Here is a 57,671-nt window from a genome sequence, read left to right as displayed (position 1 = left end):
TAAAAAACCACTAAATGAGCGATCGAAAGGTCCACAACATTGCACAGGACACTTTTCTGATTACTACTACTTATAACGGTTTTTTAGCAGAATTATTGAAAAATATCTGCCTGAATATCTTTTTCTTACAACACAGATCACAAATTGTGCTCTGCTGGCAGCTGTCAGACAAAGGCCCGTGAATCATAAACATTTCACGAGGCCTATGCATACAGGCCTTCCACTACTGGTTCCAATTGTAGAACCATACACAGGACTAAATCAAACTTACTGATATGTCAGTAAGTGCTGACGCACAAAATTGCGCCAACGTTATTAAAATACACATCTATTTCACTTGATGTATGTGGCGAACAGTCAGTTGAAACAGATCAACAGCAACAAAGATGTCTCTTCAACGGCATATCTGCCGCGACTGCTTTTACCCGTAAAAATAAGGGCAAACCATCCCCTCGGGGGAGAAGGCTTAATACTGCACCTTAGATTAAAACTACACCACCAGGTGCAGTGAAGCACGCTAACCTTAATATCGGGTGTTCTTAAACCGTGTGATTTGTGCAATTGCACATTGCCACATTTGCTGGCCTTTAAGCTGATATATCAGCCAAAACAAGGCACGCAGTGTCAGGAAGAAAATTGTGCCTTTGGGGGACAATTTATTGTCATGCTGTCGCATTTCCCTGCCACATATACATGTATAGGCAAGGACTGGACCAGGATCAGCAACACACCCGGAAAATTTGCACACCGGCTGAAATTTTTCTGCATTTTAGCCTATTATCCCCATAATCAGCAGCTGCGCACCAAAAAATAAAGGCGAACCGAAGTTCGCCTTTACTTTAATTATGCTGAAATCTTTTTCAAATCGACAGCCTGACGCGGATGTTACCGGGTCACTGCACTCTTACATGAAGTCGAAGAGAGTTGCAGAGTGAACGATGTTGTAGGACTGCTGAGCAACCTGCAGAGCGTTCTGGGTAACGAGGAGGTCAGAAACAGCCTGGAAAGCATCAATTTCGCTTACGTTGGCATTGGCCTCAGTCTTGATGTCGTGTAAGGACTCATTGGACTTGATGATGTCATCAATGTTGGCACCACGGGCACCAACCAGACCACGGTAGGTATCTACCTGCTTCTTGGCGATGCTGATGTTCTCCTGCATCTTGACCAGCTGACGGGTTACATCTGCTTTAGCGTCAGGATTCTGATCAAGAGGAGTGTTCAGAGCCTCGATAACACTAGATAGCTGGTTCAGGATGTTATCAGACTGCGGGTCCTGGAGAGTGATATTGATAGTATCACCTTGAGCAGGGATCTGACCGCCTGGGATTTCAAACTCCATACCCTGAACCTGAATCTTGCCTTCCTTAATCTCACCCTCGTCAATGGTCTGGCCATTTTGATCTGTAAGACGGAACTTATTATCTGCAAGCACTTCAATCTTTAATGCGTTGTTACCGTTAGCCTGGCCGCCGGTGCCAGAGTCATAGTACTTATTATAAAGTGCATTAAACTGGTCGTAGTCGCTGATTGAGGCCTTGTAGTCGTTCTTTGCAGCACCGTTTGCATCAGTTGCAGCGAAAGTAAAATCATTAGCCAGATTTACGTTCTCGAAAATGTTCAGACCACTGTCAGTTACCTGAACCTGTAAGGTTGGAGAAACGTTTACGTTCTTGGAAGAACCGTCAGCCTGGCAGATGTACTTGCCGTCAGAGGTAAGACGGAAAGTAGGAATGCTGCTCTGAGCGCCGGAGAAGATGTACTCACCCTCGGCATTCTTGGTGTTCATGGTATTGAACAGCTGAGCCTGCATCTGCTTGATGTCTTCAGCCAGAGCTGCACGGGAGCCGTCATCGAGGGTGCCGTTAATGGCCTGAATCAGACGGGTCTGAATGCTGGACATGGTGTCATAGATCTGACCCAGAGCAGTTTCTTCCTGAGCCAGAGAGTCAGCAACAATCTTTGAGTTCAGACCGTACTGTTTGTAAGCAGCGATGTCGGCCTGATACTTCATGCTGGCGGACATACCGCCAGGGTTTTCACCGGCAGTCTGGAACAGCTTACCAGTGTTGTAACGCTGAGAGGCCAGATCTACCTTGGAGTTTGCGGACTGTAAATAACCAAGATGGTTGTTATACTGCATTGCTGTTGAAACGCGCATGATAATCTCCTAATTAGATGGCGCTCATTAAGGCGTCAAAAATTGTCTGAGAGGCGTTAATAATTCTTGCACAGGCGCTGTAAGACTGCTGGAAGCGAATCAGGTTAGCAGCTTCCTCGTCGAGGTTTACACCTGCAGTTGAGGCAAACAGATTCTGGCTCTGTTCACACTTGGCCTTGGCAGCAGCCAGGTCAGTGGTAGCTGACATAACAGCAGAACCAATCTCTGCAGTCAGGTTAGCGTAGTCCTCAGTGAAAGAAACCTTGATGTTCTCGGCACCGTATACCAGATTTTCCTGCTTCAATGCAGCCATCAGATTACCGTTGGTGTTGTCGTTCTTACCATCGGTGTTAATCTCGATGTCAAAGCTGGATCCGTTATCAACAGTACCGGTAAAGTTAACATCGTAATGTGGATAGCCGTCAGGAGTATTGGGGTCATTCCACGTAGTATTTGCAAAGATATTCTTACCGTTGCAATCTGCTGGGGCAGTACCAAGCTTTGTCAGCTGACCTGCGTTATCCTTGTGGTAGACAACATACTCAAGCTGTCCCTGAGCGTTCTTTTCAACCTGAACATAGTTTGGTGCATTGTTGGTAAAAGCTGGCTTACCGGTTGTTGGATCGATGTAAATACCAAACTCTTTGTCGGTAGCAGCAGTACCAGTCTGAGTAACACCAACTAATGATGGAGTTGCATTACCACTATGCTTGTTGCCGTTTACACGGATTGCTGATGAGAATGCAAAATCTTCTGGCTTGGTAATGTTGCACTTGATGTCAAAAGCTGAATTAATGGTTGGCTGAGCAGTAAATCTGACATCAGTGTTTTGCATTGCCTGCTGAGTAGCATTGAAGCTTAATGTGATGCCATGACCTTCAACCTTGAGCTGCATATTGCCGTTAGCATCTTGTCCAATCTTTACATCAGCCTCAGGAACCATGGTCTCCTTACCGTTTGCATCTACAGTGTAGACACGAGGGACCATATTACCGCCATCATCCTCGAAGCGTACTAAGTAATCATCGCTACGAATGTCTGAGCCTTCACCAGGATTGAAGGATACAGTCATGGCAAATCTGCCGTCGGTAGAAGTACCCTTAACATCAGGAATGGTAATTACATCCTTACCGGCTACATTGCCAAGGGTAATACCGCCCTTGTTCTGGGTGTTCATGGCATCGGCGAAGGCAAGGGCACTCTGACCAAGCTCACGCATGGCCTGACGCATCTCATCGGATGCAGCAAGCAGACCGCCTAACTTGCCACCCCAGGCATCATGACCGAGGTCTACCTTGCTCTTGGATGGGGTCTCAAAAATCAGGCTGATTTCACGGCGGGTCTGGTCACCAGTCTTCTGGTTAACTGCCAGAGTACCGTAGGTATCACCATTAACAAGCAGCTGGCCATTGCCAAGGTACAGGCTCCAGGAACCATCACTCTCAGTAGTTACATTTACGTCTACGAACTCGGAGAGCTGGTTGACCATCTGGTCACGCTTGTCCAGCAGCTGAAGACCTACATCGCTCTTGGTAACGCTCTGACCAAGGTTGCGGATGCTGCGGTTTACTTCGTACAGACCCTTAACGAGATCGTTGATGTTGGAAGCGGCATCATCAATCTTGTTGTTGATGTCGGTCAGCTCATTCTTGATGTTGTAGTTAAGAGTATTGTAGCGGTCAGTTAAAGTCTGGAACTGAGACAGCAGCTCTTGACGGCTGGCCAGAGAGGTGGCGTTCTGAGCAGCCTTTTCCATAGAAGCGAACAGAGAATCAAGCTTGTGGGTAATGGAAGTATCCTTGCTGGATAAAAGCTTGTCTACAGTGCCCAGACCAGAGGAGTAGGCGTCGTAGAAACCGACGTTACCCTGGTCACGGAACATCTCACGCTGAACGTACTTGTCGTAAAGTCTGCGAGTTACAGTGCTGCCTACACCCCACTCAATGGCGCTGGTATAAACAACTGTTTCCTGGCGGGTATAGCCCTCAGTATTAACATTGGTGATGTTATTAGAGGTGGTGCCTAAAAGCTTCTGGTTGGTAAGAACACCAAACTTACCGGTCTGTAACAAATCGAGCATAACCTTACTTCCTACAACTTAGCGTCTGTTCACGCTGCTGAAATTTTCTCTTCGATAATCTCTATGCTATTTGTATGCCATAAATGCGATCTGGCGTGAAATGTTCTTCAGCTTGGCCGCATAATCAGGGTCGGTAGCATAACCGGCGTTCTGGATTTCATCGAAATAGGTGTCCGGATCGAAGCTCTTTCCAGCAGCCTTGGAGTAACGCTCATTGCCGGTAATCAGCGATACATAATCTTTCATGCTTTCGAGCACAGATGGATATGCTCTGAAGCGGGAATTTCTGGTAACCATGGCACCATTTTCAAACTCAGGAGAATCGAGATTCTCTGTCATACCGGTCCATGACTTGCCGGCCTTGATGCCGTAGTAGTTGTTACCCTTTGGAACATGTTTACCCCAGCCGGTTTCCAGTGCAGCCTGTGCTACCAGTACCAGTGGATTCATGCCCAGACCTTCAACAGCCTTGACTGCGTATGGCATCATCTTGTCCACAAAGTCCTCTGGGGAGTCGAATTTGCGCATCTCGCTTGCGTCAGGCAGTGAGGCATAAAGTTCGTTCAGGCTGCTGATGGTGGCTGCGCCTTTCTTGTTTACGGCGTCATCAAGCAGCTTGGATGGGCGCTGTCTCTGAAGCACGGCAACAATATTGTCGTTCTTAGACAGCTCAAAGAATTTAGGGGAACCGCCATTGAGCTCACCTGCCTTACCTGTAGATACAGCGGCCTCTGGGTCATAAGGACGTCCCTCGAGCTCGGCCATCAAGGCCTTGCCTTCGTCACCCAGGGTGCGGGCAAACTGCTTGGTGATGAGATAAGAGATGGAGCTCTTGCTGATAGAGCCAATGCCGGTGCTGTTGCCCTGTACCATGGAGCCAACCTGCTGCTGAGCCAGCATGTCATCAAAGAAGCCTGAGTACTTACTCTTTAATGGAGAGTCTGGATTCAGGGCATCATTGGTTGAACGCATACCGTCTACCCAGTACTGCATTAACAGGGACTCAAACTGCTGAGCAGCCATATACAGTGCCTGGGCCTTTTCCTTATTGGAGCCATTGCCCAGGGCTCGCAGCTTGTCCAGACCTCGGGTATCAGCCAGTAAGCCAAGATCGGACTTAGCCTTTTGCATATGTTGTGAAGTTAAATCCATAACAGCACCTACAAAACAGCGGTAGATCCAGCGCCACCCTGCTCATGCGGTCATCCCGACCAGCACCCTTTATAGAGGGCAGCTCCCAAAACTTCAGTCAGAGCATTCTGACCAAGTTCAGTTAAACCTGTAAAAGCCTTGCTGGCTGCGGCAAAAACTGTTGAACCTGCAGCCCTGCAGTCGTGACGAATGCGCGCCAAATTAGTGACTGCACCAATGGCTTTTTTATGTCTTGGTGCAAGCCCTGTGCCACGCACCTTAAACCGCATATACATCAGCTTTATAAGCACTTTTTCTTACTTCTGACACTCCCTTTCACCCCTCGTCGATCTCCTGCCATCCACCTCATTTTTCGCCTGGCCAGACCCGGCTGTTCCCAGCAATTGTCAGATCAAACTTGCCCAACAAACCAGCACCAAAGTCAACCTGGCAATACCCGGCAACCAGGGTATTAACTCCATGATTTTTTCATTGACCAGTACCTTGATTAATCACGATTTGATCCTGGAGCGACCCGGCGCATGCAGCAAAACCAAAACAGTTACTCACACATACAGCTATGCACGCATGTATTTAGACGAGGCGTCTCTCATCACTTGAGCTTTTTGAAAGTTGCCCCAGGTATGCGCAGATCTTTGGTATGTAGAAGAAACACTGCGCTATCGATTAAGGAAAGATTGAAGTAGCAAGACAGTAGAGCAAATGTAAAGTGAAGCAGGTTAGTAGTACTGCTCTGACAGAGGTCACTATGACGAAAGGACATGGACACAAAGTGAGCTTCTACTGTGCATATGTAGTCGCTGATCTTTCTGCTCAGTGGTGTTGATGCACTGAAGTGATCAGGAATAGGGCTGGAATGGGGGTGTTAACGCATGGTAGTAAAGCGCTGTTTTGCGCTTTGTAGAGTGTCTCTGGCTGGCTTTTTGTGGCAGAGGGGTGGGTGGTGTCAAGATATGTGGCCGGGGTGGCACAGCATGGTAAAAACTGTGTCAGATGGCATGTTTATGCCGTTTATGCCATGGTGGCAGGATGGTACTTTTGGTTAGCTGTATGCAGGGATTTATGCCACTTTTCGGGACTTTTTGCTTGCCGCAGGTTGCCGCTTCAAGGTAAGTCTTTTCTCGTTTTATGAGCTATATACAATCTGTTGATCCACAGAGGTGCATTATTCAGTGTGTTTGTAAACTGGCTTATTTGCACATAAATAATGCGTTTTGTGATCTGTGTCGCATGTATTTTTGTTCAATAGTGGTGCCTGTTTGAGTGATGCTTAACATAACTATGAGGCCTTGCCAGCTTCGTCCCTAGATATACAATTTTCTGACACTGCAAGGTCACAAATGCGATAGTTACGGTGTAAATGACTTTATTTACGTGTCGAAAGCATGACTGCAACTAGATAAACACAGTGCCCGTTATGGTCTTTGCCGAACATTATATTTTTTGACAGTCCGTCAAAAAATTGCCTAATCTGGCTAAAAAAGGCGTATCATTAGCACTGGAAAAATACACAGCGCTTTTGGGCTGCATGCTGCATTGCAGCACCATGCAGGACCTTAACTGAGCCTTAATGATTTACAAGACCTTTAAGGAATTACCTGCACTTTACTGTGCCTGAAAATGCTGTTTCTGACGTACTGTCAGAATGTACTGACTCTTTCAGGTAATGCCCTGATGTTCAGACATATTCCATCAGATGCCAACTTGTCCTTGCCAGGAAGTGCACGCAGTTCCCAGTATTCATGCAGACCTCTGTTCAGGATGCATATGATTTTGATTACTTAAACTGCATGGGCTCACAGCCCGCCTGACATAAGGAGAAAGCCGGCCCGTGCCCCCAGGCACGCAAGCGCCATGTCATCCTGACTGTACTGTCCTGCTCCGACCATGACATAAGGAGCCCCGCAAGGGGTTCTGCTGTCACGTCTGCAGGCCCTGCCAGTTAATGTCCTGTCGCTTATCTGCCGCTTTTCATGCTCTGTATCCAATGCCCGCACCGGTCCTCCTAAGTTCGGCCAGGTGAATGAGGGCGAAACTCAACTGTTTTTAATAATCACTCCGATGGGTCTTTGCCAGGCACAGCCAGGTAGAACAAGGAGTGTACAGCTTTTTGAGTTTTGCAGGGCTCACTATGCCTGCATAAACACGTACCCAGCAGAGAAAGTCGGCATTCTGCCAGAACACTTTCTGAATCGGCACGATTCAGTCAGCATGTTCTTCGGTATATCAATGCGCTTACTAACACGCTGAATTTCAGCACTCTAATACTTGGCTTACAGGCCGGTTAACCCATGTCCCGCATTAGCTCACGGCAAATCGGGCATAACCACTCTCTCTTCACGGGTTAATCTGACCATTTTTAAGGCGGGATTATGCAGTTTTCTGGAAACGTTCTGGTCATTGAGCACGATCAAGACAAACGCCAGGCCCTTGAAACCATCTTTACCTTCCTGGGTGCGGCTACACAGACAGGCGAGGTAGAGGATTGTCTTTCCTATCTTGACTCCTCTTCCGATCAGATTGATGCCTGTATCCTCGGAGACCTTGAGGGCAAGGACACTATTGCCAAGGTTCTTCCAAAGTACCCTCGTACTGCATTCATTATCTGCGACGACGAGTTCATTCCTTCCGGTAAGGAGGATGCCAACTACATTGGCCGTCTGTCCAAGGAACCTGCCTACGACGAGCTGGTACAGCTGCTCCACTACAGTCAGTCTTTCAAGACCATGAGCCGCCTGTCTGGCCGCTCTGACGGCAAGCGTGGCGCTCTTATCAAGCGTCTCGTAGGCCGTGGCGATGCCATCTGTCTGGTACGCCGTCTGATTGAGCAGGTAGCACCTACTGATGCCAACGTACTGATTCTTGGTGAGTCCGGTACTGGTAAGGAAGTGGTTGCCCGCGCCATTCACGATCTCTCCAACCGTTCCAAGAAGCCATTCGTACCTGTTAACTGCGGCGCCATTCCAGGCGAACTGCTCGAGTCCGAACTGTTCGGTCACGAAAAGGGTGCGTTTACCGGCGCTTTTGCCTCCCGTGAAGGCCGTTTTGAGCTTGCTGAGGGCGGTACCCTGTTCCTGGACGAAATTGGCGACATGCCATTCCAGATGCAGGTAAAGCTGCTGCGTGTTCTTCAGGAGCGCAAGTTCACTCGCGTAGGTTCCAACAAGCTTATCAACGCCAATGTGCGTGTGATTGCTGCTACCCACCAGAATCTTGAGACCATGGTGGCCGAGAACCGTTTCCGTGAGGACCTTTTCTACCGTCTCAACGTATTCCCAATCGAGACTCCTCCATTACGTGAGCGCTCTGACGACATCCCTATCCTGATTCAGGAACTGGTAAACCGTCATGGCAAGGATCAGCACACCACTATCCGCTTTACCCAGCGTGCCATGCTGACCCTGATGCAAAACGAGTGGAAGGGTAACGTGCGTGAGCTTTCCAACCTTGTTGAGCGACTGCTTATTCTCCACCCTAACGAGGTAGTCGATACCTCTGATCTGCCAGCCAAATACCGAGGCGATGCTACTCCGGATGATCCGCTTGCAGAGCGCGAGGCACTGCTCGAAGCCTTCACCACTACTGAAGACTTTGAGACTGTGGACGAAAACTTCGATATGGACTTTGACGAGACTCTGGTATCAGGCGATCCTGATGCTTTTGGTAATAACCAGAGCCGTCAGAAGCGCGCCGAGCTGCCTGATCTGCCTGTTATCCGTGATGAGGACGACATGGCACAGGCCTTTATCCCACGTCTGAGCTCCGAAGGCGTCAACCTCAAGAATATGATTACTGAGATTGAGATCTCCATGATTAAGCAGGCTCTTGAGCAGACCAACAGCGTAGTTGCCAAGGCTGCTGAAACCCTTGGTCTGCGCCGTACCACTCTCATCGAAAAGATGAAGAAATACGGACTGACAGCTCAGTAACTCAAGCCTTTTTCAGCCCCACCTCTTCTGGCGGGGCTTTTCCATTATTTCCACACTGTTACACACCATCAGTTTTCAGCCCGGCTTGCCATTACATGTCATGGCCATGGCGTGCCTTGCTATGCCGCTCCTGGCCTTGCCATGCCTTGCCCTGCACAGCAGCTCGTGCAGCCAGCTATGCAGTAATGCGTGCAGGCACTCACTGTCATGTCATTTCATGACAGGTCAACGCTCTTACTGAGCTGGGCTGCGCAGGGCATGATGTGCGCGAACGCTGGCAAGTACGACCGGTAAGGGCATTGTGCCCATGGTCAGCAAAGAAACAGCCTGCAAAGTGTCAAGCAGGCCCAGTACGGCTGAAAAATGATTAAAGTGCTGCGATAATACGTCCGTGGCAGACCATATAAGATCAGCCCTGAACTGCAGTACTTAATACAGCCAGACCAGGACCTGGACATACCTGGTCATTCCCGGTGCCACTTAGGCACTTATCAGGTCGTCACGGACTGTAACCTGATTATTTCAGGACTGCTTCCTGACGACTTCACAGCACTTGCCATTGCAGTTGCCATGGCTGGTGCCTGATAACAGGCCAGGGCAGCATGTTGCGTGTACCCAGTAGCTGAAATGACAGCACACCAGATTTTTTCTATTTTTGTCCCAGGGCTAAAGCAAGCTGCTGACCGTACGTTCTTTATGGACAGGCCGGCATGATTAAGCCTATTGATGCCAGATGACGGCTGCTCAGGGCTTCCCTGTGCCTGCAGGCATAACTTTCAGGTAGAAGAACGATGTTAGACATTGAATCCAAGATTACTGAGTTTCTCAGAGACAAGACCATTTTAGTTACCGGCGGTACCGGTTCTTTCGGCAAGAAGTTTATCAAGACTGTTCTCGACCGCTACCCTGTAAAGAAAGTGATCGTTTACTCACGTGATGAGCTCAAGCAGTTTGAAATGCAGCAGACTTTCAAGGATGAGTCCCGTCTGCGTTTCTTCATCGGTGATGTACGTGACAAGGAGCGTCTGTACCTTGCATTCAATGGCGTAGACATCGTCATTCACGCCGCTGCCATCAAGCAGGTTCCAGCTGCCGAATACAATCCAATGGAATGTATTAAGACCAACATCAACGGCGCTGAGAACATCATCGAAGCTGCTCTGTACACCCGTGTACAGCGCGTTATTGCCCTGTCTACTGACAAGGCTGCTAACCCTATCAATCTCTATGGCGCTACCAAGCTGTGCTCTGACAAGATTTTCGTAGCCGGTAACAACATGGTAGGCGACCGCGACCTGCGCTTTGCCGTAGTACGTTACGGTAACGTAGCCGGTTCCCGTGGCTCAGTAGTTCCTTTCTTCAGAAACCTCATCGCCAATGGCGCTACCGAGCTGCCTATTACCGATGCTGAGATGACCCGTTTCTGGATCACCCTGGAGCAGGGCGTACAGTTCGTGCTGACCAACCTGGTTCGCATGCACGGTGGTGAAGTATTCGTTCCTAAGATTCCATCCATCCGTATTGTGGATCTGGCCACTGCCATGGCTCCAAATCTTCCTCAGAAGATCATTGGTATCCGTCCTGGTGAGAAGATTCACGAGGTTATGTGCCCACGTGATGACTACCAGCACACTGTTGAGTTCGACAACTTCTTCATCATCAAGCCATCTATTATTTTCTCCAACCTGAAGAAGAACGACTTTTCTGTCACCGCACTGGGTGAGCAGGGTAAGGAAGTTTCTCAGTACTTTGAGTACAACTCTCACAATAACCCACACTATCTGACTATTGATGAGCTGATTGAGCTCAACAAGCATGTCTGATTTTAGCTTTTAGCTACTAACGGGGTCAGCGCTGGTCGTTGACCCCTTTGTTTTTTTTGAGGCAGGTAAAAACCCGCATTTTCAGCGTCCGATGCCATCGCCCCAGGTCCCATGGCCTGTGGCTCAGGGGCTGGCAGACCAGCCCTGGAACATGAGCCTGGACGGCATGAACGCCTTGCCATATGCTGGTATCTGCCGTGTCAAAAGGCAGAGCTGCGGGGCTGTGGGGCAAATTACTTGTCATGCAGGCTCAAGTAGCCTGCCATCTGCCCGTTAATTAAACAGGACCACAGTGCGCCAGAAATGAGCATATGCCTGTTACTGCATATGACATATTCCTGCTGCGCAAGAGCCCTGAGGCTCGTGTCCTGACAGTATTGTTCCAAGGCATACTGATGCGCCCTGGCATTCAGACGATCAGGGTCACTCATATGCCCCACGGTCATTCAGACAGTGCCAGGCATACTGATGCCATGATCATTCAAATGCCCAGGTCACTCATATGCCCCACGGGCATTCAGACAGTGCCAGGCATACTGATGCCATGATCATTCAAATGCCCAGGTCACTCATATGCCCCACGGGCATTCAGACATTGCCTGGCACTCATATGCTGCCGGGCATGCTGATGACAAAGGTGCATACTGAGCACAGGCAGGCCCTTTGAGCGCCTGCGGCACATCACAGGACATAAGGTCATATCTGTTTTTAAGGATGTAATGCATGATTCCATACAGCACCCAGTGTATTGATGAAGAGGATATCAGAGCCGTTGAGCAGGTGCTGCGCTCTGACTTTTTAACCTGCGGCCCACGTGTTGCCGAGTTTGAAGACTGCCTGTGCAGCTATACCGAGGCCAATTTTGCCATTGCCACCTCCAATGCTACTGCAGCTCTTCACCTGTGCATGATGGCCATGGATGTAGGTGCTGACGATGAAGTATGGGTAAGTGCCATCAGCTTTGTTGCCTCTGCCAACTGCGCCCGCTACTGCGGTGCCACAGTGCGCTTTATTGATGTCGATGCCCACACTGGCAATCTGGACGTCAACTGCCTTGAGTCCATGCTCATTGATGCCCGCAAGAACAACAAAAAGCTGCCAAAGGCTGTGGTTGCTGTGCATCTGTCCGGCCGTCCATGTGACATGGCTGCCCTGGGCAGACTGCGTGATGAATACGGCTTCTTCCTGGTTGAAGATGCTTCACATGCTCTTGGTGCCACCTACGAAGGCGTTCAGACAGGCAAGACCGTCTACTCTGACGTAGCTGTATTCTCCTTCCATCCGGTCAAGATCATCACCACAGCCGAAGGTGGTGCCTGCCTTACCGACAATGAAAAGCTGGCCTCCCGCATTCGCCTGCTGCACTCCCACGGCATTACTCATGACACTGCTCTGATGACCTTGCGTGACATGCCAGCCTGGTATTACGAGCAGATTGATCTTGGCTACAACTACCGTATGTCCGACCTGCAGGCTGCCCTGGGCATCTCCCAGATGAGCCGTCTTGACTCCTTTATTTCCCGCCGCCGACAGCTGGCCCGTGACTATGTGGATATTCTCGATCAGAGCATCATCAGGCTTCCTGCAGCTGACAAGGAAGGCTTTGAGAGCTCCTGGCATCTGTACCAGATCCAGGTGGAGCACCGTGACCATATCTACAACACCTTAAGACAGAAGGGTGTAGGTGCTCAGATTCACTATATCCCTATCTACCGTCACCCTTACTATCAGAAGCAGCCTTACAACCAGCATCTTGAGGGTGCCGAGTTCTTCTACAGTCACACTCTGACCATTCCGCTTCATCCAAAGATCAACCGCGTTGATCAGTCCATGGTGGCATCCATCATTGCCTCAGCCCTGGACAAGATTTCCGGCTGACCTTAAAAGTCAGCAGTCCAGTCTGTCAGCAGCAGCCCTGTATGTCCGCGCCATCCCCTGCGGCACAGACAGAGCCATGTAACGCCGTGGCAGGGCCATGGCGGTACCAGGCTCAGGCGATACCTGCCAGGCTCAGGCGGCTCCAGACTCTGGCGGTACAGGCTCCTGGCCTGTTTACGATTAACTGTTTTGTCAAAGGAGGAGGCCTGCCTTTATGACAATGGGTCATTACCGGCAGGCCTTAAACATTATGAGTCTTTCCAATCTCTGTGTGATTCCCGCCCGTGGCGGCTCCAAGCGCATTCCTCACAAGAACATCAAGGATTTCGGTGGTCGTCCCCTGATTGCCTACTCCATTGAAAATGCTCTCAAGTCAGGAATTTTTACTGACGTCATCGTTTCTACTGATGACCAGGAGATTGCTGATATTGCAAAGCAGTGCGGCGCTGAAGTTCCTTTCATGCGCGATGCTGTACTGTCAAATGACTTTACCGGCACCGGCCCTGTTGCTGCTGATGCAGTCAGGAGGCTTAAGGAAATGGGGCGCGAATACGACGCCGTATGTACCCTGTATGCTACTGCTCCGCTGCTGACCGACACTCATCTTAAAAAGGCCTATGAGCTTTTTGTCAGCCAGAATGCTGACTACATGTTCTCAGGCTGTGAGATGCCTTTCCCATTCCAGCGCAGCTTCTACTTAAAGCAGGATCAGACTCCGGTACCGGTAATGCCTGAGTGTATTCCTATGCGCTCTCAGGATCTGCCAAAGGCCTATCAGGATGCAGGTCAGTTCTACTTCAAGTCCATGCGCTACACCATATGGGAAGGCATGAGCGACAAGGAGCGTGCCTCCTCTCCAAAGCCGGACTTCATCGAAAAAATGTACCTCATGCCACGCTACCGTGTCATCGACATCGATACCCCGGAAGACTGGGAATACGCCCTGGTGCTGGCAAACGCCATCCAGACCCTCAAGATGGACTGATACTTTACAAAACAGCTCCATCACCAGGCACATCTGGCCCACCATGCAATCAGGGAGCGCAGCCCGTATCTGCGCTCCTGGTTTGCCCGCAATGACATGCAAGACCTTGCCTGGCAAAGCCACGCTACGCAAGGCTGTGCACGGCCAAGCCTGGCGCAGTGCTGCACATATGCTGCAGCACTGTCATTTTGATCCTGGCAGCCCCTGGCCGATCCTGGCATTACCCAGGCTCAGGCATGTGTCCTGTATTTTTTGGCACAATCTTGATTTGCTGTAAGTATTCTGGGCATACCTGGCCGCACAGCGCAGGTCTCTGGCAGCGCCCGCGCACAGCACCCACTATCTCGCAGTCACAGGTGCTTACCGTGCGTGCTGCAGAATCAATGCTGCAGGTACGGCTGCATGCTGCAGGATGACTGCTGCAGGCACGGCTGCGCACTGAATGCTGCATGCTGCATCGCCATGCTGCAGCTGGCAGGCGCCAGCCTGAGCTTTAGAGTTCCTCATTTACCTGCCTGCCCTGCCTTAACTCATCACCAAGGACTTTTTATGAACAGACAGTCTCTGCCCCACATAGGCGTTATCGTACGAGCCAACAGAGGCATTGGTACCGGACATCTCATGAGAGTCAAATGCGTTCTGCCGCGCCTTTCAGAGCATGCTTTTCTGGAGCTGTTTGTTTATGCCTTTGATGAGGCTCTGCGCCCTATGTGCTCAGAGTACGATGCTGTCCATGTCTTTGATACCAGAGATGATGTCCTCGAGCACCTCAGGGCACTGGCCCATGCTGACAGCGCCCGCACCGCCGACAGTGCGGCGGCAGCGGATGAAGCAGCGGCAGCTGGTGCTGCAGCTGCAGCCGGCACAGCTGCGGCTGATGCTGAGAGCCAGCGGCTTCCTGATGTGTTAATCATTGATGACTATGCAATTGATGAGGACTTTGAGTCTGAGCTTTATGACTATACCCGCATCTTTGTCATTGATGATCTCTGTGACCGCCGTCATCGCTGTCACATGCTGCTCGATCAGACCCTGATTACCCGTAAAGAAGGCTATGCAAAGCTGTGCAATAAGGAATGTCAGCTGTTGCTGGGCTCACGCTACTCCTTTACTGCCGATCATTTCTATCCTCAGAACTACCATCTTGATTACCGCAGCACCTGTACCTGTGGTGCCCACCACTTTCCTCTCAGTGGCAGGGCTCTGTGGGGCAAGAGCAAGGAGCAGCTGAGCTCCATGCCCACCGCCTGTCTGTGTCAGGACGGACAGACTCAGGGCCTGCCACGCGTCTTTGTCAGCTTTGGCGGAGCTGACCCTGTAAGTGCCTGTCTTAATGTCTGCCGCAGCGTTATAGCTGAGGGCCTGCACCGCTCCTACAGCTTTACTGTACTTGCTGGCGCTGCCAATAAGGACTACCAGCAGCTGCTGGCTCTGGCTGCGGCTCTTCCACCTGACGAGAAGCGCAATCTGCTTATAATCCATCACTGCAATGATGTGGCTGACCTGCTCTTCCGTCATGACCTGGCACTGGGTGCTTATGGCGGCATGTTCCGTGAGCGCATTGCTGCGGCCCTGCCTACAGCCGGAGTGGAGATTGCTGACAATCAGGAAGGCGCCGCATTTATCGTCAGCAAATTTGAGCTTGGTGTCAGCCTGACCATGGAGCAGCTCAAAGATGGCAAGGCCATCAGAGCCGCCCTTGATGACCTCATGGAAAACTCCTCCACCTACAGCCGCAACTGTCTCAAGGTCTACGACGGCGAAGGGCTCAACCGAATTGCCGCAGCCCTGCTCTCCCTGCTGCCCAGCTGCGCTTAGCGCCGCCGTGCTGCGCAGGCTCTGCCCAGGGCCATTGCCATGGCCCATGGCCAGGGCCTCGCTACAGACGCTCCACAAAACAAAGGCCCGCATCGCCCTGAAGTTTTCCAGGGTTAAGATCCGGGCCTTTGTATTTGCTGTGGGTGCGACGGCGCACCTTCCCTCATTCAATGCTGCAGGCAGCATGCTGAATGCTTAAGCATAATGCTGAGGGCTGAATGATGCAGGCAGCATGCAGACTAATGCAGCTGGCCTCTTATGGCCAGACAGCCTCCACAGGCAGCTGCCAGTTAACAGGCTGTTTGCCCCACTGCATCAGATATTCATTGGCCTTTGAGAAGTGACGGCAGCCAAAAAAGCCATTGTAGGCAGACAGCGGACTTGGGTGCACGGCCTCCAGGACCAGATTACGGCTGCGGTCTACTACCTTGCACTTGTTACGTGCCTTGGAGCCCCATAGCATGTAAACAATATGCTCGCTGTTAGCGTTGATCTGCTCGATTACCTTTGAGGTAAATTCCTCCCAGCCACGCTTTTCATGAGACTGAGGACGTCCCTGCTCTACAGTGAGGATGTTGTTGAGCAGCAATACGCCCTGACTTGCCCAGGAGCTCAGACAGCCATGAGACGGGGCCACAAATCCCGGGATATCAGTGGTCAGCTCCTTGTACATGTTGGCAAGTGACGGCGGCACTTTTACTCCCGGCTTTACTGAAAAGGAAAGTCCGTGAGCCTGACCAGGTCCATGATAAGGGTCCTGACCGATGATAACCACCTTGAGATCACTGAAGCTGGTCAGACGAAAAGCTGTGAAGATTTCATTACGTGGCGGATAGCAGACATGGCCTGCAGCAACATCAGCATCATAGGCCGCCATGGCATTCTTAAAATAATCACTCTCCTTGAGCGGCCCCAGCAGTTCATGCCATGTAAGCTCCATTGTCCTTTCCTCCTAAGACCTCTGACAAAACAGCCCTTCAATTTTCCGGCCTTACACCGGCCTGTTCAAAACTATATCACAGCCACCAGGCACTTACTCCCCCAGCGCTGCCCCAGCTGCCCACCATTAACTGCATACCAGTAACTGCCCTCCAGCGCCTGCCGGCCAATGACAGCATCCCCTGCCACCTTTGCATGCTCTGCAGACCTGGTATGCTTGGCGCTGCGGTCGCAGCAGCGGCTGCAGGATGCTGTCGGCGGATGCTGCCGGCGGATGCGGCTGCAGGATGCGGCAGGGCGTGAGCCCGCCAGAACTGTCCAAAAATGCAAAAGCCCTCTGCATTACAGAAGTTCTGCAATAGACAGAGGGCTTTTGTTATACCCGCCTGAGACAGCCGCCCTGGCGCGTAAGAGCCAGGCGGTTGAGAGCTGCTTATGACGCACACTCATGGCCATACAGGCTGAGGTATTGATGGCTTTGACTGATGTTAAGCCTTTGGACGCTGACGGACGTGGAAAGCAAAGCCGCCGATCTCTTCTTTCATGTAGGCAGTGATGAGGTTGCCTGCCTTATCGTAGAACATCTTCTCTTCGTCGAACTCTACGCCCTTGCGCTTTAACATGGCCATGGCACGTGGCAGGTCACGGGTATCCACACAGATGTGGCCGTTGGTACCGACAAATGGAATCTTCATGACCTCAACCAGATTGCCGCTGAAGTAGGCAATTGGGGTCTCACGCTTGTCGCTCTCAAAGAGCTCGGCAATACGGTCAGTTACATTGCTGGCATTTTCCTGAGTGCCGGCATTGATACCTACGTGACCTACGGTGAAGTCATAAACCTTGTTGACTATCTCTTCACAGACACGGGTTACACCTTCCCAGTCCTTTGCCTTTACCATCTCAGGTGGTGGAACGAAGCTGCCGCCTACGGCTGCTACATTAGGCAGGTCGAGGTACTCGTGCATGTTGCTGATATCAACACCACCGGTAGGTACAAACTTGATACCTGCAAATGGACCTGCCAGAGCCTTGAGAGTCTTAACACCGCCATAGGCAGCAGCAGGGAAGAACTTGACTACCTTGAGGCCGTGATTCATGGCCTGCTCAATGTCAGATGGAACTACAGTACCTGGGCATACAGGCATGTTGTTCTTAACGCACCAGTCGACAACTTCCTCGTTGTAGCCTGGGGTGATGACGAACCTGCCACCGTTTTCCTTAGTCTGACGGGCCTGTTCAACAGTGTGTACAGTGCCGGCACCAACGATAATCTCAGGAACTTCCTGGGCCATACGTTTGATGGATTCGGCACCAGCTTCGGTACGGAAAGTTACCTCAGCGACAGGAATACCACCCTTAACCAGAGCACGGGCTAAAGGAACGGCATCAGCCGGATCATCAAGAGTTACAAGAGGGACAATACCAAGCTCGGCAATGCGCTCAAAAATGTCTGACATAAGAAATCCTCTGAAAACTAAATCCTGCCAGCCCTCAGGTGTCTGCTTCACTTATGGTAAAGCTATATGGCAGGCTGGTGCTAAATCTCTGGAACTACTGCCTGTGAGGCCGGTACCTTACTGGTCATAAGCATGCCGACAGCGGCACAGCTGTGACAACATCCTTATGCCATAAATGACACGCCCTGCAATGCAGTGCCGCTCTCCGCTTCTCCAGGCAGAGCAGCTCACGGCTGCGCTATGCGGCGCAATAATGCAGAGCAAGGCAGCCCAATACAGCCAAATACAGCGCAACATAATGACACAACATGCCATGGTCACCCTGTGCCTGCTCATACAAAGACAGTATCCTGGCAGCTATGCTGCCTGCGCTCCGGGCAGCTGCAGTCCTGCAAATGGACTGATCTGCTGCAAATGTGTGGCTGTGCCTATAGTGCACTGATGCGGCAGCTGGATTATGTTAGCACAGCAACAAAGCCTTACCGCAATCAATGTTACCGGTAACGTTTTGCCTATTTTAAGCAAAAACGCCCCTCATGACACCCCGGCACCGAAAATTTGTGATGCCCGCATCAAATTGAGCATTAACACAGGCCATGCCCACCAGGCAGCCCATCTCCCCTGCTACAGCAGCCCCGGACAAAAGGCCAGCTCCCTGTCCTCACTGCAGACTAAAGCCAGGCACCATCCCAGCACATCAGAGTGCCAATTGCGTGCATGAGTACTGGCCGTGCAATCAGCCTCAGGCGCTTTAAGCTATCTGTGGGCAGCCCCAGGCAGCAGCGCATATGGCTGATAGCGCTGGCCTTGCCAGGCCATGCCAGCCATCCCGGCACTGGCCATACGTCCGTCAGCCATAAGCAATGATGTCCTCCATGATGAGCCGCCTGAATACGTCCAGTCAGTTCTCAGCATGAGGAGCAATTTCTGATTCGCCCCTGCACCAGCTGCCTTAAAGCGGCTCTTCTGCATGCCTGTCCCTGCTCAGGGCATTACCCATGCCGGTCATGGGGCCACCGGTTACGCATCAAGGTTACACACTCACTGAGCAGACTGCCATGAAATAACGTTGTGCCTCAGGGTACTGGCCACTTGCCTGCTCATCAGCATTAGGCTGATGCCATGACCAGTGGACAGTATGGCTCATGCAGGCAACTCTGACTGGCTTGACATGCCAGGGAGGCAGGGAGGGACATGCCAGAGAAGCATAGCGGGACGTGCCAGGGAGGCTGGGAGGGCCGTGCCTTATGTGGCTGTGCCTGATTGTGCTGATATCAGATGAGCTGGGGCAGAGGTGCCTCGGGAGTATGCTTTATAAAATCGTCGAGCTCTGATTGTGTTGGCAGGCCCTCATTGTCACCTCGGAAGGTACACTGACGGGCTCCAATTGCACAGCCAACGCGAGCCGCCTCATAGAGGTCGGCTCCTGATATCAGAGCTGAGATCACGCCGCAGGCAAAGCCGTCACCGGCACCTACGGTATCGACTACCTTATCAACCACAAAGCCGCTGACCGCGCGTGGTGTACCTCCTGCCGGGGCTACAATGGCGCCTTCGCTGCCAAGCTTGAGGCAGACATCGCAGGACATGCTGTTGAAGAATGAACAAACTTTCAGTGGAGAGGCCTGCATGTCACCGCACAGCAGTCTGCCCTCTGTAAGTCCGGGCATAACCAGACCGGCCAGTACTGCCATGGTGTTGAGTACAGCTACCATGCGATCCTGAGATGGCCACAGCTGTGGTCTGATATTAGGGTCAAAGCTGATAAACAGTCCGGCATCGCGTGCTCTCATAGCCAGATCAAAGGTCGCGGTCTGACAGCTTTGCGACAGGGCAGGCAGAATTCCGGTCAGATGCAGGTGGCTAAATGAGCTCAGATTTACTGAGCCAATATCCTCACTGTCCAGAGTAGAGGCGGCTGAGCCCTCACGACAGTAGAAGATTTCCGGATCACCTGAAGTGACCAGGGACTTCATCATATATCCTGTTTTCAATGTGGTACTGGTTGCAATCAAAGAGCAGTCCATACCCTCACTTTGAGCTCTGTTGATAATCATGCGGCCAAAAGGATCATTGCCCACCTTTGTCAGATAGGAAACCTTATGACCAAGTCGGCTAAGTCCGGTTGCCACATTGAACTCGGCACCGGCAATACCGCAGTCAAAGCCCTCAGAGCGCTCAAGAGGACCGGTATTAACAGCCATAAGCAGGCCCATAGCCTCACCAGCCAGCAACACTTTCTTTTCCATAATTTCTCCTGACCTTCGTGTTTTGCCATGCGCTGATAATAACGCCATACAGCTGCCTGTTACAGGCAGCAGCGCCCGCGCCGCATTTAATCATAACCTCTTCGACCACGCTGCGTCCCGTCATCACCTCTTCGCTCCTGCCGGCATAAGCCATCATGAGGCTGCCTGGCATTTCCCCAGTGTGGATTAACTCAGGATCCGGCAAGCAGCCACTTACATAGCCCCGACTTATGCAGCAGACGCACTGCCCATTACCCACCCAGCCAGTTTATGAGCCCACTGCGCGGAGCATTTCTAACTGCTCTAAACCTCTGGCCGCTCTTACCGCCATAATACGTCTCCCTGCAGCTGCAGGCGCGCAGTCTGGTGCCGAGCTTGTCCCTGATGCAGGCACTAAGACAGGACCGGCACGGCCCTGCGCGTCAATGCTGACGTTGCTTAATACAGCCGGGCAAGGCTGATGTCCCCCTGGCAGCAGCCCTCCAGGCCCCTGCCTGACAGCTCTTCCTCTGTAGCGGCTGTCTTACGAGGGCAGCTGGCCTCCTGGAAGAGGCCGGGTATAGCGTATAAGCCCTGGGCTGCTTCTGGTACTTTTGCCCTGGTGCCTTTGGCACTGCTCCAGGTACTTTTGCCATGGTGCCACGGTACTGGCCTATTGGGCAGCTGTCTGTTCTTTGCCTCAGTGCAATGGCCGCATGTGGCCATGGTGCGGGGAAGCAGGGGCCTGAGCCGGGGCAGGGGCTTATATGCGGGATTTACTCTGAGGTAATCCGGGAATAAAACCCGTGAGAACAGGCCGCCTTTGTGGCAGGTGGCAGCACCATGGTCCGGATGTACGAAAATATTGCTAAACTTTCCTGTAAATCAGCCGATTTTTGTTAAAATCGCTAAAAAAATACCCATTTTTAAGGAGTTTTCTATGGCCTCTTCAAATCCAGCAATGGGCGTGCTTGATCGCGCTGCGTCTGGAGAGTTTAACTTTGGTGGTTTAGGTGAGGTTGCTACTCTTTCCGGAACCACTACCAAGTCCATCCTGCTCGTAGCCATTACTTTTGTTGTCGGCTACTTCAGCATGATGTACTCTTTCGAGCAGATTTTCATGACCGGTTCCGTACCTAAGGTTCTGCTGTGGGGCTCTGTAATCGTATCCCTGCTGGTAGCCATTGTTGCTATCTTCAAGCCTCAGTACTCTGCCGTTACCGCACCGACCTATGCTGTCTGTGAGGGCGTGGCTCTGGGCTGCATCAGCGCTACCTTTGAGCTCAAGTACCCAGGCATTGTAGCCACTGCCGTTATCTCTACCTTCGTAGTAGTAATGAGCATGCTGGCTCTGTGGAAGTTCAAGCTGATTGTTCCAACAGCCCGTTTCCGCAGCATTGTAGTAGGTGCTACCGCCGGTGTTGCTATCCTGTACCTGCTCAACTTTGTCCTGCACATGTTCGGCGTTACCCTGCTGCCAAGCTCCGGCCCGCTGTCCATTGCAGTATCACTGATCGTATGCACCATTGCCGCATTAAACCTGGTTCTGGACTTCGACATGATCGAGCAGTCAGTAAACGAAGGTCTGCCAAAGTACTTTGAGTTCTACTGTGCCTTCTCATTACTGGTTACTATCTGCTGGCTGTACATCGAAATTCTGCGTCTGCTCTCCAAGCGCGAATAGCAGACACCGGCCGATAGCGGGGCAATTTGCATCAAATTCGTTCAAAAATGCCCCTGACTGTTATTGCCGGTCCAGTTAACATATGATTAAAAGCGATTTGCTGCTTTATCCTGCACTGTAAGGGGGCGCAAATCGCTTTTTCTTTTTCACATTGCCAAGGAGAATTCATGCGCGACCTACTTGATTGCAGAGATGCCATTGATGAAATTGACAGCAAAATCATGCAGCTCCTGCAGGAGCGCCAGGAAGTGGCCCGAGATGTCGCCATCTACAAACTGCACCATGACCAGGGCATTGTCGACAAGCGCCGTGAGGCTGAAAAGATCCGTACTCTGATGGACAAAGCCATTACCTTTGGCATCTCGCCAATCATGGTCCGCGAGATTTATGAAAAGGTCATGGCTCATACCGTCTCCTTTGAGCAGAGCTATATTGTCGACAGAATCAATGGCCGTGAGTTTGCCCGCTCCACCTCAGTTGCCTACCTTGGCACCAGGGGCACCTATTCACACCTTGCTGTCCACAATTACTTTGAAAATTACGAGGGTCGCCTGACCGAGCATTCCTGCAGCTCCTTCTCCGAGATTGTGGAAAAGGTAGAAAACGGCACCTGCGAGTATGGCGTTCTGCCTATTGAGAACTCCAATTCAGGCTCCATCAATGAAGCTGTCGATACCATGCAGAGCATGAATGCCTCAATAGTAGGTGAGATTTTCCAGCCTATCGATCACTCCATTCTCTCTACCATGCAGGCCCCTAATGGCGAGCATGATGCCATCGACTTTTCCTCCATAACCACCATCTACTCCCATCCTCAGCCGGTAGCCCAGTGCTCCCGCTTCATCAAGGACTTTTTAAGCCATGCCCAGGTGGTCTACACCAACTCCTCTTCTGAGGCCATGGACAAGGTGCGTGAACTTAACGACCCTCATGCCGTAGCTCTGGGTTCCATGCACGCTGCACGCTACTACAGCCTCAACTCCCTGGTACGCGATGTGGCCAACAACAAGAAAAACTTCACCCGCTTTATTGTGCTGAGCAAAATCCCGATTAACGTACCTCAGACAATGTCAGCCAAGACCTCTATACTGTTCAGCACCCGCAAGTACACCCCGGGTTCACTTATCAATGTGCTCAACGAGTTCTCCAACAGTCATATCAACCTGACCAAGCTGTACTCACGCCCTCTTGAGGCCCGTAACCGTGATGCCTGGGAGGAGATTTTCTTTGCTGATGTTGAGGCCAATCTCAACACCCCTCTGATGCAGACCATACTTGAGCGCATCAAGGAGCACACCACCAATCTCAAGGTCCTGGGATGCTACATCTCCCAGGAGCACAATCTCTAGCTCTGACCACAACCGGCCCCACCGCCGGATGCCCAAGCCGGACGCAACTGCCTGACAGCATCACCGGGCAGCATCGCCTGGCCGCGTCGCCGGGCTGACCTGCCCCGCACCAGGAGGGGCACCTCAGGCAAAGGCAGCACAGGCCCGGCCGAAAGGTCTGCCCCGCACTGGCAGCCCGGCCGCCTGCAGAAAAAAGCAGCAGCGCTCCTGCAGGCAGCCCCCGGCTTAATGTAACCCGCCTGGAACCAGAACGCCCCACTGGCTTACTTGCCGGCGGGGCGTTTTGCTTTATGCAAATGAGGACAAAATCCGGGGCGGCGGCAGCCACAACGAGGCCTGAATTTATGCGCCCGGCTGCTGCCTGGCCGCTACAGCAGACAGCACAGGGCGTGCAGCAGGCGCGCGGGGGCGCTGTATGAGCTGAGCAGCATGGTCACATAATGCACTCTTTGCAGCCCTGCCTTAGTGACCTGCATTGCAATGTAAGCTGCAGGCTGTTACCTGGCCTGACTTTCAGTGCTATGTTAGCTGTGCTGCGGGCAGAAAAATGTCTTTTCTGTCAGGCAGTATCAGCCGAGGTTTTTTATGAGTGATTCACAAGAGCGCCAGTCCACTTTTATGGCCTGGATTGTGCGCCTGGCACTGATTAAGCGCTGGGCCCTGATGCATTGCTTCCGTGAGGAAAATGTCTCCGAGCACTCCCATCAGACCGCAGTAATAGCCCATATGCTGTGCATCATCAAAAACCGCCTTTATGGCGGGGCCATTGATGCCAATCAGGCTGCAGTCATGGCTCTGTACCATGAGGTGTCAGAGAGCAAGCTGCAGGATCTCAACAGCAAGACCAAGTACCTGCATCCTGAGTTCACCCGCGAGTACAAGAAAATCGAGCACCAGGCCGAGCTTGAGTGCCTCAATACCCTGCCTGCCGAACTCAGAGCTGATTTTGAGCAGCTGGTTATCCAGGACAACACCGACCCTGAGCTCAAGCTCATTGTCAAAGCCGCCGACAGCATTGCCGCCTACATCAAGGCCAATGATGAGCTGCGCTTTAACAACCAGGAGTTTACTCATGTACGCGAGGGCCTGACTCCGGTGCTCGAGAAGTACTGTCAGACCATGCCTGAGGTCAAATACTTCATGGAGGTCTTTGTCCCTCTGTGCTGGACCCCGGCTGACAAGCTCTCAGGCCTCGACGAAGGCCGCACCAGCTGACCTGCCCGCCGCCCCTGGAGGCCGTGCAGCTCAACCCACCGCGCTGAACTGCCAGGCCATGGGCACAGGCCCATGCCCGGCAGGTCAGCCTCCCTCATGATCAATAAAGCCCCGTGTGCCATGCATACGGGGCTTTATTGTTATCTGCAACTCCAACGCGCCTGGTTGACCTGCTGAAGCGGTGGCTGCTGGCAGCTTGCAGCTGCCTGCAGCCAGGCCTGCCGGACGGGCAGCCGGCCGCAACAGATGCACCGTGGCGGCTGGCAGGCGGACTTAGCTTAAGTTGCGCAGATAGTCGTGAGCGGTAAGGTAGGTGTAGAGCTTTTTGAGCACGCTGCAGGCGCGCTTGGCATCCTCGTCGACAATGGCGCTGATGAGCTTGGAGTGCAGGGTGAGAATCACCTGGGAGGAGATAGTAGGCTGCAGCGCGGCAATGGAGCTTTGCAGACGGGAGATAGCCTCAACTACAGAGTTGCGGACAAATTCGTTAACAATAGAGTTGAAGATCAGAATGTGAAATTCAAAGCAGGAGTTGAGGAAAGCGGCCTGATCGGTATAGGCAAGGGCTCTTTGAGACTCTACGGCACTGTTGAGCTGGCGCTCCAGACCTTTGAAGCATTTGTTGAACTTCTTAATCTCAAGAAAAATAGCTGTAGGAGCCACGATTTTGAGGAATTCGAGAATCTGGACTATTTCCTTTTTAACCGCCAGGTTCTTGCCTGTCTCTTCAAAAATGGCTTCGTCATGCAGGGAGGAAATTACGAAAGTACCAATGCCCTGCTTGGCCTTGAGCACATTGAGAGCAGCAAGCTGCATAATGGCACTTCGCAGCGAGGTGCGTGACACATTAAGTCGGGTACGCAGCTGGTTTTCGGACGGTATCTTGGAGCCAACCGGCCACTTGCCAGAGCTGATCATGCGTCGCATATAGGTAACTACTTCACTGGTTACTGCGTCCGGGCGCACGTTTTCTGACATATCGTCCTCCTTAACCTTAATAAACTGTATTCACACTCAGGCTCGAAAGCGGGCAGCCGGTGAGCTCCCTTGCATTACTGTCCTGAACAACACAATACCGGACGGACCTGTAACCCGTCCTCAGGCAGCAACAGCCTCAAATATCAGGCATGAACCGGTCACTTCACAGTCACATAATTACATGCATATACCTGCCTGGCCCGTTCCTGCGGGCAAGTAGCACGGCGCGAAGTGAAAAACATACTTTACCCCAAATCGGGCACTTAATGAACAGTGCTCCAGACCATGAAAGGCCCGAATCACTCAAATAACATGTCTGTCCAAATCAACATAAGAAAATGCAGCTGTCCGCAGCCCACAGCGCCATCCCCTGCCCGGGCCATGCAGCCGCTCCATGCGCTGCAGCCACAGCTCCATGCTCTGCAGCCACAGCTGCATCTGCTGCACCAGCGCTGGCCTGCAGGCATAATGAGCCTGACCATGCAAATGCCCATGGCAGGCTATTCAAGTGCAGATGCGTGCACTGCAGATGCATACCTGCACATGCAAAGGGCAACATGCGGCCTGCCTGAAGCAGAGATCAGCTCAGGGCCCTGACCGGTCCACACACTGATCCTGGATTTGGCCATGGCGCAGCATGTCTTTGCCCTGCACAGCATGGCCATTGCCGGCACTGCACGGCCGTGCCCTGCTCAGCACGGCTGCGGCCTGCACAGCCGCAGTGAGCTAAGCTGCATAATGAGCACATGCCGTGCAGCAGCGCCCGCCCAGCCACATCGTTGAAGAGGTGACGGACAGCAAAGTACAGTCAGCTACTGGGAACGGATAATAATATGCAGTCCTGTAAACGCCAGACAGTGACTGCTGTTTGTTTGAATACGTTAATGTATTGACTGTACCGTGCAAGGCCTCTAACAGTATATAGATATCGACTCATACCGTATGTGAGCCATACAGCATTATCACATGCAATTGAGCACAATGCACAAAAAGCACGGTAACCATGATCAAATATCAGCCATATTTTGCCCTTAAGCCCCGCAATGGCCCATACATACGTGCTGTACATCCTGCATCCATGGCCCTGACAGCCCCGTTTACTGTGCTTTTACGCCATTAGCCGTAGCCGCAAAGCCCAAAGCAGCATCTGCAGGCCTCCGTGCACCCCAGCCCGCTCTGGCCGCTGTCAGTTGCACATATGCACAGGCATCCCGGCTCAGTGCTGCATGGACTGCCCTGCAATGAGCGGTACCAGCAGGGGTTTGCCTTAACCTTAAGGACGGCCCATGCTGCGGCCTGCACATGTGCATCTCCATTTGCCGGCAGCCAGCTGTCGGCTGCCAGCGCAGAGCTGACGCCACGGCCGCTGTCATGGCCGCTTTCATGGTCCTGTCTTGGCTGCCCACGACGCAGCTGTAAGCAGCCATGGCTGTTGCTGCCGTACGGGCACCGCCCCCTGTCAGGCGCCTGGTATTGGCGTGCCCTGCACGCTCAGGACCTGAGCAAAAGCGTGGCTGATGCTTATTGCTTTCATGATATAATGGCAAGTTGTCCTGAACAGGGCCGGGGCGTTACGAGCCCGCCCGCGCGGCATGGGTGCCGCAGCAATACAGGAGCATGACAGCAGTGGAAAACAGGCCCGGGCCATGGCTGTATAAACCAAAAGCCCCTGAGCCTGCTGACAGGCGACCGGCAGCAAGTATCTGCAGGCGCTTTTTGGGCCATAAGGGACCTGAGCCCTGAGGGCCACAGGCCATAATGGCTACCCGTCACCTCATACCTTTCCCCTTATCAGCATGCAGCTGATTAAAGACCTGGCCTTTCAGGCTGGATGATTCCGAATAACCATTAAAAACATAAGGCCCAGCGGCAGTGGAGTGTGTCTTCGCTGTGTTGATGGCCCGTATGCTGTCGCCTGAGACAAAGAGATTTACCGTACCTTGCCCGGCATGGCCGCACAGCACCTCCGCCCTGCCGGCCAGCCCGCCTGGCCTGAGCGCCAGGCGCAGCGGCACGTACAGCTGCCGCTGCAGGCGCTGCGCGTCTGCGCGTCAAGGACGATGAGGCCGGGGAACCAGGACCGGCCCTGAACGAATTTTGAACCAGCCCTGCGCGGTGTGACGCCCGTTGCTCAATTGGAGAATGTTTATGTCATTTGATGCCCATCCTTCAAAGCGTGTAAAGAGCGCTGCTTTCAGCGACAGGTCACGTGCCGCCAATTTCAAAAAATCAGGCCGCCCTGGCGGTGGCCGTGGTCATGGCCGTGACGGCCAGGCCGATGAGGGCCGTGTGCGCTCGGTATTCCGTGATGGTCAGCGCGCAGGTTCCGAGCCGGCTCCAGCCTCCTCACGCAGTCACTTTGTCGATCATGACAGCCATGGTGGCCGTAATCACGATGGTGAGCATGGTGACCGTCCGGCACGTCGCTCCCGCCCGGAGGGCTCTTCTCATGGCTCACGCTTCAGCCGTCGCCGTGAAGGCAACAGCTCTGAAAGCCGTGGTGAGCGCAAGATGCGTTCAGGCCTGCCACGCCGCAAGGAAATCTCCACTGACCGTCCACGCAATCAGCCAGGTTTCTCCACTTTCCAGCTGCGCCTGGTGCAGAGCATACTCAATACCACTCTTGCCGAGGGCAAACCTCTTGACCGCTCCTATGCCCAGTGGTTTGCCAAGGTAAAGATTCCTGCTGTAGAGCAGGGCTTTATCATCAAGCACATTAATGCCATGTTCAGAAGGCTGTCCTTCTTTGCTCATGCAGCCGGACTCAAGCGCCCTTCTGACTTCCAGCGTCATGTTAACCGCCTTATCCTCACCTACTGCGCTTTCCAGGAGTGGCCACTGCCTGAGCTCAATGCCGAGGGCTTTGACCGCACCGGTGTTAAAAAGCGCCTGATTGAGGCCCAGGAGCATCCTCTGCTCAATGAGGGCTGCCCTTACTGGCTTGAGGAGCTGTGCTCCCGTGAGCTCAAGGAGCTCTGGCCTGAGCAGCGCAAGGCCCTTGGAGAGGCCGCTCCACGCTATATTCGCGTTAACACTCTCAAGACTACCCGCGACGAACTGGCCAGCCGTCTGTCTGAGGAGGGCGTAGTTACCCGTGCCGTCAAGAACATAAGTACTGCTCTTGAAGTTACCTCCAATGCAGCCCTGTTCCGCACTCTTGCTTTCAGAGAAGGTCTGTTTGAGCAGCAGGATGCCGGCTCTCAGCTCATTGCTCCTTTCCTCGATGTCCAGCCGGGCATGCGCGTTATCGATACCTGCGCCGGATCAGGTGGCAAGACCCTGCACCTGGCAGCCCTGATGCAGAACAAGGGCTCACTTATTGCCCTTGATATTGAGGGCTGGAAGCTCGACGACCTCAAAAAGCGCGCCCGCCGCGACGGTGTCTTTAATATCGATACCCGCACCATCGACTCTACCAAGGTGGTAAAGCGCCTTTATGGCATGGCCGATCGTGTCCTTATCGACGCTCCATGCTCCGGTCTTGGCGTGCTGCGCCGCACTGCCGACTCCAAGTGGGCCGATGTTCAGCCACGCCTTATTGAGCTCAAGAAAGTTCAGGCCGACATTCTCGAGCGTTACTCCCGCATGGTAAAGCCAGGCGGCAAGCTGGTTTACTCCACCTGCTCTATTCTGCCATCGGAAAACCAGGAGCAGATCAAGGCCTTCCTTGCCCGCCATGAGGACAGCTTTGTGCTCGAAGAAGACCAGACCATCTGGCCATCTTCCGGCTTTGACGGATTCTACATGGCCCGTCTGCGCCGCCTCGACACCGCCGCCCTGCCATCTGACGAGGACGGGCAGAGCGATGACAGTGCCGACGAGTCCCTGCTCAAGTCCTTAAGCAGCGCCACCGGCGCCCAGGACGCCGACGCCGTGGCCTCCGATGCCACCCCGGCCTATGCCCCGGCCGACGCAGCTGACGCTGCTCCTGCCGAGGCCGGCACAGCCGATGGCGATGCCGCTGCCAGGCAGGCCCAGGACAGTGCCGGGCAGGACAAGGACAGCGCCAGGCAGGACCATGACAGCGCCGGGCAGGCCAGTGACAGCACTGAGCAGCAGTAATTGAGGGCCGGTTATGGCCCCTGGCATGGCCCTGGTCCAGGACCTGGACCTGGGCGTTGCCCGGATTGGGGCCTTGCAAGGCCTGACAGCCTGGCCCGTCCCGCCGCTGCAGTTGCCGGGAACGTTTCCGGCAGCCAAAAAAATACCCGACAGTTTTTGCTGTCGGGTATTTTTTTGCCCCGGGAAAGGCCAGGACGTGTCTTACGGCAACTTAATAGCTGCGCAATGGGGCTACATGTCAGGGTCTTCGTAGGAGAAGCCTACCTGGGCATTTTCCAGCTTGTGCAGTACTTCCATGTCCTCATCTGAAATCTCGAAGTTAAGGAAGTTGAGATTGGTAATTACGTGGTCAATGTTAACTGCCTTTGGCAGAGGTACCACGCCCAGCTGCCAGTCATAGCGCAGGCAGATCTGAGCCGGAGTACGGCCATACTTGCGGGCCATTTCAATGACCACTTCATTGCGTACTACCTTGGAGCGGCCCAGAGGACTCCATCCCTGGATAACCATATTGCGGTCCTGGCTGAACTTGAGCAGGCTGCGCTGAGCATGGCCAGGATGCACCTCAAGCTGATTTACCATTGGAGGTATTTCGCTTTTGAGCAGATCATCAAGATGCAGCTCCTTGCAGTTGCTCACACCAATGGACTTGACCAGACCTTCCCTGTAAAGGTCACACATGGCGCGCCAGACATTGAGGTTGATATCACGCCAGTTAGGCTGCTTGTAAGGGCTTGCAGGCCAGTGAATAAGATAGAGGTCCAGATACTGGCACTTGAGATCACGAATGGAGCGGTGGCAGGACTCAATGGTGCCCTCGTAGGTCATGCTGTCGAGCCAGACCTTGGAGGTAATGAAGAACTCTTCACGCTCAATGCCGGAATTTTTCAGAGCCACGCCGACACTGATTTCATTGCCATACTTGGCGGCACAGTCAAAATGACGGTAGCCGTGAATCATGGCGCATTTAACGGCCTCTTCTGTATCAATACCAGGAGCAAGGCCGGATGTACCAAAGCCCACTGCCGGCATACGGTGTCCTGAAGCCAGTAAAGGACCGGCCTCACGTAACTCAACAGCTCTGGCCAGAGCTTCGGGTCTCTTTTCAATAGCCATCTTGATACTCCTTTGAGAGGCTTTTGTCTTTACCAGTGGTCAGACAATATGCCTGCTTGACCACACACAAAACCTAAGTGCGGCAGCTAAATTCCATAAACTGCAGAATCTGTGTTCCCTGCAGCATTTGAAGTCAGACCATGCACGTGTCATCTGACCTCTTCATTAACCTTTTACCCCTCACCACACAGGGGTCTTAGACCACAGCCCGGCACTTTCCGGCTCACAGCCCGGCGCCCGTCAAGCTTTGTCTGTCCGGCGCCGCCTGCATGCATTGCAGTGCATGCGCTCGCCGGCTGCGCTACTCTTGCTGAGCCAGAAGCTCACCTGCTGGCTTTATGAAGCTTATTGCATTGTGCCACTGCTCCATAAGCAAGGTAAAGCTGCAATGCAGGACATGACCTGGTCAGCCCCGACGGCCCGGCCGCCATGACAGCCAGGCCGCCCTGGCGGACGGGCCGGCAAAGCCGGCCGGGCAGGCAAGTCCGGCCGCGGCCGGGCTCCCGGGCTGTCATTATTCAGCTGATGGTGTTGCCTGCATGCGGGACTGTGCAGTGCCGTGGTGCCTGAGGTGAGGCAGTCCGTCTAAATATATGAAAAAGAATATGCCACGAAAACGTTAGACGCAATTGAGAGCACAGTCAATATCGGCCCTGCAGCGCCCCTTTTTATCAGAATTACAGCACAGATCACCTTTGTTGTGCAATATTCTTGTTGCATATACCTCAAAACAGCGATTAATTTTGCCTGATCAGTTAACAAAAATACCCCGGAATTGGGGATAATATTAGCGGCTGAGCGTAACTGCTATTAAGGCCCCCTGCTTATGCAAACGTTGTCATTGGCACGGGGAAAAACATATCGCCTCTGCTTATGTCCAGGGCTGTCTTTTATCATTACCCTTATTCGATAAAACAGCATGTGAGTGAGCCCTGCCCGAGCGCAACTCTGTCTGCGCATATGCATATTTATCAGCCTGCCGGCATATTCACACTTATTATCTGCCGGTCTGTGCCAGGCTTACCTGCCAGATCCTCCGGCAGGCCTGCATATCCCCTGTGCCTGAGCTGAACTTCCCTGAAAATGCATTACTGATTCATTCTCTGGCCAGGACATGTTTTGAAATGTCCTTTCCGGTTTGTGTTTTTACAGCAGCACTGCCGCCTTATATGTTCCCGGTAACATAAGGCATGCTGTCTGGACCTTTTGTGTTATGAGGTTTTCATGCAAACTCTTGGCGCCAACCGTCGTGGTAACACTGCAACCTACATTGCCATGTGTATTCTGGTGTCAGCTGCCAGCTCGCTGTTTAACCCGGTGCTGTCGCTGTTTTTAAACACGAAGCTGCACTTCAGCCCGCTGCAGATCTCCATTTTTTTCATCCTGCTGCCCTTAGCCACCATTATTATTGTGCAGACAGTGGCGCGCTTTTCTGACATGGGCCTGCAGCGACCGGCCATTATCTGTATTTCCTCAATATTCGGCATCGCAAGCTCCATATTGCTGTACATGCATCCTACATTCCTGGTGCTGTGTACCCTGGGACTTATATGCCTTGGCTCCTACCCTGTATCTTTCCCTCAGATCTTTGCTTCAGCCCGTGAGTATTCGGTGCGCTATATGGGCGGCTCCATCATGTTTGCCACCTTCCTGCGTTCCCTTGCCTCACTGTCCTGGGTAGTAGGACCACCGCTTGCCTATGCCATTGCCATAGGCCACAGCTTTGACATGCTCTTTATCGTCACTGCCGTGATGTTTGCCGTAGTCTGTCTGACCTCATTTTTCTTTCTGCCCAATGTTCTGGACAAGTCCATTACCAATAAGGACAACCACATCAAATGGTGGACTAACCGCTCAGTAATGGCTCTGTTCCTGGCCACTGCCTTTCTCTTTACCGCCTTTTCCTCATATATCACGACCATGCCCCTGTATCTGACACAGGAGCTCAAGATGGCCGAGGAGCTGCCAGGCTATATGCTGGGCCTTGCTGCTTTTATTGAAATTCCACTGATGTTCCTGGCAGCACGCCTGTCCAAGGCCTTTGGTCTTAAGCTCATTGTTATTATCGGAGCCATTGCCATGCCGGTATTCCTGGCGGTATTTCTGATGAGCACCACCAGAAATCAGCTGCTGGCATCCTCTTTCTTTGCCGCTCTGTATATTGCCTTTGTAGCCTCCATGGGCATGGTATTTTTCCAGGAGCTGCTGCCAAGCATTCCAGGCCAGGCCACCTCCCTGTACATCAACGCCTCCACTGCAGGCCAGATTGCAGGTGGCGGTCTTATCGCCATGGCCGAAAGCGGCTCCTATGTCATCATCTACCAGACCAGCCTGATCATATCGGCCCTGGGCGTACTCATTCTCTTCTTTGTGCGCCGTCCGCCACGCGTAGTCTGACCGCCCGCCCCGCTCTGTGGCCAGGCTGCAGCCTGGCCACAGGCCCGGCTGGCGCTCCCCAATGAAAAAAGGACCTCAATGAGGTCCTTTTTTCATTGCCTGAACGGCACTTTGCCGGCCTGATCCTTGGACTGATTTAATCCCACCAGAATGGCCATGAGAGCGACTTTTTCAGGGCTTCGGCATGAGATGGAATGGTAATGCCGTCACTTTGCTCGATAATGTCAGGGCAGAAAGCATAATGCTTGATGGCAAGATCCAGCGCCTCATTTTCCGGTACCGGAGACTGCAGGACAAATTCCATGGAATCGGAGCTGATAACAGCCGGAACGGCGCCATATTTTTCATACCACAGACGGGCAATGCTCATCAGCGACTCATTGTTAGGGCAGTCATTCCAGCCACCAAAAGGCAGCCAGGCCATTATCTGCCATGGACGCATGACAGGAATCATAGCAAGGACAATATGACGGGTCATGCCGGTATCGTAATCCCACCAGGAAATAATACGATCCTGGGATTCGACCACACCACCCTCCTCATGGAGCATGCTTTCAAAAGCCTCAGGCTCTTCAAGCACCTCACGGGTGATGTTAATCAGATCCCCAAGGCGGCGCTCTCCATCGGAGGTGTCGGCCTCAAGCATGGCAGCACGGAACAGCTGAACATTTTCTGCTGACCATTCATCATCATTACTTTCAGCATCAGGATCAGAGTTCATAATCAGGGTTTCGAGCAGGGTATCCGAAGGAATGACAAATACAGGGAAGTGCTCGCCCTTGCGGACAAACTCATCCATGGCCTTTTCATAAGCCTCTGTAAGAGGATCGTCATCGATCATGGGAGCAAAATATGTACATGGGCAATCCAGAAAATTGACCACGGCTCCGACTACTGATGAATATTCGGGCATACCATTCTCCTTGTGATACTCAAAGAAACGACTGACAGGTCCACCTGCCGACAGCATTACGGACAGCAGCCCCACCAGGCAACACCACCTCCTGACGGAGGACCAGCCTGACGGAGGTCCCGCCATGCAACAGCATTACCAGACTACAGCTTATCCTGACGGAGGCGCTGCAAGGTCAGGCGACAGTGCTCACAGGCGCCACAGCCCTGAGTCATATACTCAGAGCAGCTTTGCCATAACACATACTACACTACCCCCATTACCATCTGAATCAATACATTAGCTTTTAATTTGCGACTGGCATCTCACTTGCCCCCAGGCCTGTGCTTACAGCATCAGGACAGCATGTGCTGTCACGACGCCTTTGCGCATAGGAGCGGTGCAGCCGCACTGCCAGCTTGCAGCCAATTACTGCAGCTGCCCATGACGGGCCCTGCCCCTGACCTGGTCCTGCCCCTGACCTGGTCCTGCACCTGCCTTTGACAGCCTCTGCACCCGCAATTGGGCTGCTCTGCAGCTGATCCACTGAGGTGCTTTGCAGCTTCCCCGCTGAGTTGCTCTGCAGCAGCTCATGACGCATCTCTCACTGGTTTTAGAATGCACCAGGGCCCTGACCGGACTAAACCGATCAGGGCCCTGTAATCAATTTGAATACCGTCACTTTGCGTCCTGCTTTGCCAGGGCAGATGCAGCTAAAACTGCAGCCCAGGCTGCTGCAACAACCGTGGCTGTGCCTGCGGCAGCGGCAGCGGCTACGCTGCGGCTGCCGGGGCGGCAGGAGGCGTACTTTTATCAGTAGCCGCGACGGGAACTGCCCAGACGTGGGCGTGGACGTGATGCACCTGAGGAGCGACGGCTGTCACGACGGCCTGAGCCAAAATCAAAGCCCGGACGTGGCGCAAAGCCGCGATCGCGTGGAGCGCTGCGACGGGAGCCGCCTGGACGGTAGTTAATGGAGTTGCCATTAATATCGCCCTTCTCATGACGGTACTCACCCTCGTCCATGTAATCAAACTCATCACGACGTGAGCGCTCAAAACCACGATCACCGCGATCACCACGGTCGGAACGGCGGCGGTCACCACGATCAAAGCGATCAGAGCGGTCACGGTAGCGGTCACGTGGTGCAGGTGGCTCAGCGGTATAGACACGCAGATCAAGTGAGCGGCCACAGACACGGGCACGGGCCAGAATCTCACGGGTTTCAGCCGGCATGCCCTCAGGGAGATCCACAGTACAGAAGCTGTCGTAGATGGAAATCTCACCAATGTACTTGCTCTCAATATTAGCCTCATTGGCAATAGCACCGACAATCTGACCTGGCTTTACCGAGTCACGACGGCCTACGGCCAGACGGTAGCGCACCATGGCAATATCAGGGAAGTCGTGTAATGGTACGGCCTCGGCAGATGGACCACCGGAGCGGCGCTCATGACGGCGGCCACCACGCTCGGAGAACTCACCGCGCTCAGGACGATCATCAAAGGAGCGCATCTTAGGCTCACGACCTGACTCTTCAAGCAGCAGACGACCATCACGCTGGGCCATACGTGCCAGGGCGGCACAGAGCATATTTGGCTCCATGGTGCCCTCTTCGAGCAGGTTATTGACGAACTCCAGATAGTCATCAAGACCACCGGCATCGATAGTATCGACGATCTGCTTGCGGAAATTCTCAAGGCGGCGGCGGTTTACGTCAGCAATGGTAGGCATGGCCATAGGCTCAATGCGCTGACGGGTAACACGCTCAATACGGCGCAGAGCACGGCGCTCACCTGGAGTTACGAACAGAATGGCCTCACCATTGCGGCCGGCACGGCCGGTACGGCCAATACGGTGCACATAGGACTCGGCATCGTAAGGGATGTCGTAGTTGAATACCAGGGTAATACGATCAACATCAAGACCACGGGCAGCTACGTCGGTGGCAATAATGATGTCAAGAAGACCGCGCTTGAGACGCTCGATAATCTTTTCACGCTGACGCTGAGGAATATCGCCATGCAGGGCAGCACACTGCAGGCCACGGGCGGTCAGCTGATTGGCCACCTCCTCGGCATCGGTCTTGGTGCGTACGAATACCAGGGAGGCCTCGTATGGCTCAACCTCGAGCATACGGGTCATGGCATCAATCTTATTGGCACCGGAAACCACCCAGTAACGCTGACGCACGGTAGCGGCTGTAGTGGTCTTGGACTCAATATGAACCTCTTCAGGATCAGTCAGGTGAGAGCGGGCAATACGACGTATTACCGGAGGCATGGTAGCTGAGAACAGCGCAGTCTGATGATCGGAATTTACCTGGTCAAGAATCCAGTCCACATCATCGATAAAGCCCATACGCAGCATTTCATCAGCTTCATCAATAACGATGTACTGCACATCAGAGAAATCAAGACGGCCCTTTTCAATAAGGTCAATAAGACGGCCAGGAGTGGCAACTACCACCTGAGCGCCCTGGCGCAGGCAGCGAATCTGGCTGTCATAGGAAGCACCGCCATAAACAGGAGCTACGCGGAAGCCGTCAACATGACGGGCAAAGCGGGTAAAGGACTCGGCAACCTGCAGAGCCAGCTCGCGGGTAGGCTCGAGAATCAGAGCGAAGATATTCTTCTGGCGCTTTGGCATGCAGCTTAAGACAGGCAGAGCAAAAGCGGCAGTCTTACCGGTGCCGGTCTGAGCCTGACCAATCATGTCACGGCCGGACATCATTACCGGAATGGAACGCAGCTGTATAGGAGTTGGCTTTTCAAAGCCCTGGTCCTTAATGGCGCGCAGCAGCTCAGAGCTCAGGCCCAGAGCCTCGAAGGTCTCGCCGTCCTCTTCTTCCTGGACAAATTCGTCCTCATCAGAGTCGTCATCATCCTCTTCATCACCAGCAGCCAGCAGGGTGCTCATGCCGGCATGCTCAGCCTGCTCTTCAGCCTCGGCATCGACGCTGTTGACCTCATCGTCGCCCTCATCGGCATCGTCAAGATCATCGCCCTGAACGTTATCTTCAACTTCATCAGGATCACAGTCAGCATCATCCTGACAGTAACAGTCGTCATCAGCGCGCTCACAGAACTCTTCGTCAGTATCCTCATAATCTTCCTGAGAATCAGGAGTAAGCTGACTGCCATGAGCCTTATAGCCTTCAGGAATAAAATCATCTTCAACAGGTGCGCCCAGAGCAGAGCTCCATGGGGCAGGGGTACGCTTTGAGCTCATATGCTCCTGTGCATCCTCAATCGGGTAATCATCATCCAGGGAGTCATCATCATCTCCCTGTAACAGCAGGCTCTGATCAGCGCCAGTGCTTTCGGTTACAAAAGCGGTACGGGCACTTTTCTTTCTGTATACAGAACCATCAGCAGATGAGCCCTGCTCACCGTAAAGTTGGGACTGTTCCTGCTCTTTGACAAAATCTGACATTACTTATCCAACCGTAAAAATTACTGTTCCCTGCCTGATGGCCCGACATAAGCCCTTTCCTGTGCCATCAGGTTCTGCCCATACACACCATATGCTCAGGCCTCCTGCCATACCGGAGCAGATCCGGTGAGGCAACGCCCTGCCAGTGTCATCCCTCAATCGCGCTCTCCCCTGCTGTCCACATGACAGCAAAGTCCGATTGCCATGACCGGCGCTCCGAAGTAATCATTAACTCCGGCGCATATCCACACTGCATACGCAGAAAAAAAATCTGGCGGCACTGCTGCCGCCCCGCTTGATGCGACATCACTGCCGCCGCGCACTCAACTGCGCTGATTCCGCCCTGGCGGGACTTTTAAAATCACAGCTGCAGCACCATAAGACACAGGTACTGGCAGATGATACATGCCCCTGCAGGCGGTGCATTCTCTTGCAGACGGTGCATTCTCTTGCAGACGGCACACTATCTTGCAGACGGCGCACTCGCTTGCAGCCGGTACACTGACAGAGCTCAGATACCGGCCTTGAGCTGACAGCAAATCTGCCAGCAGCGCCCATGCGCCACGGACCGCATCACAGGAACATACGGCAGCTTAATCCAGCTGACATCTGTCAGTCACATAAACCGCTTTTTATGCCCCGGGACCGCCCTTAACTCACAGCGCTTATCTGACAAAGTTCAGGAGGTACCTGACCGTCAGAGTTAAGGAAGTTCACTGACCGCAACAGCGACACTATCAGCCTGACAATGCACTCGCTCACCCTTCACAGGAATCACAGCCATGACACAGTCATGAAATGGCATCACATTGCCCGGAATGTCCAGGGCCTGGCAAGCCATGGCCATGCCCTGCGGGCAACTGGCATGCCTGCATGCCGGCACGCTGGCACTACAGGCAGCAGCATGTCTGCACATTAACGTGACTGTGCGTGCACATGGCCGTTTGCCTGTAGTCTGCCAGATGCTGACAGCAACACTGGTTACCGGCCATCAATCACCAGTCCCCGCTCCTAACCCGGCCCTCCTGTGAAGGGCTTGCACTGTCCTTACATTTTTGCCTTTCCTGTCACTAAAAACCCGTATCCCTGGCAAAGAAAACGTTTGCACAAAACAATGGCAAAAAGGATATGAACACCGATGCTCATATCAGTTCTGTTAATCAAAAGCGGGTAACACAAGGAAGGATGGATGAACAAAAATCAGGTAAGGACCTGACAACGGCTGTTTTTTGTTCCTGATAAGCTGACGCCTGGCTGTGTGATTAAGGTCTGTGCCGGTCAGTTTTACAGCTTGACCGGACAATGGACTTACAGGGCCATATCAGTCATTAGCTGATCCAGGAAAAGCTCTGGCGTGGGATGAGGTGACAGCTGCGGAAAAACTGAATTTTTCCGAAAAATATCACCGATCTTCGGTCGGTGCATATTATACATAGTTAGATCAGAATTTCAGCAATAATTCACGAATTTCATACCCTTGCTGACGCATATGCACATGCCCGCACAAAGGCACAAAGCACGGTCTCCCCCTATGGCTGCATACCCTCAGACAGGTCCACATATCGGGCTTTATCACATTATTATCCCGTGGGCGTGCCCCCGGATCAGCATAACGGCATGCATCCATTGCAACTGCACTGACGCAAGATTCATAATGTGCCATTGCACGCAAGAGCACCTGGGGTAAAAGCCTAAGTGGTATGACAGGCCTGGATATACCGGCCGCAAATCTCAGGAAAATGGCCCTTGCGCCCTTTTCGATATAAAATATCAGCTGGCACTACATGCCTGACTTTTCAGCAGCACAAGCCGTCTGCACGGCTTTACGAAACTCAGGCCATATCGCGGCGGCGGCTGAACACATGACAACTCCGGCTGTCTGCTGTCCTTCGTCTGGCTGCTGACTTCGGGCTGGCCGCTGCCCTCCGGCTGTCCGCTGCACTCGGGGTGTCTGCTGCCTGCTATGCCATGGCCCGCCTGCTGCAACTTGCCCTGTCCAGGACAGCAGAACCCAAAAGACGCTGATGCAGCGGCAGCAATTCAGTCCGCCACACCCGCTTCTGCCAGCACCTGCCAGGCGCATGACACAGCTGTTAGGACCTGACAGGCCTCAGGCAAAGTCGTGTATGGCCGCTGCAGTAATAACATGTAAAGTGCCCAGTTTATCCGTGCTGCATGTGCAGCGCCCGCCCCTGTTCCTCCCAACTGTTATTAGGATTACTATGAGCGATATCTTCCCACAAAATCCAAAGCTCTTTACTCTGACCAATGCCTCCGGCATGGAGGTAACCATTATGGACTGGGGTGCAACCATTCACTCCATAAAGGTTCCTGTTGCAGGTGGCAGCAAGCGCGAAATGCTCATCGGTCCTGCCCGTCCTGAGGACTACCACAGACAGAACTGCTATATGGGAGCTACCATCGGCCGCTATGCCAACCGCATCGACAAGGGCACCTTTACTGCTGCAGGTAAGACCTTTACTGTAGGTGGTGGCAAGGACGTAGTTCTCCACGGCGGTGAGGTGGGCTTTGACAAGTGCCGCTTTGTGGTTGAAAGCTCAACTTCCTCAACTGTGGTATTAAAGCATCACTCCCCTGATGGCGATGAGGGTTTTCCAGGCAACTTTGATCTCACTGTCAGCTACAGTCTTGGTGATGACGGCGCTCTGAGAATGGATTATCTGGGTACCTGTGATCACGAATGCCCGGCCTGTATTACCAACCACTCCTACTTCAACCTCAATGGTCATCAGAGCTCAGTTCTTGGCCATGTTGCCCAGTTCAACTCCGAGGAAATTCTGGTTATTGATTCCCGTGCCATTCCAACAGGCAAGGTCTACAGGTCAACTGCCCGTACCGACAGAACTGACAACTTCAACTTCACCTCTCCAAAGAAGCTGGCCGACAGCCCTGCTGACTTTGAAGGTGATGAAAACATGAAGTACACCAACGGCTACGACCATGCTTTCCTTATCCGTGATGGCGGCAATGCTTCCGTGCCTTGCGCCACCATTACCGGTGAGAAGATCGATGGCACTCAGGTAAAGCTCGAGGTCTTTACTGACTACCCTGCTATTCAGTTCTATTCAGGCAATGCTATCAACCAGGGCACTCCTGAAATTGCCATTGCCCGTGACACCGGTAAACCATACGGCCCATGGGAAGGTTTTGCTCTCGAGCCTGAATACTACCCTGATGCTCCACATCTGGAAGCTTTCAGAGCCTTAAATCCTCCAGTTACCCCTGAGCAGCCTTTAAAGCGCTTTATCACCTACAAGTTCACCGCTATCTAAGCTGCCTCTGAGACCTGGGCAGGTCAGACTTGCAGTCCATGAACCGCTGCCCGGCAATGCCCTGCAGGACACCTGTCCTGTGAGTGTGGCTATCAGGTGTTATCCTCATAAAAACAAAGAGCATGCTGATTTTTCAGTATGCTCTTTGTTTTTCCTTATGACAGTACGGGCAATCATAAACCAGGGCCTGGGCTCAGCATCATGTTCAGCCTCATGGCTCCAATATGCCCAATAACCAGGGTCATGCTCTATATGACACAGCACTGTGAGCCCTTGTCACAGGATGAGCAGAAAACGCAGGTCTGATAAGTTGAACTGCTCAAAGACGACAAAGCCTCCTCTGTCAGGACACAGCTGTCCTGACTTAGTGGAGGCTCTTGAATGCTGCTGGACGGGAAGTTTTTTCAAGGCGGGCAATGAGGTGGCAGACGCCATGACTGAACGGATGGAACAGAGCGGCTGGAGTACAGGATGTTGCTCTCCTGTACCTCCATCCTGCTCTCAAAAGAGAGCGGCTCCAGATATTTCATTAAATGTGCAGTCATGGGGTATAATGACCTCTGATATATTATGTGTAGGAGAGTCCTCCTCTCCTTCCTAAAACAACCTCCACAGACAGATACCTGCTCCACGGCTACCCTCCAGCCACAAGACCATTTCCTTATACCTTTTTATTCACAGCCCTTATACCTGCTTAAGGCTCTGTCCTTTTCACTGTTCCATATCCTTCCCCAGCCCCTGTTCCTTTCCCCCGCTCCAGCGACTGACCTTTTCACAGCTTCGGTCCATGCTGCATTCAATGTCATGCTGCATAAAGCGCTCACACCTGAAGTTACGCCTTTGAACTCAACATTCGGATAACGTAACTTACTGCCATAAGCTCTGTTGAGCTGTTGAGCTTTACCAGGCGCTTACAAGTACTCCATGAGCAGATTTAAAAGGCGACTCCTGTGCCATACCAGTAAGGTCACCTGATCCTGATCAAATGATGACTGCTGCAAGCGAGCCCGCAAGGAGGCTGCAATCACAGCAATGCCTGGAGGGCATCACTGCAGGTCAGATGTTATTAACACAAAGCCAGAGTGCAGTATGCACAGGCCAGACAATACTGTAGTCACGGGCCAGTAAGACTGGGGATCAGAAAAACAGACAATGGGGTGACAATAACGGAGCCAGGAGAGCCTGGCTGCCCGGCAGGCAGGACAGCTATGTGCCGGGAAGGCAGGACTGCTATGTGCCGGGAAGGACTGATGTTGGAAAAAATGATGCTGGAAAGACTGATGTCCGGAAAACCTGGGTATCAGAAGTCATCTGTAGGCAGGGATGAGCGGCTGCCGGCAAAGGCCTGACTGAAGTACAGGGAATTCAGTATGGCCTCAGACTGGGAGGTCACAGCCACACCCTGAACAAAGGCGGCACGCCACAGAGGTATTTTGTTGCGCTGAGCCAGATTGCGGGTATAAGTTTTGAGGCTTTCGTAATACTTGACCCACAGGTCATTGAGACGCTTGAGCTCCCTGGCATCCTGACTGGAAACAGAGGCAATGGAAGCTACTGTTTTGCGCAGGTCGCTGTAGTAGCTTTCATAATAGGTATTGGCCTCATAGGCGCAGATATCGCTGTCACGGCTGGAGATGCATTTGCGCAGCAGGAAGTAATCTCCAAAACCATAATTTTTGTAAAGCGAAAGCATGGTAAGAGCAAATCCTGAGCGCAGATGCTCACCTACAGCATCCTGAGCATCATCACTGTAGAAAACCGATGCTGTCCACTCACGGGCAAAACGATCCCAGTTATTGAGAACTTCCTGATACTCCTGATTAATCATGCCCAGATTGCGCAAATCAGTACTGATACTGCGCACACAGTCACTGCTGGCAAAGAAGAACTGATCACCATTGGAGCCTTCAAATACCGAGCAGCGTGCTTCAAGCGGCTCTCGGGTGGTTGTCTTGCCATTGGTACCCTGAACAAAGGCATACTTGGGTCTCAGATGCAGTGACTCAGGATATCCGGCCAGACGCCATATACGCATCAGCATCTGACGGTACAGTACCGGTCTTATAGCCTGGGCTTTGCTGATTGGCGGCAGAGCGCTGCTTAATTCCTGGTAGAAATTATGCCAGGCACTAATAGCCTCAGAGGCATTTTGCTGCGGGGAAAGAAAACCGGTCAGGCGGCGTGACAGCACTGAAGCATACTTGACCGTCTCGAGCTCATAGCGGTTGTCCATGGTGTAAAGGAAGGTGGACGGATCTTCCTTGAGCTTGAGAATGTCGTAATAGCTCTGAGGATACTGACGGATGCGGGTATCAGAAAAGAGCGAGAACAGTGTCAGGTAGTAGTCAAAATCATCAAGATGACGGTCAGGATGCTTGAAATCCATACGAGAGGTATCAAGCAGCACGTTATTCCACAGCATGACATAGCGCTGATAGTGACCGGTAGGATCCTTGAAAAACTCAGGCAGGAATGACAGAGCCTGTTTGCCATGAGCCTCATAAATGTCATCAAGAGCCGCACGGCACTTGTCTGTAAGCACAAACAGCGGCATCTCATTTACTGAGTCAATAGAGCTTACGAGGCCGTTAACTACAGGGCGCTCAATCTTGCTTTCATAGTTGTAGCGCAGACACAGACTGTCAATATCGCGATAGGTCTCATCATCATCATCATCGCTGCTGCTGCCCCCTCCGGCACTGCCGCGCTGAGCAACACTTACCGGATGGTCCCGGCCGCCCATGCTCTCTGCCCTGCCGGCTTTTACAGCTTCGGCCGCGCCCTGACCAGAGGCAGCTGCAGACTGGGCTGCGCCGGCTTCGGATCCGGCTGCCGTGCCAGCTGAGACTCCTGCAGCTGTAGCGGCTCCGGCCGCGTCAGCGCCATTGTTATGTGGCTTTGATCCTGTGGAGGCTGAGGAGTCAGAGGAGCTGCCGGAAGGTGAGGCGCTGGCAATGACATTATCAGCCTTGCCTGTAGAGGGCTTCATATTGCCCGAGATAACAGCGCGCCTGTCGACTTCAGAATCATGATGGCGGTTAAAGCCATGGCGTGGCCATAAAATACCGGACAGCAGCTGCTGGTTGCTGCTGAAATTATGCTCATTGCTGAGAGTTACACATGAGCGGGCCACCTCGCTTAAAACCAGGTTGGCATTGCTCATGGAAAAGGAAATAACCTGGGGAATCTTGAGAAAAAGAGCGTCATCCCTGGTAAATTCCATTTCGAAATTAGGACTGTCAGGCAGAGTAATCAGGAAGTTGGCACCTACCTGAAATTCAAGAGAATTGCCCTGGACCTCGGCATAGACATGAGTGACTGTGCCATCAACATTCAGGTTGACCGGCATAATGCCTGAGGCACTGTGTTCATGAGGCAGGAGCACGCTCAGACGGTAGGCATAAGGCTGCTGGCGTGAGCACAGCACTACCTGAAGCTGGATCTGTTCACGTGTGTTAACAAAGGCGGCTACTTCAGCTCCGCCATAGGAGTAATCAAGACGGCCAGCCTCCCACATTTCAGTGAGAAGTGCATGACTTCTAAAAGGAAGGAACAGCAGTGCGGCAGAAAGGATAAATCGCACCGCAGGAAGGACAACAATAAAACTGAACAGGGCCCGTAATACCAGCACTATTGAGGTCAGGCGGTAAAAAATGGTCAGCACTGACGGACCGATCATGTTTGATGCAGTCTCGTAATGACACATTTTTCCAGAGTCATACCTGACAGTGCTTTCTTCCATAAGCCCCAAAACTCCAACCGTAACAGCCGCCGTAAGCTGGCAGAAGCCATATGGCAGTTATTACGATCTGACTCCCCCACATTAAAGTATGGCTGTGACATGCCAGCGCTAAAGTGCATGCCCATCCTTACAATCACGAAATTCTGTGGATCGGCAGGCTTCATACTGACATTATGACGGAGTTAGACAGGTAAGAGCTGTGCGACATGCTGAAGCATCAGCTCAAGCCTCAGGTGCAGCCCCTGGTGCAGCCTTAGCTGCAGGCTGAACTTCATGGTAACAGTCCTGTGGAACCTGTACCGACCAGAAATAAACTTATGTCATATGTCAGATATCTGCGGCAACCGCCACTGCAGACCGGGCTGAGGAGAAAGCCAGGTGTCTGCATGCCCTGCACTGAAAAAGTACAGACACTTACGCACATATTACCGCATAATCATACCCTGCTGAGACAACTGCCCATTTTTTGTGAGTCCCGTGCACAGCCAAAGTGCCACATTGCTGGACAAATCCCCATACACAGGCCCATCAGCGCTCCCAGACTATGGAACCAGGCACCATTTTTGTGATTATTCAGCTCACCTCAACTCTGTCGCATCATGAACTAAAATGCAAAAACCCGCCGGAGGCGGGTTTTTGCATTTTCAGGTCACAGCCTGCGGCTCAGCTGCATAAAGCTGTTGCCGCCGACAGCAGCGGCGGCATCGGCTTAAGCGGAGGCGGCCGCTGACTGCATTAGCGCAGCTTGGCAAAGTCGCGGCTTAATGCCTGCAAAGTCAGCTGCTTGGTCTTGGTAGCCTTGGTACGGTTGAAGGAGACCACCATGGTGTACAGCAGTTCACAGATATGGATTTGAGCTGTCATGGTTGCAGCACTGTCGCCCTGCAGGGCACCCTCTTCATTACCATTGAAAATGACGTAGTCTGCCATTTCAGTAATCTTGCCAACAGGATTATTGGTAATGGCAACAGCCAGAGCTCCGGTGCTCTTACCGATGGAAAAGGCCTTAAGGGTTTCGTAGCTGCCGCCTTTTTGAGACAGGGCAATAACCACATCACCAGGGCCCAGCATGGCAAGGGAGGTATACATGAAGTGGCTCATGGCCTCAGCATAGGCATCAATGCCGATACGGCACAGCTTGTTCTTGAAAAAGAGTGCGCTCAGGCAGGAGTTGCCCACACCTATAATGAATACCTTACGGGCCTTGAAAATAGCATCTGCAACAGGGTAAAGAACCTTCTCATCAAGGTTCATGATGTTCTCTGACAGTGAGCGGGAAATAGCCAGCTTGAGCTTTTTGGCTATAACCTCATGACTGTCGCCATCGACAATGTTGGAGTCAAGAATCTGCTCCTGATTGCGGGACTTGCCTGCAATTTCCTTAATGAGCTCGAGCTGGAACTCCTTGAAACCTGGATAGTTGAGCACCTTTGCCAGACGGATAACAGTTGCCTCACCAACACCTGCAGCTGAGGCAATTTCGGTTACGTTCTTAACCATGACCTCATCAGGACTGGAGAGAATAAAGCGGGCCAGGCGCTTAAGAGCTATAGGCAGATCCTCCTCAATTGATCTGAGGGTACTGATAATCTTTCCTTTGATATTGTTAGGGATAATCAACTTGCCCATGGTTCATTCCTTAGTCAGGCCTCAACTCAGCCTTACTGCCCTGATTTCAGCGTTTTTAACTGTGCCAGCCCCTGATCGGGCTCATTATGTACTGTGAGCCATAACAGCATAATCTGTATACGGAGTACGCTGTCATTGCTCGATACAGCAGTGGCAGAAAACGGCATACCTTGCATAAATTCATCTGACAGCTCTGGTATCTCTGTTACGCAGCAGCCTGTACAGAATGAAAATCATGTGCAGTAAGTAGTGACTTTGGTGAGGCGGCCCGGAGGGAGATTCATATAAGCTCTTGGCAATCGCACAAAGCGTGACACAGACAAGGTGAATGCGCAGCTGCTGATGCATTATCCCTGGCCGCCTGTCGAGCAGCATGAAGCCTGGCTCAGGCAGCATGCATCAGATATTCACTGGAAGAAAAGCTGTGTTCCGATATGAAAACTATGGCCCTGTCCGTGGCCAGATTTGTACAGTCAAGCAAATTTAAAGAAGGGCTGTGCCTCATCACCAGCGGTGTTCATCAATTCGGACAGCAAAAGCTCAAAAACCTGTACAGCAGCACCTGTCAGGTCCATGCCCGTATTCTGTCCTTACATCATGTCTTCCGTTCAGACAGTAATATATCCCGTTAACTGTCATATATAAAAGCCGCTGTCCTGTTGATACTTATCCCAAGGTATTACGGATCTGATATCGCTGTAACAGCAGACATCAATACTGTCAGATCCCTAACACACACCCATTTAGCTGACCTCAAAGATAAGGCATGGCGCCGCGCGCCTTTGGTCCAGCCACAATGGGATCTGAAACTTCTACAGCAGCATGAAGCACGATTAATCAATTATAGACTTATTTTTATGCAAAATACGCAAAATTCGCCATCAATATGCCCATGTAAACGTAAACATGGCTCAACAATGGCCTGATAACGGGCTTTTTTACCAAAAACAGCTCCATTAACCCTGGATCCAAGCCCCTGATGCGCTGCACAGACCAGTTTTTTCATCCATGGCGAACACTTGTTCGCATCAGTCACTGCAATCAATACTCAGTGCTCTCAGTAAGCACAGAGCACATGCCTGCCTGTCACTGCAGCCCCAGCATGGCCATGAATTCAGCCATGCCAGAAAATGCTGCCAGTACCCTCCTCCCGCCCGCGCCATGGCCGTCAGCCCCTTCCCCCCACTCGCGCCATGGCCGTCAACAGCTTCCTCAAAGCCTGCCCATTACATTAGGTGGCTTCATCAAAGCCTGCGCCATGACCGTCAGCACGATACTGTCGGCTGCATCCTGATCGATATGACATCATTACACTCATATATGCGCCTGTACCAGGGCGGACTGCAGTCATGATGATGAAATCCACGGCCAGCATCTGTCATACATATATATTTCTCTGTACCTGATTTGCCCAGACAGCAGCACATGCAAGCTGCATTAGGATACTTTGACGTCATGCCTGTACCTGCAGTCCTGTTACTGAGGCTGTCTGCAATTTCTGATCTGCCATACGCCAGAAGAGCTTATGTCTGCATAGCGGTAATGCTCAATACAGCAGAAAAGTGGCTTATAAATGCAGCATGCCCGTGACCATTAACATAATGTCCTGCACCACATCATGCAGGTATAAGCATAGACAGGAGCGGAGAAAAAGAGGTGGAGAAAAATTTCACTATGGGTGATGCTGGCTGAAAAACACCTGAAGTGAGGGTGATTTTTCTGTCTGCTGCACAGCAAAGAGAGTGATATTCAGGCTTTTTATCAGATGTTGGAGTGATTATTTCAGAGCGAGAACTACACCATAATGACCATTTGCTTAAAAATTGATAACAGCTAATCAAGATGATTCAGACGACATAAGAGCTAATGTATGCTGTTTTGCGCAGACAGGGCTTATTCATGGAGTTTCTCCTTTAAGGAAAACTATACAGAATTAACCATGGATATAAGAACGGATCACATTTTTGTGTTTTGCTAAAAAGTTGCATCTGATAGCCCATGTCGAAATTGTGAAATTTTGCTCCAAATTGGTCTGCAAAGCCTTTATATATGGCGTTAAAGCTCATAAAGACGGGCTTGAACAAAATTATCGCGTCTTGCAAGCACAAACCGCTTATAAATGAGCCTTTATGCACAACTCGTGATGCAGATCTCAAAATTGTGCGTACAAGATTGTGAAAAAATTTTCTTATATTAATATTGAGAATGAAATTTAACTCCAACTTATCAACTTGGGGCCTTTGTCTGACTATCCCTCTATCCCAAATATCCCTCAGCCAGACAGAGAACGTAAGACAGGCTGGTGCAAGCAGCAACGTGCATCAGAATGGAAATGCCGAGAGTTTAAGCAATCATGGAGTTTGCGATTATCAGGAGTTTTGTCATATGAAGATTAAGCATTTAGCCGCCGCCTTAGCTTTAGGCGCAATGACCACCACATCAGCTTTTGCTGCCGCTCTTCCAGATCTGCCAGTTCCATTCAAGTCTGGCGCCGGTGCCATGAACGATGGTGTTATTTACGTTGGTTTAGGTACCGCCGGTCAGGACTGGTACAAGCTGGACACCAAGGCCAAGAGCCCTAAGTGGGAAGCCATTGCCAAGTTCCCTGAAGCTGCTCGTGATCAGGCTCAGGCTGTTGCTTTAAATAACAAGATCTACGTATTTGGTGGCGTAGGCAAAATCACCTCAGATATCCTCTCCGTATCAAATGAGGTATTTGAGTACGATCCTGCCAAGAACACCTGGTCAAAGCTCTTAACTCGCTCACCAATCGGCCTTACCGGTCACACCGTAGTAAGTGCTGATGGCAAGAACGCTATTGTAGTAGGCTCCGTTAACAAGGAAATCTTTGACGGTTACTTCAAGGATCTTGATTATGCAGCCAAGAAGGGTAACAAGGCCCTGACTGACAAGATCAATGCCGACTACATCAGCAAGCCTGTAAAAGACTACTTCTTCAATAAGGCTGTTTTACAGTACGACCCTCAGGCTAATGCCTGGTCATATTTAGGTGATTTACCTTACTTTGGTACTGCAGGTTCAGCTGTTGCTGTTGACCCTAAGGACCAGAGCGTCTTCGTTGTAAACGGCGAGCGCAAGCCTGGCCTGAGAACTGCAACTGCTGTTGAGTTCTCTGTTGTCGACGGCGCTGCACGCTTCACTCCTGCTCCAGACCTCATTCCTGCAAAGGGTGAGAAGGTTCAGGAAGGTGTTGCAGGTGCATTCTCCGGTTACTCCAACGGTACCCTGGTTGTTATTGGCGGTGCCAACTTCCCAGGTTCCACTGCCAAGTACGCCAAGGGCAAGAACTTTGCTCACGAAGGCTGCACCAAGACCTGGCGCGACGAGATCTACACCTATGCTGACGGTGCCTGGACCTTTGCCGGCAAGCTGGACACTCCAATTGCCTACGGTGTAAGCATCCAGAACGGCGATGAGTTAATCATGGTCGGCGGCGAGACCTCCGGTGGTAAGGCTACTACCGATGTGATCACCGTATCTGTCAAGGACGGCAAGGTTGTTACTGAGAAGTAATACTGAGCCAGCTGTAATTCAATTTTATTGAACCAAAAACTTACGTTTAGGATAAAAAATGCGCTTATCAAAACTCGCTCTGGGATTAGGTTTAGCCGCTGTTGCCGTAACCGCTGCCAACGCCGCTAAGGTTACTGTTGACCTCCGTCACGAGTACCGTACCGAGTACGGCCAGAACTTCGATCGTATCTGCTTCATTACCGCTTTTGACAACGGTATTGGCGCTTACGTTGACTCCTCAGTCAAGTCTGGTCACATCCTCGAGCAGCCAACTGACCCTAGCTATAAGGAAGGCCAGTGGGGCGACTTCGCAGCTAACGCTGTTGAGATGAGCTTATGGTGGGGCTTCAAGTTTGGCAACTTCACCGTAACTCCAGGTATCATCACTGAGACTTCAACTGATACTTTCTACAAGCCATATCTGCGTCTGCAGTACAACACCGACTTCGGTCTGTGGTTTGCCGTACGCCCACGTTACGACTACCTGCGTAACTCCGGTGGCAGCGATCCTGACTGGAAGCGTGCCCGTGTTGATGCCTGGCTTGGCTACAACAAGGACAACTGGGGTGTTAACTACAACTTCACTTGGATGAAGGCCCTCAATGACAATGAGAATGGCACCAAGCAGGTTCTGTTTGACAACAAGGACACCAACTACGAGCACAACGTAGCATTCAACTACCGTATCGGTCAGTGGAATCCATATGCTGAAATCGGTGATATTGGTGTAAACGGTGCTACTGACAAGCGTCAGATGCGCTTCCGTGTTGGTGTTCAGTACACCTTCTAATCCCTGGTTGAGCTGATTTTCATCCGAAAAATTACTTAAACCATGGTCGGAGGCCATTGCCCCTGTGGGGCGGCCTCCACCCTCCTGCAGCTTCGGCTGCAGGAGTTTGACAGTTGCTAAAAAACTGCTCATCACAAAAGGCACACAGATGCCGCGCAGCCGGGCTGCAGAATATGGTGATCAGCTTTTTATCCGCTGTTGCCAGACAAAAACCTATGTGTGTTATGGTTTTTGGCAGGACATTGTAGAGAGCTGACTGGAAAAAACCGGATCAGTTGTGCATTTGACTGGCAATAACAGACATCGATGTAAACGTTGCCAGTGATCCATGCTTTCCTTGTCAGCTAAGACGTAGCTGAGGTTAATTCGATGCTTTTTGAACAGTTTAAGAACAAGTTGATCATTTCCTGCCAGGCACTTCCAGACGAGCCACTCCACAGTCCTTTCATCATGGGACGCATGGCTCTTGCAGCCAAGCAGGTAGGTGCCGTAGCCATCCGCTGCCAGTCAGTTGAAGACATCAAAGAAATCAAAAAGGTAACAGGCCTGCCAGTTATTGGTCTTATCAAGCAGAATTACGACGATTCAGAAATCTACATCACCCCTACCCGCAAAGAAGTTCAGGCTTTAATCGATATCGGCTGCGAAGTAATTGCCCTTGACGCTACCATGCGCCGTCGCCCAGGTGACGAGAAGCTGGAAGACCTGGTCAAGATGATCAAAGATGCCGGCCTTCTGAGTCTTGCCGATATTTCCAACGACGAAGAAGCTCACAACGCAGAAAAGATTGGCTTTGACGCCATTTCCACCACCTTATCAGGTTACACCCCATACAGTCCTAAGTTTGAGGGCCCGGATCTTGGCCTGGTAGCCCGTCTGGTTGCCACCTGCAAGATCCCTGTATTTGCCGAAGGCCGTATCAATACTCCAGCTGATCTGGTCCGTGCCTATGAGGTAGGTGCCTACGGCGCTATTGTGGGCTCAGCTATTACCCGCCCACAGGTTATTGGCAAGTGGTTCATTGATGCCCTGCCAAAGGTCTGATTTCAGTACTGGCGCTGCCGGCAAGTGTACATAAATCCCGACGCGCAAATTTATTAACCCTGTACTTTTTACGCAGAAAGCACTGAGCAGGTTCGCAAAAATACTCAGGCCTGCCGTGCCGTAAACTGCGCACCAGTTTTTTTATTAAGTGGAGACATCCCAAATGGCTTACAAGAAGATCGGTGGTATTTATTCTGCTCTGTTAACCTCTTTTGACAAGGACGGCAACCTCAATGAGAAGGGTATCCGTGAGCTGGTCCGCCACAACATCGACGTTAACAAGGTCGACGGTTTATACGTTGGTGGCTCTACCGGTGAGAACTTCTTATTAAGCACCGAAGAGAAAGAGAAGATCTTCAACATCGTTAAGGATGAGGCCAAGGATCAGTGCCAGTTAATCGCTCAGGTTGGTTCCTTAAACATCAAGGAGTCCGTACACCTGGCAAAGCTGGTTACCGATCTGGGTTACGACTCCTTATCTGCCGTAACTCCTTTCTACTACAAGTTCTCTTTCAACGAGATCAAGGATTACTACAACACCATCCTCAAGGATGTTGACAACCAGATGGTTGTTTACTTCATCCCATTCTTAACCGGCGTTAACATCACTGTTGATCAGTTCAAGGAGTTATTCGCCAACGAGAAGATTACCGGTGTCAAGTTCACCGCAGGTGACTTCTACTTATTAGAGCGCTTCCGCAAGGCTTTCCCTGAGAAGGTATTATTCGCAGGCTTCGACGAGATGATGCTCCCTGCTACCGTTCTGGGTGTTGACGGCGCTATCGGTTCCACTTTCAACGTAAACGGCGTACGTGCCCGTCAGATCTTTGAGGCCGCCAGAAAGGGCGACATCAAGACTGCTCTGGAAGTTCAGCACGTCACCAACGACTTCATCTCTGATGTTCTGGCCAACGGCCTGTATGGCACCTTAAAGATCTGCCTGCAGGAAGCCGGTGTTGAGGCAGGCTACTGCCGTCAGCCTATGGGCGCCTACTCCCCAGAGATGATTGAGGAAGCCAAGAAGATCTACCACAAGTACTTCTAAGACTTGCTCACATCTGTTTAATCGCCCGGGTCAGGCAATACAGCCGGTATTGCCTTACCTGAGCAGTATCCGGGCTTTTCCCATGCTCTGAGCCCGGAGACCATGGCAGCAATGCCACGAATTCATTACGGGCATTTTTTTTTGCCTGTAATACGGCAGCGGAGCAGCAACACCGCTGTCAAAACGGACCACACACACTCTAGCCCCTCAAGGACGCAAGTCCCCAGGGGGCTATTTTAGACAGGTTCAGTAAAGCGACTGAGGTCGTATATAACGACGGGATGTCGTGATTCTCCCCCACATTCAGGGCAATTGGATCGATACCAGATCAAACGCCTGAAGCTGCGTTCCTTATCTGACATGCGGTCCCCAGTCTTCTTCAAGATTAGTTTTTGAGGTTTTGTTTATGACTGAAGAACTACACGGTTTTACTTGGATTGATACCACCGTGCTGGTCGTCTATATGATAGGCGTGCTGTTAGCAGGTATTTACTTCTCCAAGAAGGAAATGAAAGGTAAGGAATTCTTCAAGGGTGACGGATCTGTGCCTTGGTGGGTAACCTCCGTTTCCATTTTCGCAACCTTACTTTCCCCTATTTCTTTCCTCGCTCTGGCCGGTAACTCCTACGGCGGCACCTGGATGTTATGGTTTGCCCAGCTCGGTATGATCATTGCCATCCCTCTTACCATCCGTTTCTTCCTGCCAGTTTACGCCAAGCTCGACATCGACACCGCATACCACTACCTGGAAATCCGTTTCCAGTCCCCAGCCTTACGTGTTCTGGGCGCTGTTATGTTCGTGCTCTTCCAGCTGGGCCGTATGTCCATCGTTATGTACCTGCCTTGTGTAGCTCTGGCAAGTCTGACTGACATCAGCGTAGACGTTCTGATTATCGCCATGGGCGCCATCGCCATTGTGTACTCCTACACCGGCGGCTTAAAGGCTGTGCTCTGGACCGACTTCATTCAGGGTGTCATTCTGATCGGCGGTATTACCCTGACCCTGGTCTACATCATCTACAAGTTAGATGGCGGTCTTGGTGATGTTACCGACTCCTTAACTGTTGGCGGCCGCTTCCTGGCTGACAGCGAGAAGTGGATTGACTGGACCAATCTGCTCGGCACCTCCGTACTGGTAACCCTCGTTGGTGGCGGTTTAAGTACTTTCTGTTCCTACGTTTCCTCTCAGGACGTTGTACAGCGCTTCACTACCACTACTGACGTCAAGCAGCTCAACAAGATGACCATCGGTAACGGCGTTCTGTCCATCTTCTGCGCCTCCGTCTTCTACATGGTTGGTACCGCTTTATACCTGTACTACCAGCAGAACCCTGAGTTAATTACCGAAACCTTCCGTAACTCTCAGGACAAGGTATTTGCCTACTTCCTCACCTATGAGCTCCCAGTAGGTATCACCGGTATCATTCTGGCTGCCTTATACGCTGCCTCCCAGTCCACCCTGTCCACCGGTATTAACTCTGTTGCTACCTCATGGGTTATGGATATTCAGGTTAAGATCACTCCTAACATGGACTACGAGCGTCAGACCAAGATTGCCCAGTACATCTCCCTGGCTATTGGTATCTTCGCTATCCTCGTTGCCATGTACCTGGCCCGTCTGGACGTTAAGTCCGCCTACGAGTTATTCAACTCATTCTTAGGTCAGGCTCTGGGTGCTCTGGCTGGTGTATTCGTACTGGGTGCTTTCACCCGTAAGACCACTGCATTAGGCGCTTTCATCGGCTTCCTCTCTGCAACCGGCATTGTGTTCTACTGCAAGTACCAGGTTCCAAGCATCTCCTTCTGGATGTACGCTTTCATCGCCATGGCTGTAACCCTGATTGTTGGTATCGTAGTATCAAAGATTCAGGCAGCTGTAACAGGCAAGACCTTTGAAGCCCCAGAAGGCTCTACCTACTTAACTGCTACTGCCGGCAAGTAATCTGCCCGCAGCACACCGTAAGGCAGCCGCTACAATGGGCCTGAGCCCGGCAGCTGCCACGGCAGCAAAATCGAATCATAGAAAATAACCTACATAAGCAGGGCCACGTCCCTGCTTTTTTTGTTTGCTCTCATGGCCCGGCTCCCAACCTTGCCCCGCCCACCATGCCCTGCCTGCTGGGCATGGCATGCCCGGGCATGGCCGGCCAGGCAGGGCCCGACCTTGCGTGGTGCGGACTGGACCATGAGGCTGACAAGGCTGTTGACGGGAATTAATATGCAGCAAGACTTATATGTGCTCATTGATATCGGCGGCACTGCCATCAAGCATGGCGTAGCTACCCTTGACGGAACCCTTATGGAGCGCGGTGAGATGCCTACCGAAGCCAAAGAAAAGGGCGGTCCGGGCATTGTAGAAAAGGTTAAGAGCATCACCCGTGCTGCTCTTGATACCCACGGTGATCTCATAAAGGGCGTCAGCATCTCCACTGCCGGTATGGTTGATCCTGAACTGGGCAAGATTGTTTACTCCCTGCCAGATGCTATACCCGACTACACAGGTGTTAACTACAAGGAAATCATCACCCGCGAGTTCTCCCTGCCATGCGAGGTAGAAAACGACGTTAACTGCGCTGCCATGGGTGAGATGTGGCTTGGTGCCGGTAAGGGCTGCCACAGCGTATTTTGCATGACCATTGGTACCTCCATTGGCGGCGCCATGATCTGCGATGGCAAGCTGATTAGCGGAGCCTCCAACTCAGCAGGTGAGATTGCCTACATGCGCGTTCCAGGAGGCATGCTCCACGAACTGGCCTCCACCACTCATCTGGTCAAATACTATGCGCAGCTGCGCGGTGAAGATGTCTCAAAGGTAAATGGCATACGTATTTTCAATGAAGCCGAACAGGGCGATGAGATCGCAATCAAGGCCATTGACGAGCTTATCGAGCACCTTACCGACGGTATTACCAATGTAGTATCCGTACAGAATCCTCAGGCTGTTATTTTAGGTGGCGGTATCATGGCCCGTGACGAATACCTGCGTCCACGCATTGAGGCCTCACTCAAAGAGAAGCTGCGTGACATTGTGTTCCGTGCTACCCGCATTGAGTTTGCAACTCTGCGCAACGACGCCGGCATGTTAGGCGGATTCTACAACTTCCGCCAGCGCCGTGGCCTGGCCTGATAACAGCGCCATGCTACCAGGGCACCCACACAACAGCGCAGCTCTACGGACACACAGCCGCCAGCTGCACCGCCGCCCCAACCGGCGGCTGCGCTGCGGGCAGCCGGGGCACTGACAGCTGACGGGCCCTGATAAAAGCGCAAAAAAAGAGGTATGACCCTGGGGTCATACCTCTTTTTTCTTTCCACACACTTAGCTGTCGTCAGGCTCATTTCCTTGCTCTGTGAGCCTTCAGAAGCTTCGGATCAACACGCTTATTTAACAGCGACCTTAACCACTACCTTAACTACGTCTACAGGCTTGCCCTGATAGGCGATACGAGGCTGGTGGCCCTCCTCTGGAGGAACAATAGCAAACTCACCAGGCTTTAAGGTAACGGAGGTGTAAACCTCTGGAGTGCTCAGGTAAACCATGTCATTGGCTGGATCTTCTTCAGTTACCTGGCAGTCCTTACGGAGGCAGACATTAAAGGACTCAATGCCCTGAGCCAGATACTGGATATCGAAGTAATCGTTGTGAGCCTCAAAGCGGATAGCCTCGAATGGAACAGTGGTATAGCGCTGTACCAGAGCAAAAGCACCCTCGCAGATGTCATAACGGCCGTTTTCAAGCTTGGTGGCGTCGTTGTTCTTTAACCACTCAATGCTCCTGGCGAACTTCTCAGACAGATAATCGTACTTACCAGCAAGCTCAAGGGAAGTAGCTAACATGTAATGTGCTCCTTTTCTATTGTGTGTGCGAAGAGCTGATGCTCTTCTTCCATACATATATTTTACGCCCTTAATCCCCCTGGAAACAGTGTTTTTATCACGATTTACCAACCTTTTTTCCTGGTAAAAATCCCCCGTTTTTTCCACCTGGCAACCTCACATTTCCCGCCACATACCATCTGCCCAGGCCCCGTCACCAGCATCCACCAGCTTGCGCACAAAACACTTTATAAAACTTGACATACAACACTTAGCACCATCAAAACACCACTACATGCTTTACATAACCATATTGAAAGCAAAATAACAATGCCTGCTCGGCTGAATAACTACGGCCCGCCCGCCTGTCTAACTGAATAACTGCCAGAACGCACGCCTGTCTGACTAACAACTTGCCGCACTGCCTGCCGCTCTGCCTGTTGCCAACCTCCCTGCCCGGCTACCTTAATGACTGCATTAAGAGCACTGCCTCGCCAGCAACTCATACATATGCGCAGCCCAATAATATGCGCTGCCGCATACCGTACACACCTGCATCAGAGCAAAGCCATATACAAGAGCCTGCAGCTAATACTGCAGTCCCAGCTGATAATGAAGTGAGTTGCAGAGCACAAATGCCCGAAATGACCCAAAATCGTTAAATTTCTGGTCAAAATGCAGAAAAACAGCTCATTTTTGCTGAAAAACGACTAACAAACGCCAAAATGCATATTTGAATCTCCCTGACACAGCATGACAGTGTCAGCACCAGACAGCACCAAAATCAACGAAGCCTGTAGCAGGGAATAACTCACCTCAGCTATGTCTGGCGTTGCACAAGCTGCAGTGCGTCAGCCACAGCACGCGAGTGCATCTGTTGCAGCAACGACTCACCCCATATCCCAATGCCGGCCTGTTAAATCTGCAGCAGCCCATGAGAGCCAGCTGGCAGCAGCAGTCTGAGCAACAGTGAAAGCAAGCGTAATTTGAACCAGCTATGCTGTTAGGAACTGTCAGCAATTAAATTGATCTTTTAAAGCCATTGATTCGATAGTTCCAGAGAGGAAATAGCCCAATGGGTTCCATGTCTATCGATTTCATCTGGGCATCACTGATTTTGATGCCTGTTTCATAGCTGTTGAAATCTGGTACGCACTTTACTGTGAGACCAGTTGTTGTTTTGGTAGAACCAATAAG

Annotated in this window: 32 protein-coding genes; 18 read left to right on the top strand and 14 right to left on the bottom strand. The window is 52.0% G+C overall.

Going from position 1 to position 57,671, the window contains the following annotated elements; all coding sequences use genetic code 11:
• Positions 1-904: 904 nt before the first annotated feature.
• From flgL to MXE41_RS04970, 3 genes are all read right to left on the bottom strand, one after another.
• The gene (gene flgL / locus MXE41_RS04980) at positions 905-2,161 is read right to left on the bottom strand and encodes a flagellar hook-associated protein FlgL (RefSeq protein ID WP_247099577.1); all 1,257 of its coding nucleotides are present in this window, start codon (positions 2,159-2,161) and stop codon (positions 905-907) included.
• A gap of 13 nt (positions 2,162-2,174) precedes the next feature.
• The gene (gene flgK, locus MXE41_RS04975; protein ID WP_247099576.1) at positions 2,175-4,241 is read right to left on the bottom strand and encodes a flagellar hook-associated protein FlgK; all 2,067 of its coding nucleotides are present in this window, start codon (positions 4,239-4,241) and stop codon (positions 2,175-2,177) included.
• Between the two features lie 66 nt (positions 4,242-4,307).
• A complete protein-coding gene (locus MXE41_RS04970) occupies positions 4,308-5,393 on the bottom strand; it encodes a glucosaminidase domain-containing protein (RefSeq protein WP_247099575.1) in 1,086 nt (361 codons plus the stop codon).
• A 2,372-nt stretch (positions 5,394-7,765) separates the two neighbouring features.
• Between MXE41_RS04970 and MXE41_RS04965 the strand changes: the two genes are divergently transcribed.
• The 5 genes from MXE41_RS04965 (at position 7,766) to MXE41_RS04945 (ending at position 15,826) form a co-directional block, all read left to right on the top strand.
• Complete coding sequence (locus MXE41_RS04965; RefSeq protein WP_246978131.1) at positions 7,766-9,322, top strand: sigma-54 dependent transcriptional regulator; 1,557 nt, start codon at positions 7,766-7,768, stop codon at positions 9,320-9,322.
• A 791-nt stretch (positions 9,323-10,113) separates the two neighbouring features.
• Entirely contained in the window at positions 10,114-11,145 is a 1,032-nt protein-coding gene (gene pseB / locus MXE41_RS04960; RefSeq protein ID WP_247099573.1) for a UDP-N-acetylglucosamine 4,6-dehydratase (inverting), read from the top strand.
• A gap of 723 nt (positions 11,146-11,868) precedes the next feature.
• Positions 11,869-13,023, top strand: a complete 1,155-nt coding sequence (gene pseC / locus MXE41_RS04955) for a UDP-4-amino-4,6-dideoxy-N-acetyl-beta-L-altrosamine transaminase (protein ID WP_247099572.1) — start codon at positions 11,869-11,871, stop codon at positions 13,021-13,023.
• A 250-nt stretch (positions 13,024-13,273) separates the two neighbouring features.
• Positions 13,274-14,008: a pseudaminic acid cytidylyltransferase gene (gene pseF / locus MXE41_RS04950; protein WP_246978128.1), complete on the top strand. Its 735-nt coding sequence runs from the start codon at positions 13,274-13,276 to the stop codon at positions 14,006-14,008.
• A gap of 549 nt (positions 14,009-14,557) precedes the next feature.
• A complete protein-coding gene (locus MXE41_RS04945) occupies positions 14,558-15,826 on the top strand; it encodes a hypothetical protein (protein ID WP_247099571.1) in 1,269 nt (422 codons plus the stop codon).
• Between the two features lie 256 nt (positions 15,827-16,082).
• Here the strand turns inward: MXE41_RS04945 and ung are convergent, their stop codons facing one another.
• From ung to MXE41_RS04925, 4 genes are all read right to left on the bottom strand, one after another.
• Complete coding sequence (gene ung / locus MXE41_RS04940; protein WP_247099570.1) at positions 16,083-16,766, bottom strand: uracil-DNA glycosylase; 684 nt, start codon at positions 16,764-16,766, stop codon at positions 16,083-16,085.
• Positions 16,767-17,253: 487 nt separating this feature from the next.
• On the bottom strand, positions 17,254-18,225 hold the full coding sequence (gene eda / locus MXE41_RS04935) for a bifunctional 4-hydroxy-2-oxoglutarate aldolase/2-dehydro-3-deoxy-phosphogluconate aldolase (RefSeq protein WP_246978125.1): 972 nt from the start codon (positions 18,223-18,225) through the stop codon (positions 17,254-17,256).
• A 1,274-nt stretch (positions 18,226-19,499) separates the two neighbouring features.
• Positions 19,500-20,474, bottom strand: coding sequence for a sugar kinase (locus MXE41_RS04930; RefSeq protein WP_247099569.1), 975 nt, complete (start codon positions 20,472-20,474; stop codon positions 19,500-19,502).
• The gene (locus tag MXE41_RS04925; RefSeq protein ID WP_247099568.1) at positions 20,446-20,631 is read right to left on the bottom strand and encodes a hypothetical protein; all 186 of its coding nucleotides are present in this window, start codon (positions 20,629-20,631) and stop codon (positions 20,446-20,448) included. Before MXE41_RS04925 ends, MXE41_RS04930 begins: the two co-directional genes overlap by 29 nt.
• A gap of 762 nt (positions 20,632-21,393) precedes the next feature.
• Here MXE41_RS04925 and MXE41_RS04920 point away from each other — a divergent pair.
• The 3 genes from MXE41_RS04920 to yfbR all read left to right on the top strand — a co-directional run bounded on the left by MXE41_RS04920 (position 21,394) and on the right by yfbR (position 24,701).
• Positions 21,394-22,137, top strand: coding sequence for a Bax inhibitor-1/YccA family protein (locus tag MXE41_RS04920; protein ID WP_246978122.1), 744 nt, complete (start codon positions 21,394-21,396; stop codon positions 22,135-22,137).
• A 167-nt stretch (positions 22,138-22,304) separates the two neighbouring features.
• Complete coding sequence (locus MXE41_RS04915; protein WP_247099567.1) at positions 22,305-23,486, top strand: prephenate dehydratase domain-containing protein; 1,182 nt, start codon at positions 22,305-22,307, stop codon at positions 23,484-23,486.
• A gap of 585 nt (positions 23,487-24,071) precedes the next feature.
• Positions 24,072-24,701: a 5'-deoxynucleotidase gene (gene yfbR, locus MXE41_RS04910; RefSeq protein ID WP_247099566.1), complete on the top strand. Its 630-nt coding sequence runs from the start codon at positions 24,072-24,074 to the stop codon at positions 24,699-24,701.
• Between the two features lie 273 nt (positions 24,702-24,974).
• Here yfbR and MXE41_RS04905 read toward each other — a convergent pair whose 3' ends face one another.
• Entirely contained in the window at positions 24,975-25,679 is a 705-nt protein-coding gene (locus MXE41_RS04905) for a GntR family transcriptional regulator (protein WP_246978119.1), read from the bottom strand.
• A gap of 2,148 nt (positions 25,680-27,827) precedes the next feature.
• On the opposite strand from MXE41_RS04905, the gene MXE41_RS04900 reads away from it, so the two are divergent.
• On the top strand, positions 27,828-29,741 hold the full coding sequence (locus MXE41_RS04900) for a class I SAM-dependent methyltransferase (protein WP_247099565.1): 1,914 nt from the start codon (positions 27,828-27,830) through the stop codon (positions 29,739-29,741).
• Positions 29,742-29,972: 231 nt separating this feature from the next.
• On the opposite strand, the gene MXE41_RS04895 is transcribed toward MXE41_RS04900, so the two are convergent.
• A complete protein-coding gene (locus MXE41_RS04895) occupies positions 29,973-30,857 on the bottom strand; it encodes an aldo/keto reductase (protein ID WP_246978117.1) in 885 nt (294 codons plus the stop codon).
• A gap of 1,224 nt (positions 30,858-32,081) precedes the next feature.
• On the opposite strand from MXE41_RS04895, the gene MXE41_RS04890 reads away from it, so the two are divergent.
• The gene (locus MXE41_RS04890) at positions 32,082-33,254 is read left to right on the top strand and encodes an MFS transporter (RefSeq protein ID WP_247099563.1); all 1,173 of its coding nucleotides are present in this window, start codon (positions 32,082-32,084) and stop codon (positions 33,252-33,254) included.
• Positions 33,255-33,390: 136 nt separating this feature from the next.
• Here the strand turns inward: MXE41_RS04890 and MXE41_RS04885 are convergent, their stop codons facing one another.
• A complete protein-coding gene (locus MXE41_RS04885; protein ID WP_247099562.1) occupies positions 33,391-34,167 on the bottom strand; it encodes a DUF4253 domain-containing protein in 777 nt (258 codons plus the stop codon).
• A 792-nt stretch (positions 34,168-34,959) separates the two neighbouring features.
• Positions 34,960-37,581, bottom strand: a complete 2,622-nt coding sequence (locus tag MXE41_RS04880) for a DEAD/DEAH box helicase (RefSeq protein WP_348647415.1) — start codon at positions 37,579-37,581, stop codon at positions 34,960-34,962.
• Between the two features lie 2,222 nt (positions 37,582-39,803).
• On the opposite strand from MXE41_RS04880, the gene MXE41_RS04875 reads away from it, so the two are divergent.
• Positions 39,804-40,874 carry an aldose epimerase family protein gene (locus MXE41_RS04875; protein WP_247099560.1) on the top strand — a complete coding sequence of 357 codons (1,071 nt, stop codon included), beginning with the start codon at positions 39,804-39,806 and terminating at the stop codon, positions 40,872-40,874.
• Between the two features lie 1,300 nt (positions 40,875-42,174).
• On the opposite strand, the gene MXE41_RS04870 is transcribed toward MXE41_RS04875, so the two are convergent.
• Positions 42,175-44,580: a hypothetical protein gene (locus MXE41_RS04870; protein ID WP_247099558.1), complete on the bottom strand. Its 2,406-nt coding sequence runs from the start codon at positions 44,578-44,580 to the stop codon at positions 42,175-42,177.
• A 580-nt stretch (positions 44,581-45,160) separates the two neighbouring features.
• Between MXE41_RS04870 and MXE41_RS04865 the strand changes: the two genes are divergently transcribed.
• The gene (locus tag MXE41_RS04865) at positions 45,161-45,346 is read left to right on the top strand and encodes a hypothetical protein (protein ID WP_247099557.1); all 186 of its coding nucleotides are present in this window, start codon (positions 45,161-45,163) and stop codon (positions 45,344-45,346) included.
• Positions 45,347-45,351: 5 nt separating this feature from the next.
• Here the strand turns inward: MXE41_RS04865 and MXE41_RS04860 are convergent, their stop codons facing one another.
• Complete coding sequence (locus MXE41_RS04860; RefSeq protein WP_246978112.1) at positions 45,352-46,245, bottom strand: MurR/RpiR family transcriptional regulator; 894 nt, start codon at positions 46,243-46,245, stop codon at positions 45,352-45,354.
• Between the two features lie 2,385 nt (positions 46,246-48,630).
• Here MXE41_RS04860 and MXE41_RS04855 point away from each other — a divergent pair.
• The 6 genes from MXE41_RS04855 to MXE41_RS04830 all read left to right on the top strand — a co-directional run bounded on the left by MXE41_RS04855 (position 48,631) and on the right by MXE41_RS04830 (position 55,785).
• Positions 48,631-49,779: an N-acetylneuraminate epimerase gene (locus tag MXE41_RS04855; protein ID WP_246978111.1), complete on the top strand. Its 1,149-nt coding sequence runs from the start codon at positions 48,631-48,633 to the stop codon at positions 49,777-49,779.
• 58 nt (positions 49,780-49,837) lie between these two features.
• On the top strand, positions 49,838-50,569 hold the full coding sequence (locus MXE41_RS04850) for an oligogalacturonate-specific porin KdgM family protein (RefSeq protein ID WP_246978110.1): 732 nt from the start codon (positions 49,838-49,840) through the stop codon (positions 50,567-50,569).
• A 369-nt stretch (positions 50,570-50,938) separates the two neighbouring features.
• Entirely contained in the window at positions 50,939-51,613 is a 675-nt protein-coding gene (locus MXE41_RS04845) for an N-acetylmannosamine-6-phosphate 2-epimerase (protein ID WP_246978109.1), read from the top strand.
• 163 nt (positions 51,614-51,776) lie between these two features.
• Positions 51,777-52,658 (top strand): N-acetylneuraminate lyase, encoded by an 882-nt coding sequence (locus MXE41_RS04840; protein WP_246978108.1) that lies wholly within the window; start codon positions 51,777-51,779, stop codon positions 52,656-52,658.
• 406 nt (positions 52,659-53,064) lie between these two features.
• Entirely contained in the window at positions 53,065-54,600 is a 1,536-nt protein-coding gene (locus tag MXE41_RS04835) for a sodium:solute symporter (protein WP_247099556.1), read from the top strand.
• Positions 54,601-54,876: 276 nt separating this feature from the next.
• Positions 54,877-55,785, top strand: a complete 909-nt coding sequence (locus MXE41_RS04830; RefSeq protein WP_246978106.1) for an ROK family protein — start codon at positions 54,877-54,879, stop codon at positions 55,783-55,785.
• 254 nt (positions 55,786-56,039) lie between these two features.
• Here the strand turns inward: MXE41_RS04830 and MXE41_RS04825 are convergent, their stop codons facing one another.
• A complete protein-coding gene (locus MXE41_RS04825; RefSeq protein WP_246978105.1) occupies positions 56,040-56,495 on the bottom strand; it encodes a YhcH/YjgK/YiaL family protein in 456 nt (151 codons plus the stop codon).
• Positions 56,496-57,671 lie beyond the last annotated feature (1,176 nt).

It is taken from the genome of Anaerobiospirillum sp. NML120449 (assembly GCF_023051105.1).
Lineage (GTDB): Bacteria > Pseudomonadota > Gammaproteobacteria > Enterobacterales > Succinivibrionaceae > Anaerobiospirillum.
Note: the sequence above shows the minus strand (reverse complement) of the source record. Positions and strands in the feature narration are given on the sequence as shown.

Coding starts and splice junctions, on each gene's coding strand:
- MXE41_RS04860 (WP_246978112.1), bottom strand. CDS start 46,245: ATGGGCAAGTTGATTATCCCTAACAATATCAAAGGAAAGATTATCAGT.
- MXE41_RS04870 (WP_247099558.1), bottom strand. CDS start 44,580: ATGTGTCATTACGAGACTGCATCAAACATGATCGGTCCGTCAGTGCTG.
- pseC (WP_247099572.1), top strand. CDS start 11,869: ATGATTCCATACAGCACCCAGTGTATTGATGAAGAGGATATCAGAGCC.
- MXE41_RS04895 (WP_246978117.1), bottom strand. CDS start 30,857: ATGGCTATTGAAAAGAGACCCGAAGCTCTGGCCAGAGCTGTTGAGTTA.
- MXE41_RS04855 (WP_246978111.1), top strand. CDS start 48,631: ATGAAGATTAAGCATTTAGCCGCCGCCTTAGCTTTAGGCGCAATGACC.
- flgK (WP_247099576.1), bottom strand. CDS start 4,241: ATGCTCGATTTGTTACAGACCGGTAAGTTTGGTGTTCTTACCAACCAG.
- MXE41_RS04930 (WP_247099569.1), bottom strand. CDS start 20,474: ATGGAAAAGAAAGTGTTGCTGGCTGGTGAGGCTATGGGCCTGCTTATG.
- MXE41_RS04970 (WP_247099575.1), bottom strand. CDS start 5,393: ATGGATTTAACTTCACAACATATGCAAAAGGCTAAGTCCGATCTTGGC.
- yfbR (WP_247099566.1), top strand. CDS start 24,072: ATGAGTGATTCACAAGAGCGCCAGTCCACTTTTATGGCCTGGATTGTG.
- MXE41_RS04830 (WP_246978106.1), top strand. CDS start 54,877: ATGCAGCAAGACTTATATGTGCTCATTGATATCGGCGGCACTGCCATC.
- MXE41_RS04925 (WP_247099568.1), bottom strand. CDS start 20,631: ATGATGGCTTATGCCGGCAGGAGCGAAGAGGTGATGACGGGACGCAGC.
- MXE41_RS04900 (WP_247099565.1), top strand. CDS start 27,828: ATGTCATTTGATGCCCATCCTTCAAAGCGTGTAAAGAGCGCTGCTTTC.
- MXE41_RS04825 (WP_246978105.1), bottom strand. CDS start 56,495: ATGTTAGCTACTTCCCTTGAGCTTGCTGGTAAGTACGATTATCTGTCT.
- MXE41_RS04865 (WP_247099557.1), top strand. CDS start 45,161: ATGGAACCAGGCACCATTTTTGTGATTATTCAGCTCACCTCAACTCTG.
- MXE41_RS04890 (WP_247099563.1), top strand. CDS start 32,082: ATGCAAACTCTTGGCGCCAACCGTCGTGGTAACACTGCAACCTACATT.
- ung (WP_247099570.1), bottom strand. CDS start 16,766: ATGGAGCTTACATGGCATGAACTGCTGGGGCCGCTCAAGGAGAGTGAT.
- MXE41_RS04885 (WP_247099562.1), bottom strand. CDS start 34,167: ATGCCCGAATATTCATCAGTAGTCGGAGCCGTGGTCAATTTTCTGGAT.
- MXE41_RS04875 (WP_247099560.1), top strand. CDS start 39,804: ATGAGCGATATCTTCCCACAAAATCCAAAGCTCTTTACTCTGACCAAT.
- MXE41_RS04915 (WP_247099567.1), top strand. CDS start 22,305: ATGCGCGACCTACTTGATTGCAGAGATGCCATTGATGAAATTGACAGC.
- MXE41_RS04905 (WP_246978119.1), bottom strand. CDS start 25,679: ATGTCAGAAAACGTGCGCCCGGACGCAGTAACCAGTGAAGTAGTTACC.
- MXE41_RS04945 (WP_247099571.1), top strand. CDS start 14,558: ATGAACAGACAGTCTCTGCCCCACATAGGCGTTATCGTACGAGCCAAC.
- eda (WP_246978125.1), bottom strand. CDS start 18,225: ATGTCAGACATTTTTGAGCGCATTGCCGAGCTTGGTATTGTCCCTCTT.
- pseF (WP_246978128.1), top strand. CDS start 13,274: ATGAGTCTTTCCAATCTCTGTGTGATTCCCGCCCGTGGCGGCTCCAAG.
- MXE41_RS04920 (WP_246978122.1), top strand. CDS start 21,394: ATGGCCTCTTCAAATCCAGCAATGGGCGTGCTTGATCGCGCTGCGTCT.
- MXE41_RS04880 (WP_348647415.1), bottom strand. CDS start 37,581: ATGTCAGATTTTGTCAAAGAGCAGGAACAGTCCCAACTTTACGGTGAG.
- flgL (WP_247099577.1), bottom strand. CDS start 2,161: ATGCGCGTTTCAACAGCAATGCAGTATAACAACCATCTTGGTTATTTA.
- MXE41_RS04965 (WP_246978131.1), top strand. CDS start 7,766: ATGCAGTTTTCTGGAAACGTTCTGGTCATTGAGCACGATCAAGACAAA.
- pseB (WP_247099573.1), top strand. CDS start 10,114: ATGTTAGACATTGAATCCAAGATTACTGAGTTTCTCAGAGACAAGACC.
- MXE41_RS04835 (WP_247099556.1), top strand. CDS start 53,065: ATGACTGAAGAACTACACGGTTTTACTTGGATTGATACCACCGTGCTG.
- MXE41_RS04840 (WP_246978108.1), top strand. CDS start 51,777: ATGGCTTACAAGAAGATCGGTGGTATTTATTCTGCTCTGTTAACCTCT.
- MXE41_RS04845 (WP_246978109.1), top strand. CDS start 50,939: ATGCTTTTTGAACAGTTTAAGAACAAGTTGATCATTTCCTGCCAGGCA.
- MXE41_RS04850 (WP_246978110.1), top strand. CDS start 49,838: ATGCGCTTATCAAAACTCGCTCTGGGATTAGGTTTAGCCGCTGTTGCC.